Origin of the sequence: Actinomadura sp. B10D3 (assembly GCF_039871695.1) — a bacterium.
Classification (GTDB): Bacteria; Actinomycetota; Actinomycetes; order Streptosporangiales; family Streptosporangiaceae; genus Spirillospora; species Spirillospora madurae.
Window position 1 is genome coordinate 1 of sequence record NZ_JBDPLY010000015.1, and the last position, 57,671, is coordinate 57,671.

At 70.2% G+C, this 57,671-nt stretch carries 54 protein-coding genes and 1 tRNA gene (1 of these 55 running past the window's edge); 14 read left to right on the forward strand and 41 right to left on the reverse strand.

Going from position 1 to position 57,671, the window contains the following annotated elements; genetic code table 11:
• Positions 1–210: 210 nt before the first annotated feature.
• Entirely contained in the window at positions 211–1,443 is a 1,233-nt protein-coding gene (locus ABGB11_RS22325) for a DUF222 domain-containing protein (RefSeq protein ID WP_347635765.1), read from the reverse strand.
• Between the two features lie 562 nt (positions 1,444–2,005).
• Between ABGB11_RS22325 and ABGB11_RS22330 the strand changes: the two genes are divergently transcribed.
• The 3 genes from ABGB11_RS22330 to ABGB11_RS22340 are packed head-to-tail and all read left to right on the forward strand — an operon-like array spanning position 2,006 to position 3,906.
• The gene (locus ABGB11_RS22330) at positions 2,006–2,413 is read left to right on the forward strand and encodes a DUF3224 domain-containing protein (protein ID WP_347635767.1); all 408 of its coding nucleotides are present in this window, start codon (positions 2,006–2,008) and stop codon (positions 2,411–2,413) included.
• Between the two features lie 31 nt (positions 2,414–2,444).
• Positions 2,445–3,029, forward strand: a complete 585-nt coding sequence (locus tag ABGB11_RS22335; RefSeq protein WP_347635768.1) for a TetR/AcrR family transcriptional regulator — start codon at positions 2,445–2,447, stop codon at positions 3,027–3,029.
• 55 nt (positions 3,030–3,084) lie between these two features.
• A complete protein-coding gene (locus tag ABGB11_RS22340) occupies positions 3,085–3,906 on the forward strand; it encodes a site-2 protease family protein (RefSeq protein WP_347635769.1) in 822 nt (273 codons plus the stop codon).
• Here the strand turns inward: ABGB11_RS22340 and ABGB11_RS22345 are convergent.
• Positions 3,903–4,514, reverse strand: coding sequence for a TetR family transcriptional regulator (locus tag ABGB11_RS22345; RefSeq protein ID WP_347635771.1), 612 nt, complete (start codon positions 4,512–4,514; stop codon positions 3,903–3,905). The two genes, ABGB11_RS22340 and ABGB11_RS22345, sit on opposite strands and share 4 nt — an antisense overlap.
• Before the next feature lie 83 nt (positions 4,515–4,597).
• On the opposite strand from ABGB11_RS22345, the gene ABGB11_RS22350 reads away from it, so the two are divergent.
• Complete coding sequence (locus tag ABGB11_RS22350) at positions 4,598–5,419, forward strand: NAD(P)H-binding protein (RefSeq protein WP_347635772.1); 822 nt, start codon at positions 4,598–4,600, stop codon at positions 5,417–5,419.
• Between the two features lie 394 nt (positions 5,420–5,813).
• On the opposite strand, the gene ABGB11_RS22355 is transcribed toward ABGB11_RS22350, so the two are convergent.
• Positions 5,814–6,347, reverse strand: coding sequence for a PadR family transcriptional regulator (locus ABGB11_RS22355; RefSeq protein WP_347635773.1), 534 nt, complete (start codon positions 6,345–6,347; stop codon positions 5,814–5,816).
• A 94-nt stretch (positions 6,348–6,441) separates the two neighbouring features.
• Here ABGB11_RS22355 and ABGB11_RS22360 point away from each other — a divergent pair, with 94 nt between their 5' ends.
• From ABGB11_RS22360 to ABGB11_RS22385, 6 genes are all read left to right on the forward strand, one after another.
• Positions 6,442–7,143, forward strand: coding sequence for a hypothetical protein (locus ABGB11_RS22360; RefSeq protein ID WP_347635775.1), 702 nt, complete (start codon positions 6,442–6,444; stop codon positions 7,141–7,143).
• 24 nt (positions 7,144–7,167) lie between these two features.
• Positions 7,168–8,544: a carotenoid oxygenase family protein gene (locus tag ABGB11_RS22365; RefSeq protein WP_347635776.1), complete on the forward strand. Its 1,377-nt coding sequence runs from the start codon at positions 7,168–7,170 to the stop codon at positions 8,542–8,544.
• Positions 8,545–8,610: 66 nt separating this feature from the next.
• A complete protein-coding gene (locus tag ABGB11_RS22370) occupies positions 8,611–10,110 on the forward strand; it encodes an aldehyde dehydrogenase family protein (protein WP_347635777.1) in 1,500 nt (499 codons plus the stop codon).
• 92 nt (positions 10,111–10,202) lie between these two features.
• Positions 10,203–10,697 (forward strand): GNAT family N-acetyltransferase, encoded by a 495-nt coding sequence (locus tag ABGB11_RS22375; RefSeq protein ID WP_347635779.1) that lies wholly within the window; start codon positions 10,203–10,205, stop codon positions 10,695–10,697.
• Positions 10,698–10,784: 87 nt separating this feature from the next.
• On the forward strand, positions 10,785–11,039 hold the full coding sequence (locus ABGB11_RS22380; protein ID WP_347635780.1) for a hypothetical protein: 255 nt from the start codon (positions 10,785–10,787) through the stop codon (positions 11,037–11,039).
• Positions 11,040–11,115: 76 nt separating this feature from the next.
• Positions 11,116–12,243 (forward strand): serpin family protein, encoded by a 1,128-nt coding sequence (locus ABGB11_RS22385; RefSeq protein WP_347635781.1) that lies wholly within the window; start codon positions 11,116–11,118, stop codon positions 12,241–12,243.
• Between the two features lie 534 nt (positions 12,244–12,777).
• Here the strand turns inward: ABGB11_RS22385 and ABGB11_RS22390 are convergent.
• The gene (locus tag ABGB11_RS22390; RefSeq protein WP_347635783.1) at positions 12,778–14,370 is read right to left on the reverse strand and encodes a GMC family oxidoreductase N-terminal domain-containing protein; all 1,593 of its coding nucleotides are present in this window, start codon (positions 14,368–14,370) and stop codon (positions 12,778–12,780) included.
• Between the two features lie 107 nt (positions 14,371–14,477).
• On the opposite strand from ABGB11_RS22390, the gene ABGB11_RS22395 reads away from it, so the two are divergent.
• Entirely contained in the window at positions 14,478–15,116 is a 639-nt protein-coding gene (locus ABGB11_RS22395) for a cob(I)yrinic acid a,c-diamide adenosyltransferase (protein WP_347635989.1), read from the forward strand.
• Positions 15,117–15,278: 162 nt separating this feature from the next.
• Positions 15,279–16,211 (forward strand): DUF4097 family beta strand repeat-containing protein, encoded by a 933-nt coding sequence (locus ABGB11_RS22400; protein WP_347635784.1) that lies wholly within the window; start codon positions 15,279–15,281, stop codon positions 16,209–16,211.
• A gap of 25 nt (positions 16,212–16,236) precedes the next feature.
• Here ABGB11_RS22400 and ABGB11_RS22405 read toward each other — a convergent pair whose 3' ends face one another.
• The 14 genes from ABGB11_RS22405 to ABGB11_RS22470 form a co-directional block, all read right to left on the reverse strand.
• A complete protein-coding gene (locus ABGB11_RS22405; RefSeq protein WP_347635786.1) occupies positions 16,237–17,745 on the reverse strand; it encodes a M28 family peptidase in 1,509 nt (502 codons plus the stop codon).
• 160 nt (positions 17,746–17,905) lie between these two features.
• On the reverse strand, positions 17,906–18,370 hold the full coding sequence (locus ABGB11_RS22410) for a DUF2550 domain-containing protein (RefSeq protein WP_347635787.1): 465 nt from the start codon (positions 18,368–18,370) through the stop codon (positions 17,906–17,908).
• 32 nt (positions 18,371–18,402) lie between these two features.
• Entirely contained in the window at positions 18,403–18,789 is a 387-nt protein-coding gene (locus tag ABGB11_RS22415; RefSeq protein WP_347635788.1) for a F0F1 ATP synthase subunit epsilon, read from the reverse strand.
• 80 nt (positions 18,790–18,869) lie between these two features.
• Positions 18,870–20,300, reverse strand: coding sequence for a F0F1 ATP synthase subunit beta (atpD, locus tag ABGB11_RS22420; protein ID WP_347635790.1), 1,431 nt, complete (start codon positions 20,298–20,300; stop codon positions 18,870–18,872).
• 2 nt (positions 20,301–20,302) lie between these two features.
• Positions 20,303–21,199, reverse strand: coding sequence for a F0F1 ATP synthase subunit gamma (locus ABGB11_RS22425; RefSeq protein ID WP_347635791.1), 897 nt, complete (start codon positions 21,197–21,199; stop codon positions 20,303–20,305).
• Positions 21,200–21,204: 5 nt separating this feature from the next.
• Complete coding sequence (gene atpA, locus ABGB11_RS22430; RefSeq protein ID WP_347635792.1) at positions 21,205–22,839, reverse strand: F0F1 ATP synthase subunit alpha; 1,635 nt, start codon at positions 22,837–22,839, stop codon at positions 21,205–21,207.
• A 39-nt stretch (positions 22,840–22,878) separates the two neighbouring features.
• Entirely contained in the window at positions 22,879–23,700 is an 822-nt protein-coding gene (locus ABGB11_RS22435; RefSeq protein WP_347635794.1) for a F0F1 ATP synthase subunit delta, read from the reverse strand.
• Positions 23,697–24,254 carry a F0F1 ATP synthase subunit B gene (locus tag ABGB11_RS22440; protein WP_347635795.1) on the reverse strand — a complete coding sequence of 186 codons (558 nt, stop codon included), beginning with the start codon at positions 24,252–24,254 and terminating at the stop codon, positions 23,697–23,699. Before ABGB11_RS22440 ends, ABGB11_RS22435 begins: the two co-directional genes overlap by 4 nt.
• A gap of 32 nt (positions 24,255–24,286) precedes the next feature.
• Complete coding sequence (gene atpE / locus ABGB11_RS22445) at positions 24,287–24,520, reverse strand: ATP synthase F0 subunit C (protein ID WP_021596454.1); 234 nt, start codon at positions 24,518–24,520, stop codon at positions 24,287–24,289.
• Between the two features lie 101 nt (positions 24,521–24,621).
• A complete protein-coding gene (gene atpB, locus ABGB11_RS22450) occupies positions 24,622–25,416 on the reverse strand; it encodes a F0F1 ATP synthase subunit A (protein ID WP_347635796.1) in 795 nt (264 codons plus the stop codon).
• Positions 25,417–25,477: 61 nt separating this feature from the next.
• Positions 25,478–25,702 (reverse strand): hypothetical protein, encoded by a 225-nt coding sequence (locus tag ABGB11_RS22455; RefSeq protein WP_021596456.1) that lies wholly within the window; start codon positions 25,700–25,702, stop codon positions 25,478–25,480.
• A gap of 84 nt (positions 25,703–25,786) precedes the next feature.
• On the reverse strand, positions 25,787–26,203 hold the full coding sequence (locus ABGB11_RS22460) for a hypothetical protein (protein WP_347635798.1): 417 nt from the start codon (positions 26,201–26,203) through the stop codon (positions 25,787–25,789).
• Between the two features lie 197 nt (positions 26,204–26,400).
• Positions 26,401–27,561, reverse strand: a complete 1,161-nt coding sequence (locus ABGB11_RS22465; RefSeq protein WP_347635799.1) for an MraY family glycosyltransferase — start codon at positions 27,559–27,561, stop codon at positions 26,401–26,403.
• A gap of 298 nt (positions 27,562–27,859) precedes the next feature.
• Positions 27,860–28,864 carry a DUF2207 domain-containing protein gene (locus ABGB11_RS22470; RefSeq protein WP_347635800.1) on the reverse strand — a complete coding sequence of 335 codons (1,005 nt, stop codon included), beginning with the start codon at positions 28,862–28,864 and terminating at the stop codon, positions 27,860–27,862.
• A 235-nt stretch (positions 28,865–29,099) separates the two neighbouring features.
• Between ABGB11_RS22470 and ABGB11_RS22475 the strand changes: the two genes are divergently transcribed.
• Positions 29,100–29,528 (forward strand): hypothetical protein, encoded by a 429-nt coding sequence (locus tag ABGB11_RS22475; RefSeq protein ID WP_347635802.1) that lies wholly within the window; start codon positions 29,100–29,102, stop codon positions 29,526–29,528.
• A 52-nt stretch (positions 29,529–29,580) separates the two neighbouring features.
• Here ABGB11_RS22475 and ABGB11_RS22480 read toward each other — a convergent pair whose 3' ends face one another.
• From ABGB11_RS22480 to ABGB11_RS22540, 13 genes are all read right to left on the reverse strand, one after another.
• Positions 29,581–30,549: an L-threonylcarbamoyladenylate synthase gene (locus ABGB11_RS22480; protein WP_347635803.1), complete on the reverse strand. Its 969-nt coding sequence runs from the start codon at positions 30,547–30,549 to the stop codon at positions 29,581–29,583.
• A 51-nt stretch (positions 30,550–30,600) separates the two neighbouring features.
• On the reverse strand, positions 30,601–31,461 hold the full coding sequence (gene prmC / locus ABGB11_RS22485; protein WP_347635804.1) for a peptide chain release factor N(5)-glutamine methyltransferase: 861 nt from the start codon (positions 31,459–31,461) through the stop codon (positions 30,601–30,603).
• 52 nt (positions 31,462–31,513) lie between these two features.
• On the reverse strand, positions 31,514–32,578 hold the full coding sequence (gene prfA, locus ABGB11_RS22490; RefSeq protein WP_347635806.1) for a peptide chain release factor 1: 1,065 nt from the start codon (positions 32,576–32,578) through the stop codon (positions 31,514–31,516).
• A 153-nt stretch (positions 32,579–32,731) separates the two neighbouring features.
• Positions 32,732–32,950, reverse strand: a complete 219-nt coding sequence (gene rpmE / locus ABGB11_RS22495; RefSeq protein WP_347635807.1) for a 50S ribosomal protein L31 — start codon at positions 32,948–32,950, stop codon at positions 32,732–32,734.
• A gap of 240 nt (positions 32,951–33,190) precedes the next feature.
• Positions 33,191–33,844: a response regulator transcription factor gene (locus ABGB11_RS22500; protein ID WP_347635808.1), complete on the reverse strand. Its 654-nt coding sequence runs from the start codon at positions 33,842–33,844 to the stop codon at positions 33,191–33,193.
• 31 nt (positions 33,845–33,875) lie between these two features.
• Positions 33,876–35,258 (reverse strand): sensor domain-containing protein, encoded by a 1,383-nt coding sequence (locus tag ABGB11_RS22505; protein ID WP_347635810.1) that lies wholly within the window; start codon positions 35,256–35,258, stop codon positions 33,876–33,878.
• 235 nt (positions 35,259–35,493) lie between these two features.
• Positions 35,494–37,527 (reverse strand): transcription termination factor Rho, encoded by a 2,034-nt coding sequence (gene rho, locus ABGB11_RS22510; protein ID WP_347635811.1) that lies wholly within the window; start codon positions 37,525–37,527, stop codon positions 35,494–35,496.
• Positions 37,528–37,999: 472 nt separating this feature from the next.
• Positions 38,000–38,902: a homoserine kinase gene (gene thrB / locus ABGB11_RS22515; RefSeq protein WP_347635813.1), complete on the reverse strand. Its 903-nt coding sequence runs from the start codon at positions 38,900–38,902 to the stop codon at positions 38,000–38,002.
• A gap of 22 nt (positions 38,903–38,924) precedes the next feature.
• The gene (gene thrC, locus ABGB11_RS22520; protein ID WP_347635814.1) at positions 38,925–39,992 is read right to left on the reverse strand and encodes a threonine synthase; all 1,068 of its coding nucleotides are present in this window, start codon (positions 39,990–39,992) and stop codon (positions 38,925–38,927) included.
• A gap of 38 nt (positions 39,993–40,030) precedes the next feature.
• Entirely contained in the window at positions 40,031–41,344 is a 1,314-nt protein-coding gene (locus tag ABGB11_RS22525) for a homoserine dehydrogenase (RefSeq protein WP_347635815.1), read from the reverse strand.
• The gene (gene lysA, locus ABGB11_RS22530; RefSeq protein WP_347635817.1) at positions 41,341–42,732 is read right to left on the reverse strand and encodes a diaminopimelate decarboxylase; all 1,392 of its coding nucleotides are present in this window, start codon (positions 42,730–42,732) and stop codon (positions 41,341–41,343) included. Before lysA ends, ABGB11_RS22525 begins: the two co-directional genes overlap by 4 nt.
• Positions 42,729–43,289 carry a DALR anticodon-binding domain-containing protein gene (locus ABGB11_RS22535; protein ID WP_347635818.1) on the reverse strand — a complete coding sequence of 187 codons (561 nt, stop codon included), beginning with the start codon at positions 43,287–43,289 and terminating at the stop codon, positions 42,729–42,731. The genes lysA and ABGB11_RS22535 overlap by 4 nt, the downstream gene beginning before the upstream one ends.
• Positions 43,290–43,442: 153 nt before the next feature.
• Complete coding sequence (locus tag ABGB11_RS22540) at positions 43,443–43,805, reverse strand: response regulator (protein WP_347635990.1); 363 nt, start codon at positions 43,803–43,805, stop codon at positions 43,443–43,445.
• A 115-nt stretch (positions 43,806–43,920) separates the two neighbouring features.
• Between ABGB11_RS22540 and ABGB11_RS22545 the strand changes: the two genes are divergently transcribed.
• Positions 43,921–43,992 (forward strand) — tRNA-Arg (locus ABGB11_RS22545).
• 597 nt (positions 43,993–44,589) lie between these two features.
• On the opposite strand, the gene ABGB11_RS22550 is transcribed toward ABGB11_RS22545, so the two are convergent.
• The 10 genes from ABGB11_RS22550 to ABGB11_RS22595 all read right to left on the reverse strand — a co-directional run.
• Complete coding sequence (locus ABGB11_RS22550) at positions 44,590–45,942, reverse strand: S8 family serine peptidase (protein ID WP_347635819.1); 1,353 nt, start codon at positions 45,940–45,942, stop codon at positions 44,590–44,592.
• Positions 45,939–46,691 (reverse strand): hypothetical protein, encoded by a 753-nt coding sequence (locus ABGB11_RS22555; RefSeq protein WP_347635821.1) that lies wholly within the window; start codon positions 46,689–46,691, stop codon positions 45,939–45,941. The genes ABGB11_RS22550 and ABGB11_RS22555 overlap by 4 nt, the downstream gene beginning before the upstream one ends.
• Positions 46,692–47,104: 413 nt before the next feature.
• Complete coding sequence (locus tag ABGB11_RS22560; RefSeq protein ID WP_347635822.1) at positions 47,105–47,344, reverse strand: hypothetical protein; 240 nt, start codon at positions 47,342–47,344, stop codon at positions 47,105–47,107.
• 1,399 nt (positions 47,345–48,743) lie between these two features.
• Positions 48,744–49,343: a hypothetical protein gene (locus ABGB11_RS22565; RefSeq protein WP_347635823.1), complete on the reverse strand. Its 600-nt coding sequence runs from the start codon at positions 49,341–49,343 to the stop codon at positions 48,744–48,746.
• Positions 49,344–50,172: 829 nt separating this feature from the next.
• Positions 50,173–50,469, reverse strand: coding sequence for an IS3 family transposase (locus ABGB11_RS22570; protein WP_347635825.1), 297 nt, complete (start codon positions 50,467–50,469; stop codon positions 50,173–50,175).
• A 301-nt stretch (positions 50,470–50,770) separates the two neighbouring features.
• Positions 50,771–52,114, reverse strand: coding sequence for an MFS transporter (locus ABGB11_RS22575; RefSeq protein WP_347635826.1), 1,344 nt, complete (start codon positions 52,112–52,114; stop codon positions 50,771–50,773).
• Between the two features lie 341 nt (positions 52,115–52,455).
• Positions 52,456–54,015 (reverse strand): ATP/GTP-binding protein, encoded by a 1,560-nt coding sequence (locus tag ABGB11_RS22580; RefSeq protein ID WP_347635827.1) that lies wholly within the window; start codon positions 54,013–54,015, stop codon positions 52,456–52,458.
• Entirely contained in the window at positions 54,012–55,490 is a 1,479-nt protein-coding gene (locus tag ABGB11_RS22585; RefSeq protein ID WP_347635829.1) for an SCO6880 family protein, read from the reverse strand. The genes ABGB11_RS22580 and ABGB11_RS22585 overlap by 4 nt, the downstream gene beginning before the upstream one ends.
• Before the next feature lie 52 nt (positions 55,491–55,542).
• Complete coding sequence (locus tag ABGB11_RS22590; protein ID WP_347635830.1) at positions 55,543–56,991, reverse strand: hypothetical protein; 1,449 nt, start codon at positions 56,989–56,991, stop codon at positions 55,543–55,545.
• Between the two features lie 69 nt (positions 56,992–57,060).
• Positions 57,061–57,671 carry the 3' portion of a hypothetical protein gene (locus ABGB11_RS22595; RefSeq protein WP_347635832.1) on the reverse strand. Its footprint extends 421 nt past the window's final position, so only the last 611 of its 1,032 coding nucleotides appear in the window; the start codon falls outside the window, past its right edge; it ends in the stop codon at positions 57,061–57,063.

Here is a 57,671-nt window from a genome sequence, read left to right on the forward strand (position 1 = left end):
TCACCATCTTCACTGCCTCTTCCCGGTATTCCGGGGAGAATTTCCTCTTCGGACGAGCCAAATCACTACCTTTCCGGACCACCCCATTGTAGTGGGGTCACTGTCCGGAATCTTCGGGGCGCTTCAGACACAGGGCATGCAAGAAACAGGGCGTGCAAGAAACAGGGCCTAGTGGACAGCGGGGCTTGTGGGTGCGGGGTGTTGTGGGCGTTACGCGGCCTGGTTTAGGGCGGTGGGGGCGGGTCTTGGGTTGGGGGGTGGGAGGGCGCGGTAGATGTAGCGGCCGGTGGTGTCTTGGGTGATGTGCATCTGCTCGGCGTTGGCGTGTTTTAAGCGGTTGTGCCAGCCGCAGCAGAGGGCAAGTTCATCGATGTCGGTGGGGCTGTTGCCTAGGGCCCATCCGTTCACGTGATCGACTTCGCACAGGGTGCCGGGGACTTCGCAGCCTTGAAACGCGCAGGTCGGATAGAGCGTTTCGAGGACTTGGCGTTGGGCTGCGGTGGCGAACCGGATCCTGTGCCCCAGGTAGAGCGGGGTGTGGCCGCCGCCCAGCAGGAGCGGTGAGACGCCCGCGGCCAGGGCTATGCGGCGGGCTTGGGGGGCGGGGATCGGGGTGCCGTCGGTCAGGCGGGCGGGGGCTTCGCCGCCAGTCAGGGTGTCCAGATCGCAGATGACGGTGACCTTGGTGGCGCGGTGGCCGCCGGAGAGGACGGTGGTCAGCGCGGCGGCGGTTCGTTCGGGCAGGTCGCGCTGGTCGTCGGGCCCTGCCGGTTTCGCCAGAGGTCCCAGGGTTCCGTCCCAGATGGCGGCGTCCTCGGGGTTGAGCCAACCCTTGATGTATCGGCCGCCGTCCAGGGAGCGCGTCACAGTGACCCAGGAGCGCTCGTAGCCGCGCTGGGAGTCTTCGGGGGCTTGCTCGCGCCCGTCCCGTTCGGCGATGACGTCGCGGATACGGCGGCCGAACGCGGCGACCTTTCCGGCTGAGAAGCCCTGGTCGACCATGTCCAGCAGGACCGATTCCGCCTTCTCGCAATCGGCGTCGTCGAGCCGGGCGACGGCATCGGCCACGGTGGCGGCGTAGCCGTAGGACAGCTCGCCGTCCGCGAGCATCGCCGTCACCTTCGGCAGCCTGTGGCGCTGCCGTGCCAGGGTCACCCGCTCTCTGGCGCGCGACTCGCGCATGCCCAGCCGCGACCGCAGCCATGCCTGAGTGGACGGAAGGCCCCAGCGGCGCATCTCTCCGGTGGCGTCCACGCGACCGATCAGGTCGGCCAGCGCGCTCTCCTGCGCGTCCGATGCGGCCGCGAGCTTCTCCGCCAACTCCATGCAGGACGAGGGGGATTCCGGTGCGCTGCGTCCGGCCAATTCAGCAGCGATCGCGGCAGCGGCGTCCACCAATTCCATGGTGGACGCCTCACCCAGATCGACCGCAACCAAATCCATACGGAGAGTATATCGAACGTGTGTTCGAATCAAGCCCCATGTGCCGCCTTACTTTTGTCACCGACGGGATAGTCGGAGGCGGTCTCATCGCCGTCCACCAAAGATCCAAAGCCATGGCCTCGCCCTGCCCTCTTGGACGGTGGGGTGGCGCGTCGGGCAGGGGGCAGGCGGAGCCTGCCCGACGAAAGTTGCACCCAGGGGCCGCAGAGGCTCCGAAGTCAAGGGTGGGACGGAGTCCCATCGCGAAGCGACGCCGAAGGCGCCCTTGACTTCGGAGGGGCGGCCCCGTACGCAGCGCCACCCCACACAATTCTCCGAACGCGGCTAGTCCGACTTGGGCCAATTAATCGCTTTCTAGCTGAATATGCGCCGCTTCGGGCATCGGAAGAGACGTCATCTCGACATTCGCGACTTGGCTGCTTGTCCCTTGGCTGCTTGTCCCTTGGCTGCTTGTCCCTTGGCTGCTTGTCCCTTGGCTGCTTGTCGCTTGGCGGATCGTCACCCGCATGTCACGCGCACGGAGGGCTGCCGGAGTGTCCGGGTGGGCGGCATTATGGCGGGCATGACGTTTCATGCGAGCGGCACCTTCGACATCGAGGCGTGGGACGCCGACGAGCCCTATGAGGAGCGGGGCGGGAACAAGCTGACCCGGGTGCACGTCGGCAAGGCCTTCCACGGTGACCTCGTGGGGACGAGCTCCACCGAGCTGATCACGGTGGAGTCGGCGGCGGGCCCGGTCGCCTACGTGGGGGTCGAGCATGTCCAGGGCATCCTGCACGGCCGCGAAGGGACGTTCGTGCTGCAGCACAGTGCGGGCAGCGAGGACGGGACGTCCGACACCCAGTGGCTGCGCTGGCTGATCGTCCCCACGTCCGGGACGGGCGAGCTGGCGGGCATCCGCGGCGTCGGGCAGATCACCGTCGCCGAGGACGGGTCCCACGCCTGGGCGCTGGAGTACACGCTGGACTAGCCGCCGACCTGCGGCCGGTAATGTTCACCTCATGCCCCCGGTCACCGGCGACGCGACGCGCGAGCGCATCATCGACGCGGCCGAAGAGTGCTTCGGCCGCTTCGGCGTGGCCAAGACCACGGTCGAGGACATCGCCGCCGCGGCGAAGCTGTCCCGGGCGACCGTGTACCGGAGCGTCACCGGCGGGCGGGACGAGCTGATCCTCGCGGTGGTGGTCCGTGACCTGCACCGGTTCCTCGACCGGCTCGCCGAGCGGCTGCGTCGGGAGCGGTCGGTGTCCGAGGCGATCGTCGAGGGCACGCTGGACGCGGTCGAGTACGTCCGCGACGAACCGGCCCTCGCGCACTTCCTCGTCCCGGAGGCGGCGGGGCACATGCAGGCGGCCGTGGCCGGCGCCGCCGAACACGTGCTCGCGCTGTGCTGCGACTACGTCCGGCCCTATTTCGAGCAGGCGCAGCGGCAGCGCAGGCTCCGGCCCGACATCGAGGTGGAGGGGACCGTGGAGTTCCTCTTCCGCATCATCACCTCGCTGATCGTGATGGAGCGCGAGCGGGACGCCGACGGGCTGCGCCGCTTCCTGCGCACCTATGTCGTCCCGGTCATCGCGGCGCCATGACTCCGGCGAGCGGGTAGCGTCCAGTGAAGATCAGGCGGGAGAAAGGCCGGCAACGATGAAGGACACGGCACACGAGATGCGGGGAAGCTCGGCCGTCCGGCCGAGTCCGGTGTTCCTCGCGGTCGTGGCGGCGACCGTCCTGTGCGGCCTGATCGCCTGGCGGTACGGGACGATCCTGGAGCGGCCGGGACGGATCGCGCTGTTCGGGTTCGTGATCGCCGCGTGGATCCTGTCGCTGTCGCTGCACGAGTTCGGGCACGCGTACATGGCGTACAGGTCGGGCGACCGCAGCGTGGTGTCGAAGGGCTACCTCACGCTGAACCCGCTGAAGTACTCCGATGTCACGCTGAGCTTCCTCATCCCGGTCGTGTTCATCATCCTCGGCGGCATCGGACTGCCGGGCGGCGCCGTCTGGATCGACCGGCACGTGATCCAGGGGAGGCTGCGGCACAGCCTGATCTCGGCGGCGGGCCCGCTGTCGAACGCGCTGTTCGCCGTCATGCTCGCAGTGATCTTCAAGAACTTCGCCGACAGCGGGCACGCACTGTTCTGGTCCGGGCTGGCGTTCCTGGCGTTCTTGCAGGTCACGGCCGCTGTGCTGAACCTGCTGCCGATTCCCGGGCTGGACGGCTTCGGGATCATCGAGCCGTACCTGCCGCGCCATCTGACTGACCGGGCGAACGAGTACGGCGGCTACGTGTTCCTCATCCTGATCGCGCTGCTGTGGCTCGGGCCGATCAACGAGGGCTTCTTCAACGTCATCTACTACATCACCGACGCGATCGGGCTGGGCGACTTCCCGTTCCGGGTGAGCGGCTCCGTCGACCACTTCCCGATCGAACTGGGGCACTACCTGTTCCAGTGGTGGAACGACTAGTCCGCGACGAGGTGCCGGACGATGCGGCGCAACTGCTCGGCGTAGCGTTCCCGGAATTCGGGTGATCCCGGGTCCAGGCCGAAGATGCGGCGGACGGCGAGCGGGTTCGTGACCGGCGCCGACACCATCGCCATGACGGCCAGCATGACCGCGCCCGGGTCCAGGTCGGCGGGCAACTCCCCCGCGGCCTGGCGGCGTTCGAGGTCGGACAGGTCCTCCCGGTCGCCGGACGGGACGTCGTCGAGGTCCTCGGTGAGGCCGCGCCAGGCGTTCAGCCGGGTTCCGCGCGGATCGTCCAGGACGTGCCGCAGGTACCGAACCACGATCTCCTCGAACGGGACGGACGGGTCGTTGAACTCGGCCTCCCGCTCCAGCCAGCGCCGGCCGAGCGCGCGGTACAGCCCCTCCTTCCCGCCGAAGTAGTAGTTGATCAGCTGCTTGTTCACGCCGGCGCGGTCGGCGATGTCCTGGACGCGGGCGCCCGCGAACCCCTTGGCGGAGAACTCCTCCAGCGCGGCGTCCAGCAGCAGGCGCCGCGACCGCTCGGCGTCGAGGGTGCGCTCGTCCGGGGCGGGGGCGCGCCGCGCGCGCTTCGTCGGCTCCGTCACGGACCCCATGGTAGCCGCATGGCTGAACAGTTCACCCAACCGGTTGTTTGACATCTTCATCCATATGGTTGAACCTGGTCGGCATGATTCTCGTCACCGGAGCCACCGGCAACGTCGGACGCCATGTCGTCGGCGAGTTGCTCACCGCGGGCGCCAAAGTCCGCGCGCTGACACGCGATCCCGCCCGTGCCCGGCTGCCCTGCGAAGCCGAGGTCGCCCGCACCGGCGACATGCCGCTGGACGGCATCACCGCGATCTTCCTCAACCCGGCCGTGTTCTGGCACGGCCTGGACGACCTGCTGTCCCGCGCCGTCGAGCACGGTGTCCGGCGGGTGGTCATGCTGTCGTCGGCCGCCGCGCTGGACGACGACCCGGCGAACGAGCTGGCCGCGCACCACCTGGAGATCGAGCGGGCCATCGAGGACTCCGGGCTGGAGTGGACGTTCACGCGTCCCGGCGAGTTCTCGTCCAACGCGTTCGCCTGGCGGGAGGCGATCCGCGCCGGCGACCCCGTCCGCGAGCCGTACGCGGCGGCCCGCAGCGCGCCGATCCACGAGCGCGACATCGCCGCCGTCGCCGCGAAGGCCCTGCTCACCGAGGACCTCCTCGGCACCAAGCCGATCCTGACCGGACCCGAGGCGCTCACCCACCCGGAGATGATCGGGCTCATCGGCGAGGCGACCGGCCGGCCCGCGCGCTTCGAGGAGATCACTCCCGAGGAGGCGCGGCGGGAGATGCTCGCCCACCCCTACATGCGCGAGGGCCTGGTGGACGTCCTGCTCCGCCTCCGTGCGAACTCGGTCGACCATCCGGCCGAGCCGTCCCCGGAGGTCGCGCGCATCACCGGGCGTCCGGCCCGGACGTTCAAGGAATGGGCCGCCGACCACGCCGACGCCTTCTGCTGACCAGCGAGTGACCAGCGAGCCCCACAGACCCACCACAGCGACCCACCACGGCGACTTGCGACCGACACACCGACACCCGTCCCACCAACACCCGTCCCACCAACACAGGACCCGACACACACGTCGCAGGCGTACTGCGGTGGACATTCCGGGACCGGCGCCCGCGTGCTCCTGTAGCTCCCGGCCGCCTCCCAGGAACCTGACCGAACGCCGCTTACTGACCTACGGATCTACTCACACCCGGTTCTACTGACACACAGAACCCGACCATCCGAACGGCCTTCAGCCGACCCATGCCGGAAAGCAAGCAGGGCGGGGCCGCCCCCGTGGCCCCGCCCTACCCGCAGCCCTACTTGCAGCCCTACTCGCGGTCCACTCGCCTCTACCCACAGCCCTACTTGCGGACCTTGGCGGCCGTGACCTCCTGTAGCGCCCACTCGAACCAGTCGCGGCGCATCGCGGCGAACCGCTTGCCATACTCGATGACCAGACGTCCGTAGACGGACAGGTCGTCGTCCCCCCAGTCGATGTCCTTCTCCAGGGACTTCAGCTCGTCGAGGTACTCCCCGAGCCCCTCCATGTGCCTGCGGAGATAACCCTGGGCCTCGTCCGGCTCGACCAGCCCGAGGAAGAAGACCCGCAGCAGAGCCTCGTCCCGCCGTCCGACCTTGGCCGGGACGTTCACCAGCCAGTCGTGAAGCTCCGCGCGCCCCGCCTCGGTGATCCGGTATGCCTTGCGACCGCGGGGCCCCTCCTCGGCGACCTCGATCAGGCCGGCGTCGGCGAGCTTGCCCAGCTCGCCGTAGAGCTGGCTCTGCCGGGCCGGCCACACGTTCCCGAGCGAGATCTCGAACATCTTCAGCAGGTCGTAACCGCTGGCACCGTCCATCTCGGCGATGAGCCCGAGCACCGCATGTCGCAAACTCATGCCCCGCAGTGTACAGGTCACAGTTGACATGTTGAAAAAGGAGTGTCTATGTTCGACATGTCAAGATTGGAATGTCAGCAGGGAGCGCTCGACCGTGCCGAAGTACTACGCCAGAACGTTCCTCCCCTGGGTCCTGCTCGCCGTCGTCAGCGGTGTCGACGTCCGGGCCGGGGCCCTGACGGGGCTCGCCGCCGCGCTGGCGCTCCTCGCGCATGACCTCCGCCGGGGGCGCCACGCCGACTCCCTGATCCTGGAGATCTCCACGACCGCCTTCCTCGCGACGCTGACCGTGGCGGCGTTCGCCGCCCCCGGCTCCCCGCCGATGGGCTACGGCGCCTCGCTCGCGATCGGCTGGCTGGGCGTCACGGCGTGGGTCACGCTCCTGGTCGGACGCCCCTTCACCGCGGGCATCGGCCGCCGCCAGGTGAGCGCGGAGATCGCCGCGACCACCGCGTTCCGGGACATCAACCGCGTGCTCACCGCCGTCTGGGCGGCGAGCTTCACCGTCATGGCGGCCGTGCTCGGCTGTGTCCAGTACTGGTCGCCGGACGACACATGGCTGCTGGTCGCTGTAAAGATCACCGGGTTCACCCTTCCGGCCGTCGTCACCGCCCGTTACCCCGAAAGCGTCCGGAGGCGCCACCTCACCAGGCACGGCGCACCATCGCCAGAACCGAAGCCGGAGCCGGAGCCGGAGCCGAACTCGAAGCTGGAGCCGAAGTCGAAGCCCGCGCCGGAACCCGAACCCGAAAGCGGGCCGGCGATCTCCCTGGACCCCGAACCGTCCTCCCGCTGACCCCACCCGGGAAAGGAGCACGAGATGAGCGAGAACACCGCCGACCGTCCCGCCGCCTGGCTGGAGGGGCAGCTGGCCCCCGTCCCCGACGAGATCACCGCCCGCGACCTGCGGGTGACGGGGACCCTGCCGGCCGCGCTGACCGGCCGGTACTTCCGGAACGGGCCGAACCCGAGGCCCGGCGAGCCGACCCGGCACTGGTTCAGCGGCCACGGGATGATCCACGGCGTGCGGCTGAAGGACGGCCGCGCCGAGTGGTACCGCAACCGCTGGGTCAAGACGGAGATGTTCACCAAGGGCACACCGTTCCTGCGCGACGACCTCACGTTCGACCGGCGCTCGGTCCAGGCCAACACGCACGTCATCCCGCACTCCGGCAAGATCTGGGCGCTGGTCGAGGTCGGGTTCCCGTACGAGATGACGCCGGAGCTGGAGACCGTGGGCCCGTGCGACTTCGGCGGCCGGCTCACCACCGCGATGACCGCGCACCCGAAGGAGGACCCGGCCACCGGTGACCTGCTGTTCTTCGGCTACGGCGTCTTCGAGCCGTACCTGACCTACCACCGCCTGACCGCGGACGGGACGCTGGCCGAGAGCCGCGTGATCGACGTCCCCGGGCCGACGATGATGCACGACTTCGCGATCACCGAGAACCATGTCGTCTGGCTCGACCTGCCGGTGGTGTTCGACGCGGAGCTGGCGGTCTCCGGGATGGCGGGACTGCCCTACCGCTGGGACGACGGCTACGGCGCACGGCTCGGCGTGATGCGGCGGGACGGCACCGGGGACGTCCGCTGGTTCGACGTCGACCCGTGCTATGTCTTCCACGTCGGCAACGCGCACGAGGACGCCGCCGGCCGGATCGTCCTGGACGCGGCGCGCTACCGTCCCGAGAACTTCACCGCCCTGTGGACGCACATCGGCGGCACCGCCCACCCGTCCGTGGCGGCGGCGCGGTCCGACACCGCCCGGCTGCACCGCTGGACCCTCGACCCCGCGACCGGCAGGACGTCCGAGGAGCAGCTGGACGACCGGGGCGTGGAGTTCCCGACCCTCGACGACGCCCGTACCGGCCTGCTGAACCGCTACCTGTACATGGTCGCCGGAGACCGGACGACCGCCGGCAAGGAGATCGTCAAGTACGACCTGCGCGGCGACTCGTCGGCCGCGCACGTGTGCGAGGGCGCCACGCACGTCGGCGAGGCCGTCTTCGTCCCGGCGCCGGACGCGGGCGCGGAGGACGAGGGCTGGCTGCTGTCGGTGGTCACCGGCGACGAGGCGTCCGAGCTCCGGGTGCTGGACGCGGCGGACCTGTCGCACGTCGCGAGCGTCCACCTCCCGCGGCGCGTTCCAGCCGGATTCCACGGGAGCTGGATCCCGGACGCCCGGATCGGGGCCTAGGGTGATTTACTAACCGGTACAGCCGCGAAAGCATTTACTTACAAGGCTCCTCCCGGGAGGTCCCTCATGTCCGTGGCCACGGAGAACACCGAGACGTTCGCGTCGCTGAACCCGGCCACCGGCGAGGTCGTCGCCGAGCATCCCGTCCAGGACGCCGCCGCCGTCGCCGCGGCCGTCGAGCGGGCCCGGGAGGCGGCCGCCTGGTGGCGCGCCCTCGGCTGGAAGGAGCGCCGCCTCCGGCTGCTCAACGTCAAGGGCTCCCTCACCCGCAACCTGGGGAGGATGGCCGAGCTGATCCACCAGGAGACCGGCAAGCCGGTGCAGGACGCCCAGCTTGAGACGATCATGGCGATCACGCACCTGGACTGGGCCGCCCGCAACGCGCAGAAGGTCCTCGGGCCGCGCTCGGTCTACCCCGGCCTCATGGCGATCAACCAGCGTTGCGTGCTGGAGTACCAGCCGCTCGGCGTCGTCGGCGTCATCGGACCGTGGAACTACCCGGTCTTCACCCCGATGGGCTCGATCGCCTACGCGCTCGCCGCCGGGAACGCCGTGGTGTTCAAGCCGTCCGAGTACACCCCGGGCGTCGGCGTGCTCCTCGCCGAGCTGGTCGACGCCGTGATCCCCGAGCACCCCGTGCTGCAGACGATGACCGGGCTCGGCGAGACGGGGGCGGCGCTCGCGTCGTCCCCGCACGTCGGCAAGATCGCCTTCACCGGCTCGGCCCGCACCGCCAAGCGCGTCATGGCGGCCTGCGCCGAGAACCTCACCCCGATCGTCGCCGAGTGCGGCGGCAAGGACGCCTGCATCGTCGACGCCGACGCCGACCTCGACGCCGCCGCCGACGCCGCGCTGTGGGGCGCCATGTCGAACGCCGGCCAGACCTGCATCGGCGTCGAGCGCATCTACGTCGTGGACGAGGCGTACGACAGGTTCCTCGGCACGCTCACCGAGAAGGCCCGCGACCTGCGTCCCGGCTTCGACCGGGAGGCCGCCTACGGGCCGATCACGATGCCCTCGCAGCTCGACGTCATCGAACGGCACATCAAGGACGCCCTCGCCAAGGGCGGCAGGGCGGTCGTCGGCGGCGCCGAGTCCGTCCGCAAGCCGTACGTGGAGCCGGTCGTGCTGACCAACGTGCCGGACGACTCCTCGGCGGTCTGCGAGGAGACGTTCGGCCCGACCATCACCGTCCACCGGGTCAAGGACATGGACGAGGCGGTGGAGAAGGCCAACAAGACCAGCTACGGCCTCGCCGGGACGATCTTCTCCGGTGACAGGTCCCGCGCGATGGAGATCGCCCGCCGGATGCGCTCCGGCATGACCTCCATCAACGCCTTCGCCGCGTTCGCCAGCGTCGCCGCGCTGCCGTTCGGCGGCGTGGGCGAGTCGGGATTCGGCCGCATCCACGGCGCGGACGGCCTGCGCGAGTTCGCCCGGCCGAAGGCCATCACCCGGCAGCGCTTCGCGACGATGAACCTCACCTCGTTCGCCCGCTCCGAGAAGGAGATGGCCCGCGTCCTCGGCCTGATCAACATGATCCACGGCCGCCGCTACAAGCGCTGAGCCCGAAAGGGGCGCCCGTTCGTCCCGCCGCGTCTGCCTGCGCCCGGACGCGGCCGGGGGCGGGGCCGGGGGCGCCGCCTAGACTCCGAACCATGAGCTCCGAGACGTTCGACACGCCCGCGCGCAGCCGCCTCCAGGCGTTCCTGGGCGGGACCTCCCCGCCCCCGCCGGGCTTCCGGCCGTTCGCGGACGACGACGTCCCGGCGCTGGCCGCCCTCATGTGGGACGCCTACCGCGGCACCCCGGACGAAGCCGACGTGGGCGACATCCAGGGTGCGCTCCGCGAGCTCCACCTCACGATGGACGGCGAGTACGGCACGTTCCTGCGCGAGGCGTCGTTCGTCACCGCCCACGAGGGGCGTCCGGTAGGGGCGGCGCTGGTCACCCTCTACCAGGACCTGCCGCTCCTCGCGTTCCTCTTCACGGCCCCCGCCCACGCGGGACGCGGTCTGGGCCGCGGCCTGGTCCAGGCGGTCATGCACGCCCTCGCCGAGCAGGGCCACGACACCCTCACCCTGGCCGTGACCCGCCGCAACCGTCGCGCCCGCCGCCTCTACGACCGCCTCGGCTTCTTCGAGGTCGCCTGACCTCCCCCGGCACCGGCCGTGAGCAGGCCACGCCCCGCCCCTCCCGCCGTCCCGCTCGATGTGAATGTGCGCGCGGGCTGAAGACGTGTGCGCTCTCACGCAAGGACGAGATCAGCCGGATCCTTCACCTTTGAGGAGGCAGCGGCAGCCAACTACACCGGACGCCTGTTCGAGGGCACGTACACCTGGAGTGGCCAGCTCTGGCCCCAGGACGGCTTCTATCGCTTCGATGGTTACCTCAGCCACAAGCCCAGTGGCGCGGCATACGGCATCACCTGCTTCTTCAACCTGGCCGCGGACGGCTACTACACGTGGGGCAGCGCTCTGGACCCGCACTTCTGACCGTTCCGCCGGCGGCGCGCGGTGACAGGGCCGTACCTTGCCGCGACCGGGCGTGACGTGGCATTATCCGGCGACCATGCAGCAGACCATCACCGCCGCGAACGCGCTGGCCGAACGCTGGGCCGCGACCTGCTCGGGCGCGTCCACGGTCATGGCGGGTCCCGGCGCGTGGCCGCTCCTCGCGCTGCTGGCGTCCGCCGCGGACGGCCCCGGACGCACCGAGCTCGCAACGGCCGTCGGGCTGGACGCCTCGTCCGCGGGCCGTGCCGGGTCCGAGCTGCTGGCGCTCCTCGGCGACGCGCCCGCCGTCCGGTCCGCGCTCGGGCTGTGGACGCGCCTCGACGTCCCCGTCGAACCGGGCTGGGCGCCGCCCGCGGCCGCGCACGGCATCCTCACCGGCGAACCCGCCAAGGACAAGCGCGATCTCGACGCCTGGGCGGCGGAGCACACCGGCGGTCTCATCCGGTCCATGCCGATCAAGATGGAGCCGGAGACGCTGCTGGTCCTGGCGTCCGCGCTCACCGTCCGGACACAGTGGTTCGAGCCCTTCGACATCGCCCACGACGACACCACCCTGTACCGGACCACCCGGCGCCTGGAGGACGCCAGGGTCGCCGACGCGCCGGACGGGCCGGTCACGCTCGTCCGCGTCGCGGGCACCGACGACATCGACGTCCATCTCGTCCGCGGCGACCAGCCGCCCGGCCGGGTGCTTGCAGCCGCATTCGGCACGTTCGACGGCCGCCACGCCGCCACCACCGCGGACGACCTCCCCGAAGGGTCGCCCGCCCCCGGCGTCCGCGTCTGGTTCGAGGAGGCGACCTGGCCGACGCCGCAGCTGTACCTCAAGCTGCCGGCCTTCGAGGTCACCGGGGCGCACGACCTGCTCGCCCTGCCGGACGTCTTCGGGCTCGCGTCCGTGCAGGACACGTCCCGCGGCCACTTCCCCGGCATCAGCACCACCCCGCTCGCGATCGGCCAGGCCCGGCAGAACGCGCTGGCCCGCTTCGACGCGGAGGGCTTCGAGGCCGCCGCCGTCACCGCGGTCGGTGCCCTCGCCGGCTCCGCCGCCCCGCTCGGCGATCCCCACCTGGCGAAGCGGGTCTCCGTCACGTTCGACCCGCCGTTCGGCTTCCTGGCGGTGCACCGCCCGACCGGTCTGGTCCTCGCCACCGGCTGGGTGGCCGAGACAGGCGCGTCCTAAGCCTTACCCGGTCGGGACCTCCCGCCTAAGGCGGTCTAAGGCGGCGGAGATAGGGCGTCGTCCCAATGTGGGGCATGGGGTCTTAGGACGAACCTTGTACATGTCGGGCCAAGAGGGCCCGGCAGGGACAAGGAGAAGCAGATGCTCAGCCAGGAGTTCATGAAGGTCGTCATCGAGGACCGCGTGCGCGAGCTCCGGGCCCAGGCGAAGAACACCCGCCGCGCCCGCATCGCCAAGGCGCTCAAGCGCTGACCACCGCGGTACACCGCGGCCCAACACGGTCCGACACGGCCCAACACGGTCCACGCCCGGACGACCCGAACCCGCCGACGACGCCGAAGGAGAGCGACATGACACGCCCCGAGTTCAGCAACATGATCATCAATGACCGCGTACGGGTGTTGCGGAGCGAGGCGAAGAACGCGCGCCTCGCCCGCCGCATCGCGAAGGCGCTCACGCGGTGACGCCCCCGGCCTGCACGACCAGGGCCTGTACAGCACCGGCCACGCCCCCGTCCGAAGACGGGGGCGTTTCTCATTTCGGGGCGTTCGCGGGCGCGAGGAGGGTGCGGCCGCGGATGAGGTCGGCGGCGCGCTCGGCGATGGCGATGGTGGGGGCGTTGGTGTTGCCGCGCGGGACGGCCGGCATGACCGAGGCGTCCACCACCCGGAGGCCCTCCACGCCCCGGACCCGCAGCTCGGTGTCGCAGACGGCGCCGTCCCCGCCCATCGCACAGGTGCTCGTGGGGTGGAACAGCGTCGCGGCCTCGCGGCGGACGAAGTCGACGACGTCCTCGTCCGACGCGGCCTGCTCCCCCGGTGCCCACTCGCCGCCGACGAGGGACGCGAGCGGGCCGGTCGCGGCGATCTCGCGGGCCTGCCGGACCCCGGCGACCAGGATGTCCAGGTCGGCCTTGTCGGCGAGGTAGGCCGGGTCGATCAGCGGCTTGGCGTACGGGCTGGCGGAGCGCAGGGTGAGCGTGCCGCGGCTCGCGACCGCGATCGCGGTGACCATGACCGACAGCAGCCGCTCGGACGACTCGGTGAGCCCCTGGTCGACGAATGGCGTGGGCAGGACGTGGTACTGCAGGTCCGGCGCGGGCAGCCCCTCGACCGTCCGGACGAACCCGCCCGCCTCCGCGATGTTGGACGTGTACGGCCCGCGCCCCAGCGCCTGGTACAGGGCGAACGAGCGCGCGTTCGCCAGCTCCCAGAGCGGCTTGGTACGCGGCGTCGCGAACATGACGTTCACGAACGGGTGGTCCTGGAGCCGCTGCCCGACCGGGGAGTCCGCGACGACGTCGATCCCGAGCGACCGCAGGTGACCGGCCGGGCCGATCCCCGACAGCATCAGCAGCTGCGGGCTGTTCACCGCACCGCCCGACAGGATCACCTCGGCCTCGGCGCGGACCGACCGCGTCTCGCCGCGCGCCTCGTAGCGGACGCCGGTCGCCCGCCCGTTCTCGATGGTGACCCGGGTGACGAGCGCGTCGGTCACCACCGTGAGGTTCGGACGGTTCTCGATCGGATGCAGGTATCCGGCGGCGGCCGACCAGCGCCGGCCGCCCTTGCAGGTCACCTGGTAGAAGCCGACGCCGTCCTGGTCGGCGCCGTTGAAGTCGGGGTTGGCGGCGAGCCCGTACGCCTTGGCCGACTGCACCCACGCGCGCGTCAGCGGGTGCCGGTAGCGCGGATCTTCGACGCGCAGCGGGCCGCCGACGCCGTGGTACGGGAGATCGCCGCGCTGCTGGTCCTCGGCGCGGCGGAAGTAGGGCAGCAGGTCCTCGTAGCCCCAGCCCTCGCAGCCGTAGGAGTCGCGCCAGGTGTCGTAGTCGTAGCGGGCCCCGCGGATGTAGATCATCGCGTTGGTGGACGAGCTGCCGCCGAGCGTCCGCCCCCGCGGCCAGTACACGCTGCGTCCCGCCGCGTGCTCCTGCGGGACCGTCGCGTAGTCCCAGTCGTACGGGCCCTTGATCAGCGATGCCACGGCGGCCGGGATCTGGATCTCCGGGGCGTCGTCGGGCGGTCCCGCCTCCAGCAGCAGGACCTTCAGCGACGGGTCCTCCATCAGCCGGGCAGCCAGAACGCAGCCCGCACTGCCCGCTCCCACGATGATGTAGTCGTACACGGCGGCCTCCGGGTTCTCTCCGGAACCCTACCCAACGGGTCTGCGACGACCGCACGGCTAGGCTGCTGAGCATGGCGAAGGACATGGCAGAGGACATGGCAGAGGACATGACGGACGGGGCTGAGGGCAGGGCGAAGAACGGGGCGAAGAACAGGGACAATCCCGTCGTCCTCTCCCGGATCTACACCCGCACCGGCGACGACGGCACCACCGCGCTCGGCGACGCGTCCCGCACCCGCAAGACCGACCCGCGCCTCGCCGCGTACGCCGACGTCGAGGAGGCCAACGCCGCGATCGGCGCGGCCCTCGCCCTCGGCGATCTGCGGGACGACCTTGTCGCGCTGCTCACCCGCGTCCAGAACGACCTGTTCGACGTGGGCGCCGACCTGTGCGCGCCCGTCGTCGCCGACCCGCAGTACCCGCCGCTGCGCGTCGAGCCGTCCTACGTCGAGCGGCTGGAGGCGGCCTGCGACGAGCACAACGCGGACCTGCCGGCGCTGCGCAGCTTCATCCTCCCCGGAGGGGCGCCCGGGGCGGCGCTCCTGCACGTCGCCCGGACGGTGACGCGCCGCGCCGAACGGTCCGCCTGGGCGGCGATCGAGGAGCACGGCACGGGGGACGACGGCGGCGTGAACCCGCTGACCGCCACCTACCTCAACCGGCTGTCCGACCTGCTGTTCATCCTGTGCCGCGTCGCCAACGCCGAGCACGGCGACGTCCTCTGGAAGCCCGGCGGCGAACGCTGAACCGCCGCTCTTCTGCGGAGGGCCTCGAGTGGATCCGGGGGTGGGGTTAGCCCCACCCCCGGATGACCGGCTCCCCTCCTGGTGCCACCGCCGCCACCGGAGCAGGCTTGTCATGCACGGGTGCACGGAGACGGGGTGCACGGAGACAACGGGAGTGACCACGTGAGGACCCTGACGATCACCGCCGGTCTGGCGGTCGCCGCGGCGGCGCTGGCCGGCTGCGGCAACCTGAGCGTCGGCACGCACCACGAGAACCGCTCCTACACCGCGCCCGGCGGCATCACCACGCTGAAGATCAGGTCGCACGGCAGCCGGGTCGTGGTCACCGCGACCGACACCCCGACGATCAAGGTCGCGGAACGGCTCCGCTGGACGAACGAGAAGAACAAGCCGAAGGCCGAGCACGTCACCGACGGCGGCACCCTCACCCTGTCGTCCGAGTGCGGCAACCAGGTGATCGGGTTCAGGGGCTGCGGAGTCTCCTACCGCGTCCAGGTGCCGCGCTCCCTGCCCGTGGACATCGAGGGCCGGGACGGGATGATCGTCGCGTCCGGGCTCAGCGGGACCGTTCGGCTGCACAGCGCCAACGGCTCCATCGACGCGACGGGGCTGAACGCGACGGCCGCGACGATCAGCTCGGAGGACGGCTCGCTGCGCGTCACGGGGCACGCCGGAACCGCCCGGCTGACCAGCGAGAACGGCACCATCGACGCCCGTGGGCTGTCCGGAGACCGGCTGAGCGCGAGGACCCGCGACGGCGCGATCCGCGTGCGGGGGACCTTCCCGGTCGCCGATCTCCACAGCGACAACGGCTTGATCGAAGGGCGCGGCCTGTCCGGCGACCGGCTGACCGCCAGGACGCGGGACGGCTCCATCGATCTGCGCTTCGGCACCGCGCCGTCCACCGTCACCGCCACTACCGACAACGGCTCGGTCCGCCTCCGTCTCCCGCCCGGGGAGCGCTACGCCATCGACGCGTCCGCCAGCAACGGCGGCAAGAGGATCGACCCGCTCATCCACCAGGACTCGGACGCCAAGCGCCAGATCAGGCTCACCACCAGGGACGGCGCCATCACGGTCCTCCCCTCCTCCTGACCGGACGGGGCTCCACGCCGCCGCGTCAGCGAACCAGATGCGGGCCCCACCACAGCGGGGTGGATGACGGGGCGCGGCCCAGATTCAGGCGGGCACCGCCGTTGACGGCGACCGTCGTCCGGGCCAGGTGCTGGAGGACGTGGGCGATGGCGTCGGTGTTGCCGTCGAGCAGTCTCAGGTTGACGTTCTTCAGCCGGTCGCACTTGCGGTGGTAGCACGGGTCGTAGGCGGCGCCGGCCCTGCCGCCGAACAGCGCGGCCTCCGCGTGGGTCTTGCGCCCGCCGGCGCCGGTGGCGATCCCGCCCGCCGGGATGCCCCGCTCGATGAACGGGCCGTAGTCGGAACGCCCGTTGAACTCCGCCTCCGCCGTGGGGAGCCCGCGCCGCTTGAAGTACGCCCGGAACATCCGCTCGATCGCGCCGGACCCCGCGGGCGCCCGCATGCCCGCATGCGACGAGTGGTCGCCGTCGTAGACGCCGCGGACACCGTTCGGCGACCCGAGCATGTCGAAGTTGAGGTTCAGGGCGATCTTCTCGCGGTCGGCGCGCGACAGCGACCGCACGTAGTGCGCGGACCCGCGCAGGCCCTCCTCCTCGGCGCCCCACCACGCGAACCGGACCCGGTTGCGCATGTTCCCCGCGCCCAGTTCCCCGATCTTCTCGGCGATCGCGAGCAGCGCCGCGGCGCCGGTCGCGTTGTCGTTGATCCCCGGGCCCGCCTGGACGCTGTCCAGGTGCGCACCCGCCATCACGACGTTGCCGACCCGCCCGCGTGCGGTGTCCGCGATGACGTTGGACGACGACCGCTTGCCGTGCACCGTCCTCGTCTTCACGCGCAGTCTCAGGCCGCCCTTCCGCGCCGCCTTCACCATCGCCCTTCCCAGCCGGTGCGTGGAGCCGACGACCGGGATCCCGGACGGCTCCGACACCGTCCCGTTCACCGGCCCCTCCTCCCCCGGCCGGTTGTAGATCACCACGGCGGAGGCGCCCGCCGCCTTCGCGTTCGCGGCCTTCACCTCGAACGTGCAGCTCCCCCGCTGGATGAGGGCGATCGCGCCCTCGGCGAGGCGCCTGAAGTCGGCCTTCTGGCAGCCGCTCGTCCCCTCCCCCTTGGCCGGGACGTCGACGGGCTCGGCCCGCGCGGTCACATCGCCGGAACCCGAGTACGCGAGCGTGAGGAAGTCCTTCTCCCAGGTGTAGGACGCCGCCGTCGGCGCCGTCCGCGCGAGCACCGGACGGCCCCGCTCGCGCCAGTACGGGTACGTGAACCTCTGCACCTTCGGCGTGAACCCGGCCCGCCGCAGCCGCCCGACGACGTACTTCACCGAGACGTCGTAGCCGGCGTTCCCCGCCGCGCGGTTCCCGCCGTTGAAGTCGGCGATCTCCTGGAACGCCGCCATGTGCGCCCGGACGTCCCTCAACGTCACCATCGCCGCCAGGTCTCGGCGGACCGGCGCCGCGTCGGCCACGGGCAGTGCGGCCGGCAGGAAGAGGGCGGGCACCGCGACGGCGGCACCGGTGAGGAGCTTGCGCACGAGCACTCCAGCGGAGGGCGTAGGGAGCTGACCAGGGCGATCCTCACGGCCCACCCCGCCCCCCTCAAGCAGCGAGGCCGCGACGAGGCCGATCCGATACCGACGCCTTACCCGCTCATTCCAAGCCCGCGCTCACGCCCGCCTGCTCGGTCCGGCCCGCTCATTCGGGAGAGTGCAGGTCGACGGGGAAGCCGGGCGGGGCCGCTTCCAGCCAGGCCAGGAAGCCGGTCAGGGCCGCCGCGCCCATCGCCAACTCCACCGTCAGGTCGCCGTCCTTGACCTCGATGACGGTCACGTCCGGCAGGAGCCCCTCCGCCTCGTCGAGGTCGGGGTCGCGGCGGTTGGACACGACGAGGCCCCGGCGGTGGATCACCTGCCGGGGCCGTCCGCGGAAACCGAACACGCGGTGCCAGTGCAGCTCGTCGCCCTTGTAGCGGCCGATGCCGAGGCGCCAGACCCCGGGGGCTCCGCCCTCCTGGGACAGCTCGCGCAGGCTGCACTCCACGGTGCCGCCGCCGCGGGTGAACAGCCTCCGGCGTACCGCCATGAAGACGAACAGCAGCGCCGCGACGAGAACGAGCGCGGCGAGCACCCCGCCCACGTCCAGTGCCAGGTGCTCGCCCAAATCCCCCGCCGTCCGTCAGTCCCGCCGCGCGCCTAGGCCTCGATGCCCGCCGCGCGCAGCCGCGCCCGGGCCCGGCGCTCCGGCGTCCCGCTGTCGGCCTCCGCCGCCAGCGCCGCGTCCAGCGCCTGCCGGGCGTCCTCGACGTCGATCTCGTCGCCCCGCTCGACCTGCTCCGCCAGCACCGACACCTCGTCGGCGGCGACGGAGAAGAACCCGCTGCCGACCGCCGCCAGGATCGGCTCGCCGCCGTCCGCCGGCTCGATCTTCACCACGCTGCCGTCCAGGAGGATGCCCAGCACCGGGGCGTGGCCCGGCAGGATGCCGAGCGAGCCCTCGATGGTCTGGGCGACCACCGTCCTGGCCTCGCCGGACCAGATCTCGCGCTCCGGCGAGACCAGCCCGACCTTCAGGGTTGCCACGTCTGTCTCCTCCGACTACTGGAGCGGTTCCGGCGGGGCCGCCCCGGGCGCGCGACCCGGGGCGGCCCCGCCGGAGCGGACTACTTCTCCAGCTCCTTGGCCTTCTTCTCCACGTCCTCGATACCACCGCACATGAAGAACGCCTGCTCGGGGAGGTGGTCGTACTTGCCCTCGGCGAGCGCCTTGAACGAGGCGATCGTCTCGTCCTTCGCCACCGTCTCGCCGGGCTGCCCGGTGAACTGCTCGGCCACGTACATCGGGTGCGACAGGAAGCGCTCGATGCGCCGCGCCCGCTGGACGGTGACCTTGTCCTCCTCCGACAGCTCGTCGATACCGAGGATCGCGATGATGTCCTGCAGCTCCTTGTACTTCTGCAGGATCCGGATCACTTCCTGGGCGACCTCGTAGTGCTCGTTCCCCAGGATCTGCGGGTCCATGATCCGCGAGGTGGAGTCGAGCGGGTCGACCGCCGGGAAGATGCCCTTCTCGGAGATGCCGCGCGACAGGGTCGTGGTGGCGTCCAGGTGCGCGAACGTGGTGTGCGGCGCCGGGTCGGTGATGTCGTCGGCGGGCACGTAGATCGCCTGCATCGAGGTGATCGAGTGACCGCGCGTCGAGGTGATCCGCTCCTGCAGCACGCCCATCTCGTCGGCCAGCGTCGGCTGGTAGCCCACCGCGGACGGCATGCGCCCGAGCAGCGTGGACACCTCCGAACCGGCCTGCGTGAACCGGAAGATGTTGTCGATGAACAGCAGCACGTCCTGGCCCTGGACGTCGCGGAAGTACTCCGCCATCGTCAGCGCTGACAGCGCCACCCGCAGCCGGGTGCCCGGCGGCTCGTCCATCTGGCCGAACACCATCGCGGTGTCCTTGAGGACGTCCGCCTCCGCCATCTCCACCCAGAGGTCGTTGCCCTCACGGGTGCGCTCGCCGACCCCGGCGAACACCGAGGTGCCGCCGAAGTTGCGGGCGACACGGCGGATCATCTCCTGGATGAGGACGGTCTTGCCCACACCCGCGCCGCCGAACAGGCCGATCTTGCCGCCCTTGACGTACGGGCACAGCAGGTCGATGACCTTGATGCCGGTCTCCAGCATCTCGGTCTTGGACTCCAGCTGGTCGAACGCCGGGGCGCCGCGGTGGATACCCCAGCGCTCGTTGATCTCCAGCGACGCCGTCGGGACGTCCAGCGCGTCGCCGAGGGCGTTCCACACGTGGCCCTTGGTGATGTCGCCGACCGGCACCGCGATCGACTTGCCGGAGTCGACCACCGGGGCCCCGCGCACCAGGCCGTCCGTCGGCTGCATGGAGATCGCCCTGACCATGTTGTCGCCGAGGTGCTGGGCGACCTCGAACGTCAGGGTCTTCTCCTCGCCGCCCAGGCTGACCTGCGCGTTGAGGGCGTTGTAGATGTCCGGGATGGCGTCGGCGGGGAACTCCACGTCGACGACCGGGCCGATGACACGGGCGACGCGCCCGGTCGCGGTCGCCGTCTCTACCTGAGCAGTCATTGTCACTCCCCGCCAGACTCGGCGAGCGCGTCAGCGCCACCGACGATCTCGCTGATTTCCTGGGTGATCGCGGCCTGCCGCGCCTGGTTCATCTGGCGCGTGTAGACCCCGAGCAGTTCGTTGGCATTGTCGGTCGCCGACTTCATGGCCCGCCGCACCGCCGCCTGGAAGGACGCGGCCGACTGCAGCAGCATGTGGAAGATGCGGCTCTCGACGTAGTTCGGCAGCAGCATGTCGAGCGCCGCCTGCGCGGACGGCTCGAACTCGTACGCCGGCGGGACCTTGGAGGTCTCGGCCTCCTCGATCTCCAGCGGCATCAGCCGCGCGACCCGGACCGTCTGCGTCAGCATCGAGACGAACTCGGTGTAGACCACGTGGATCTCCCCGACCCCGCCCTCGGCGTCGGTCTTGAGGAAGTCCTCGGTGAGCCGCCTGCCGATCGCCTCGGCGTTCCCGAACGCGGGACGGTCGCTGAACCCGCTCCAGGTCTGCGCGACGTCCCGGCCGCGGAACCGGTACCAGGTGATGCCCTTGTTGCCGACGACGTACGGGACCGGCTCGCGGCCCTCGTCCCGCAGCGCCCTGATCAGGGACTCGGCCTCGCGGATCACGTTGGCGTTGTAGGCGCCGCAGAACCCGCGGTCACTCGTGATGATCAGTACGGCGCTGCGGGTGTCGGCCGGCTGCTCCTGCAGGAGCGGGTGGTCGATCCCGACATGGTGGCTCACCAGCGCGGTCAGGGCCTGCGTGATCTGGTCGGCGTACGGCTTGGACGCCGTCACCGCCTGCTGGGCCTTGACGATCCGCGACGTGGCGATCATCTCCTGCGCACGCGTGATCTTGGCGGTCGACTTGACCGTCTTGATCCGCTGCCGGAGTTGACGAAGCTGTGCGGCCATCGCCGTCAGTCCTTCTTGACGCGGGTGATGGTCTCCTGCTCGACGTCCTCGGCCTCGATCGGTTCGACGGGCTCCTCGGCCAGCAGCTCGCCCTCGCTGGTCTGGAAGCCCTTCTTGAACTCCGTGATGGCGTTCTTGAGGCTGGTGAGACCGTCGTCGGAGAGCTTGCCGGTCTCGCGGATGGAGGCCAGCAGCCCGGACTCCTCCCGCTCGACGTAGTCGAGGAACTCGCGCTCGAAGCGGCGGATGTCGCCGACGGGCACGTCGTCCAGCTCGCCGGAGGTGCCCGCCCACACGGACACGACCTCCTGCTCGACCGGGAACGGGCTGCCCTGCGGCTGCTTCAGCAGCTCGACGAGGCGGGCGCCGCGCTCCAGCTGGGCGCGCGAGGCGGCGTCCAGGTCGGACGCGAACGCCGCGAACGCCTCCAGGTCGCGGAACTGCGACAGCGCGAGGCGCAGCGTGCCGGCGACGGTCTTCATCGCCTTGATCTGCGCGTCGCCGCCGACCCGGGAGACCGAGATACCGACGTTGATCGCCGGCCGGACGCCCTGGTTGAACAGGTCCGTCTCCAGGAAGCACTGCCCGTCGGTGATGGAGATGACGTTCGTCGGGATGTAGGCCGACACGTCGTTGCCCTTGGTCTCGATGATCGGCAGACCCGTCATCGAACCGGCGCCCATGTCGTCCGACAGCTTCGCGCAGCGCTCCAGCAGCCGGGAGTGCAGGTAGAAGACGTCGCCGGGGTAGGCCTCGCGGCCCGGCGGGCGGCGCAGCAGCAGCGACACCGCACGGTAGGCCTCGGCCTGCTTCGACAGGTCGTCGAAGATGATCAGGACGTGCTTGCCCTGGTACATCCAGTGCTGGCCGATCGCGGACCCGGTGTAGGGGGCGATGTACTTGTAGCCCGCCGGCTCGGACGCGGGGGCCGCCACGATGGTGGTGTAGTCCATCGCGCCGGCCTCCTCCAGGGAGCGGCGGACGTTGGCGATCGTGGAGCCCTTCTGCCCGATCGCGACGTAGATGCAGCGGACCTGCTTCTTCTCGTCGCCGGACTCCCAGTTCTCCTTCTGGTTGATGATGGTGTCCACGCAGACGGTCGTCTTGCCCGTCTGCCGGTCACCGATGATCAGCTGCCGCTGACCGCGGCCGATCGGCGTCATCGCGTCGATGGCCTTGATGCCGGTCTGCAGCGGCTCGTTCACCGACTGCCGCTGCACGACCGTGGGGGCCTGCAGTTCGAGCGCGCGGCGCTCGTTGCTCTCGACCGGGCCCTTGCCGTCCAGCGGGTTGCCCAGCGCGTCCACGACGCGGCCGAGGAAGCCGTCGCCGACGGGGACCGAGAGGACCTCGCCGGTGCGGCGGGCCTTCTGGCCCTCCTCGATCTTGCTGAAGTCACCCAGGACAACGGCGCCGATCTCGCGCACGTCCAGGTTCAGAGCCAGGCCACGGGTACCGTCCTCGAACTCGATGAGTTCGTTCGCCATCGCGGACGGCAGGCCCTCGATGTGGGCGATCCCGTCGCCGGAATCGACGACGGTGCCGACCTCTTCGCGCGCGGCGGCCTCGGGCTCGTACGACTGGACGAAGCGCTCCAGCGCGTTCCGGATCTCATCCGGACGGATCGTCAGCTCCGCCATGATTCCTCTCTTGCTCCCTTTGGGTAGCTCCGCCGGCGGTCAGCCGGCGCCGAGCCGCCGCCGGACGTCGTCCAGCCGTCCGGCGATCGTGCCGTCGATGATCTCGTCCCCGAGCTCGATCGACAGTCCGCCGATCACCGTGGGGTCGATCTCGATGTTCAGGTGTACCTCGTGGCCGTAGGCCGCGGCGAGCACCGCCGCGAGCCGCGTCCGCTGCTCGTCCGACAGCGCGGTGGGCGTCCGGACGAGCGCGACCAGGCGCTGCCGCCGCTGGGCGACGAGCCGGCCGTACTCGGCCAGACCGCTTTCCAGGCTACGTCCTCGCGGGCGCAGCACCAGCTCGGTCACCAGCGTCAGCGTCGCGTCGGTGACCTTGCCGTCCAGCAGCGCGTTCACCACGCCGAGCTTGCGCTCGTCGGGCAGGCCCGGGCCGGCGAGGGCGCCGCGCAGCTCGGGCTCCCCCTCGATGACCCGGGAGAACCGGAACAGCTCGTCCTCCAGGTCGTCGATCCGGCCGTCGGCCTCGGCGCGGGCGGCCTCGGCGGTGACCGCGAGGGCCTCCACCGCGTCCGACAGCTCCGACGGGGTCGACCAGCGCAGCCGGACGACGTCGGCGACCAGCCCGAGAGCGGCCGGCGTCACCTTGCCCTCCAGCAGGATCTGGACGAGCTGCGCCTTGTCGGCGCCGTCGCGCGCCGGGTCGGAGACCGCCCGCCGCAGGCCGTGCTCGCGGTCGACCAGGTGCAGCACCGCGAACAGGTCGCCGCCGAGCCGGGCCAGGTCGGCGGAGGGAATGACGGCCTCCAGCCGCTCCTTGGCCTCGGCCAGCGACGCCCTGCTCACCGCTCCCGTAATGGTCATGGCGTGACCTGCTCCTGGCTGCGGGCGCGCTCTTCCAGCTCCTCGAGGAACCGGTCGACGACCCGGCTCTGCCGCGCGCTGTCCTCGAGGGACTCGCCCACGACGCGTCCGGCCAGCTCGACCGAGATGGCACCGATCTCGGCGCGCAGCGACTGCAGCGCCTGCTGCCGCTCCGCCTCGATCTGCGCCTTGGCGCTCTCGACGATCCGGCGCGCCTCGGCCTGGGCCTGCTCCTTGGCCTGGGCGATGATCTGCGCGCCCTGCTCCTCGGCCTTGCGGCGCTCGTTGGACGCCTCGACCGCGGCCGCCTTCTGCTGGGCCTTGTACTGCTCGAGGACCTCCTGGGCCTCTTTCTGTGCCTGCTCGGCCCGCACCAGGCCGCCCTCGATCGCGTTCGTCCGCTCCTCCAGGGTCTTCTGGAGCCGCGGGACGAGGATCCGGCCGAGGACGACCATGACGACGACGAACGAGAAGATGCCGACGACGAGCTCGTACGGGTGCGGGACGAGAGGGTTGTTCTCCTCCGCCGCTAGGACGGAAGCTGCTCTGATCATGTCTGCAGCCCTTCCTCAGATGGGACCCGCGGTCAGATGCCCTGGAAGATGAAGGGCGCGACCAGGCCGATCAGGGCGAGCGCCTCGGTGAGGACGAAGCCCAGCAGCATGTTGGTGCGGATCACGCCGGTCAGCTCGGGCTGGCGGGCGATGGCGTTCACGCCCTGACCGAAGATGATGCCGATGCCGATGCCCGGGCCGATGGCCGCGAGGCCGTACCCGATCGAGGTGACGTTACCTTCGACGGCGGCGAGGACTCCCGTCATGGGTTCATTCCTTTTCTGTCGGCCGGCGGAGGCTCCGCCGGTCTGGGCTTACGAGGTTGTCGGTGCGGGGGCGGTGCCGGAGCTCCGCGAACCCTCGGGGCTTAGTGGTCCGCTTCGAGCCCGCTCTGGATGTACATGGCGGCAAGCATCGCGAACAGGAACGCCTGCAGGAACTGGATCAGCAGTTCCAGCCCGGTCAGGACGATGGTGATGAGCACGCCCACGATGCCCACGCCGAAGCCGGCGAGGGTCGGCTTCTCGAACAGGAACCAGAACCCGACGAGGCTGAAGAACGCCAGGATCGTGTGGCCCGCGAACATGTTGGCGAAGAGCCGGACCGCGTGGGTGAAGGGCGCGAGGATGAACGTCGAGAGGTACTCGATGGGCACGAGCAGGAAGTAGACCGGAAGCGGCAGGCCCTTGGGGATCATGTTCGTGAAGTACTTCACCGGGCCCTGCTTGCGCAGGCCCAGGTACACCTTCACGACGTACACGAACAGCGCCAGGACCACCGGGAACGCGATGTGCGACGCGATCGGGAACTGGATGACCGGGATGACCGCGAAGATGTTCCAGAACCAGATCAGGAAGAACAGCGACATCAGCATCGGCATCCACCGGTCGGTGTTCTTGCCGAGGAAGGGGCGGGCGATCTCGTCCCGGACGAACATGTAGCCGATCTCGCCGACGTTCTGCATGCCGCGCGGCACGAGCTTCGGATTGGCGAACGCCATCCAGAACAGGACGCAGACGAGCAGGGCGCCCACGACGGCGAAGAGGACGGGCTTGGTGAGCCACTCGGGGCCGCCGGCGAACAGGGGCGGGAAGTCGAACAGCTCCGGTCCGGGGGCCTTGAACTCATCTCCCCCGGAGGCGAGGACCGTCTGCGCGTTCACGCGGCGTTCCCTTCATCAATGTGGTGACGTTTCACGAAGGCTTCCTCGGCGGCGGGGCCGCTCAGGAGGAGTGGCGCCCGTACTTCACGTAGACCAGGTACACGGCGAGCCCGGCACCGATGACCAGGCCGATCGGGATCAGCCAGGTCTGGTGCGTCCATTCGGACAGCAGCCACCCGATGCCGCCCCAGATGATCATCCCGGAGAGAAGGTAGCTGGGCACGGACCAGGCGACGTCGGCGAATTCCCGCTGGCCGTCCTCCGGCCGACGTTTCTGCTCGCTCATCGCGCTCCGGACGATAGCAGGCCACCCATGCGGTGGTCATATTGGAGTAGTCCCTGGGGATCCGTACCGTCCGCGGCGCCGTCATCACGGACTCCGGTCCAGCACGTTCTCGGGCTCGTCAATGTAGGGCCTGCGCTGCATGACCACGCGGAACTCGGCCGCGATCCACACGAGCGCGAGGCCGATGACCGTCCAGCCGAAGACCTTGGTGTTCCAGATCGTGACCCGGTCCATGGAGGTGACCAGCACCATCACCGCGAGGATCTTCACCATGTAGCTCGCGAGCGCGGCCAGCATCATCGTCTGGGCCGAGTACTTGGCGGCCCAGGAGACCACCAGCGCGCTCACCGAGAAGAAGGCGATCACCACGACGGAGGCCAGCGCCGCCGCCAGGGCGCCCTTGGCGCCGGCGGCCGGCAGGCCGATCAGGACGGCGCCCACCCCGGCCACCGAGGTCGGGATCGCGGCGCCACGGAACATCCGGGCGTCGGAGGTATTCATGAGGGCTCCGGCTGGTCACGGTAAGTGTTCGTTCTTTGTTCGTGAAAGGTATCACAAGCGTCCGGATTGTCCACAATTACCCTAGAGGTAATGCCCTGTCGGGTCTGTCGGACCTCGGTGGGGCACGCTCGCACCACGGACTTTAACCCAGGTCAGGCGGTGCGCGGGTGCTATCGGACGGCGGGGCCGTGATCAGGTCAGACGCGCGCCGGCGGGCGTTCGGCGGGCTGCTCGCCCGAGCCGGGACCGGCCGTCCGGGAGGACCTGCGGCGGCCGGGGATGCGCAGCATCAGCAGGACGCCGGCGATCGCCACCAGCAGCGTGACGCCGAGGGTGATCCACGCGGCGTCGAACAGGGCGAGCCCGACCAGCCCGGAGGCCAGCAGCCCGACCCAGAAGTACATGATCAGCACGGCGCGCCGGGTGGAGTGGCCGAGCTCCAGCAGCCGGTGGTGCAGGTGCTGCTTGTCCGGGGAGAACGGCGAGCGGCCCTGGTTGGTGCGCCGCCACACCGCGAGCAGCATGTCGATGAACGGGACCGCGGCCACCGCCGGGATCAGCAGGATCGGGACGAAGAACGGGAACAGCCCGTTGGCGAGGATGGCCGGGTCGAACTGGCCGGTCAGCATGATCGTGGACGCGCTGAGCAGCAGGCCGATGAGCATGGAGCCGGTGTCGCCCATGAAGATCTTGGCCGGGCTGAAGTTGTGCGGCAGGAAGCCCAGGCACATCCCGAACAGGATCGCGGCGATGAGCGTCGCCCCGGTCAGCGTGGTCAGCCCGATCGTCCGCGACAGCAGGTAGGCGTAGGAGAACAGCGCCAGCGCGGCGATCCCGACGACGCCCGCGGCCAGCCCGTCCAGCCCGTCGATGAAGTTCACCGCGTTGATCGTGGCGACCACGACCAGGACGGTGAGCGGCACCCCGTAGGCCGGGGGCAGCGACAGCGACTCGCCCGTCGGCAGCGGGATCACGTAGATCTGGATCCCCTGCATGATGAAGATCCCGGCCGCCGCGACCTGCCCGGCGAACTTGGTGAGCGCGTCCACCTCCCAGCGGTCGTCGGCGATGCCGATCAGCACGATCAGCCCGCCCGACAGCAGAAGCGCGTTGGCGACGCTGATCCCGCCGTCGTCGAGGACCTTGCGCATCTCCGGCAGCCCGGTCGCGACCGTCAGCGCCGCGACCATCCCGCCGAACATGGCGAGGCCGCCCAGCCGGGGCGTCGGGATGACGTGCACGTCGCGGTCGCGCGGGACGGCCTGCGCGCCGAACCAGATGGCGAACCGGCGCACCGAGGGGGTCAGCAGGTAGGCGACGAGGGCGGCGACCAGGATCGTGAGCAGGTACTCCCGCACTCCCCTGCGCCTCCCTTCGCCGATCTTCCTGCGCCGATCAGTCGGCCCCGTGCCCGCGGGGCCCTCCTCGCCGGGTCGCCCCGCGCCCCGCCTTGGTAGGCCCCCACCTTGGTAGACGGCCCACGGGGACGATCTGTTCACCGTCGCGACCGACCAACTCTAAACCTCCCGGCGGGCGCGCGCTCCGGATTCGCCCCGCCCGGGTCTGGATCACAGTTCGGATTCGGTTCACAGCCCGGCTTTGGCGCACACGGCCCGGGTGCGGATCACACCTCGGGTAACACAGCCCGGGTGTGGATCACACGGCGCGGCCGCGGTTGCGGTAGACCACCGCCGTCCCGACGATCAGCAGCGCGAGCCCGGCGACGCAGCGGTCGCCCAGTGAGAACGCCCACGGGCCGCGGGCCGCGATGTCGTCTCCGGCGTCCGCGACGACGAGCAGCACCCCCGCGGCGGCCAAGGCGGCCCCGCGCCGCGCGCGCGGCACCGGGCGGCGGGCGACCAGCGGCACGGCGGCGAGCGCGAGGGCCAGCACCGCGGTGCCGGGCCAGTCGCCCGTCCAGCGCGGCGGCACGTACCGCGGCGGCTGGACGGCGATCGCGTGCTCGGGCAGCCGGACCCGGATCTTCATGCCCTCGTGCGGGGCGAGGTGGTTCTGGATGAAGTCGACGGCGTACGGGCCGTCGCGGTCGCGCAGGCACCGCGTCGTCGCGCCGTGCCGGCCCGCCCGGCAGCTCGCGTGCCGCAGCGGCACCGGCGCCACCACCCGCACCGCCGCGTTCCCGATGGGCACGTCCCAGCTCCGCCCGATCGCGTCCCAGACCAGCTCGACGCGGCCGGCGCGCCGGGTGAACGCCCGCCCCACCTCGTACTCGATCACGTAGGCCTGGCGGCCGCGGACCTCACGGTGCCGGTCGCCGACGCTGATCTGCACGTCGTGCAGGAAACGCGTCGTCCGCACCCGGGCCGGGGCACCGGTGGAGGAGCTGCTGCTGACGTTCCGCACCTCGTAGAGCCGGTCGCCGATGCGGAACGGCACGTGCCGGACGATGCCGTGCTCGCCGGTCCGGTCGAAGTCGTAGGTGATCGTCTCGCGGACGTACAGCACGCCGTCGGCGCCGATGGTGAGGACGACGTCGTAGGCCGGGATGCTCTCGCCGCGGTAGACCAGCTCGCCCGGACGGTCCCCCGGGGCGGGCTCGGCGGGACCGGCGGCGCGGGCGGGCAACCCGAGCACGGCGGTCAGCAGCAGCACGCCCGCGGCGATCGCGGACCCCCGGACACGGCCACGCACGTCAGGCATGCTGTCACCGTTGCCGTGATCGTGTCGGCCTAACAAGGCCGATGTCCCCGCCGCGCCACACCGGCGGCCCCCGCGCGAAGGCCTTCCGGACCATTGGACGCGGTCGGCGGCGTCCGGGTTCATGGAACCGTCGTTTTAGTCCGTCCCTGGTCAGCCGGAATAACCAATTGATCGTGAACGTCCGGAGACTGCTAAGTTATCGCTCGCTAACCCCCAACCCGAGCCTGGAGGGACTATGCGGCGAATCGCTGCAGTCGCCCTGACCGCCGGCACCCTGATGGCCGGCATGGCCGCCGTGAGCGCCCCCGCCGAAGCCGCCACCGGCAGCTGGAAGCCGTACGACTCCTACGGCGGCATCTACACCTGGGGCAAGTACTCCCGCGGCGGCGGGAGCACCGCCGTCACGGGCTACCTGCGCGACACCAAGAAGAACGGCTGGACCGCCTGCGTGCGGTTCCTGTTCACCGAGGGCAGCAAGAAGTACTACTCGCGCTTCAAGATCGTGGGCGTGACCTCGGGCGGCACCAAGTACAACTTCGACGGCAAGGCCACCGTCAAGATCAGCGTGAAGTCGAGCTACGGCAGCCACATGTGGGTGCAGGAGTGCGGCCGCAACAAGAAGACCGGCAAGTACTACTACGGCAAGGGCCGCAAGATCTTCTGATCGCGCTCCCGACGGCCTGACGCGAACAGGCCCCGCCCGGCCCGGCGGGGCCTTACTGCTTTTCCGGGTCGTTCTCGTTGCCGGCCTGCTCGTTGCCGGCCTGCTCGGGGGCCTTGGAGAGCGACGGCCCCGTCCCGGAGGACGCTCCGTCCGCGTCCCCGGCCCGCTCAGCGAGCGTTGCCGGGGCCTCAGCCGCAGCATCGGGCGCCTGCGCGGGCTCTCCCTTGCTCAGGGAAGGCCCCCCTTCCTTCGGAGCGGACGAGACATCTGCGGGCTCTCCGGCTTCGCTTCCCACGCCCTGTTCAGCGGGGTCTCCGGCGCCCTGTTCGGCGGGCTCGGCGGGCTCGGCGGGCTCGGCCTGCTCGTCCGGCTCGTCCTCGTCGGTGAGCAGGACGCCGACCACGGAACGGATCTTGTCCGCGGGGATCGCGCCGACCCGCAGCAGCCGCGGCACCGGGCCGGTCAGATCGATGATCGTCGACGGGTCGGCGTGCCCGGACGTGCCGCCGTCCAGGTAGACCGCGACGGCGTCGCCGAGCATCTTCTCCGCCTCGTCCGCCGTCCTCGCCGCGGGCTGGCCGCTGAGGTTCGCGCTGCTCACCGCGAGCGGGCCGGTCTCCTTGAGCAGCTCGACCGCGAGCTCGTGCATCGGCATCCGGATGGCCACCGTGCCCTTGGTCTCGCCGAGGTCCCACATCAGGTTCGGGTTCGCCCGGCACACGAGCGTCAGCGCGCCCGGCCAGAACTCGTCGATGAGGTCCTGCCCGTAGGTGCCGAGATCCTCCACCAGCGCCGTCGCGGCCCGCACGGACCCGACCAGCACCGGCGGCGGCATCTCCCGCCCGCGGCCCTTGGCGTCCAGCAGCGCCGTCACGGCGGGCGGCACGAACGCGTCCGCGCCGATCCCGTACACCGTGTCCGTCGGCAGGACGACCAGCTCACCGCGCCGCACCGCCGACACCGCCTCCGCGATCCCGCGCGTGCGCTCCATCGGCTCGGTGCAGTCATAACGTCGGCTCACGCCCGCCATTTTCCCACGGCGCCCGATGCGCTCACGCCGCTCCCCCGGGCGTCAGTCCGTGGCGAGGCGGGCGGTGACGAAGCGGTCCCGGTTGGCGAGGTCACGGCGGTTGCGGACGTCCCGCCAGCCGTACTCCTCCGCGAAGATCCAGTAGGCGCCGTTGCCCTGCAGGTCGCTGTGCTCGACGGCCGCGTAGCCGCCGGGACGCAGCAGCCGCCGGGCCGTCCGCTCGACCACCCGGATCGCGTCCAGCCCGTCGTCGCCGCCGCCCCACAGCGCGTCGGCCGGGTCGTGGTCGCGGACGTCGGGCGGGACGTACTCCCACTCGCTCATCGGGATGTACGGGGGGTTGCTGACGACCAGGTCGACGGTGCCGTCCAGCTCGGGCAGGGCGGCGCCGAAGTCGTCCAGGTGCAGCCGGACACGGCCCCGCTCGTCCAGCTCCTCGACGTTGCGGGTCGCGTGCACGAACGCGGTCGGGTCCTTCTCCACGGCGTGGACGCGGGCGCGCGGCGCCTCCAGCGCGATCGACAGCGCGATCGCCGCCGAGCCGGTGCCGAGGTCGACCACCAGGGGATCCCGGACGTCCATGTCGCGCAGGGTCTCCAGCGCCCAGCCGACCATCACCTCGGTCTCCGGTCGCGGGACGAACACCCCCGGCCCGACCTTGAGCTCCAGGTAGCGGAAGTACGCGCGCCCGGTGATGTGCTGGAGCGGCTCCCCCGCCTCGCGGCGCGCGACGAACTCCCAGAACCGGGCGTCGAACGCGCTGTCGGGGACGCCGTGCAGCTCCGAGCGCCGCACCCGGTGCACGGCCGCCGCCAGCTCCTCGGCATCGGCACGAGGCGAGGCGGCGCCCGCATCAGCGAGCCGCGCCGTGGCCCTGGCGATCTCGTCGAGCAACAAGTTCATGGCTCTGCCCTCCGAGGGGGGACGACCCCCCACGCCCCCCGAATCGCTGCGCTCATGAGGACTGGGCTTCGGCCAGGCGGCGTTCCATCTCGGCGTCGACGAGCGCCTGCGTGACGTTGTGGAGATCGCCGTCCAGGACCTGGTCGAGGTTGTAGGCCTTGTAGCCGACCCGGTGGTCGGAGATCCGGTTCTCCGGATAGTTGTAGGTGCGCACCCGCTCGGACCGGTCGACCGTCCGGACCTGGCTCTTGCGCTCGGCGGCCGCGGCGGCGTCCGCCTCCTCCTGCGCCATCGCCAGCAGCCGGGACCGCAGGATGCGCAGCGCCTGCTCCTTGTTCTGCAGCTGGCTCTTCTCGTTCTGGCAGGAGACGACGACGCCGGTCGGCAGGTGCGTGATGCGGACCGCGGAGTCGGTGGTGTTGACGCTCTGACCGCCGGGCCCGGACGACCGGTACACGTCGATGCGCAGGTCGTTCGGGTCGATCTGGACGTCGACGTCCTCGGCCTCGGGCGTCACCAGCACTCCGACCGCGCTGGTGTGGATGCGTCCCTGCGACTCGGTCGCGGGCACCCGCTGCACGCGGTGCACGCCGCCCTCGTACTTCAGCCGCGTCCAGACGCCCTCGTCCGCGGTGCCCTTGGCCTTCACGGCGACGGTGACGTCCTTGTACCCGCCGAGGTCGGACGGGTGCGAGTCGAGGATCTCGGTCTTCCAGCCGACCCGCTCGGCGTAGCGCAGGTACATCCGCAGCAGGTCGCCGGCGAACAGCGCCGACTCCTCGCCGCCCTCGCCGGCCTTCACCTCGAGGATGACGTCCTTGCCATCGTTCGGGTCGCGCGGGACGAGCAGGTGCCGCAGCCGATCTTCGAGCTCGGCGCGGCGGGCCTCCAGTTCCTCGGCCTCCGCGGCGAACGCGGCGTCCTCCCCGGACAGCTCGCGGGCCGTGGCGAGGTCGTCCTCGGTCGCGGACAGCTCGCGGTACGTCTCGACGATCGGCCGCAGCTCCGCGTAGCGCTTGCCGAGCTTGCGCGCCAGCCCCTGGTCGGCATGGACGGACGGGTCGGCGAGCCGTTCTTCGATGCCCGCGTATTCGCTGATCAGATCGTCGAGATTCACTGTGTCCTGGCCGTTTCTAGGTGGGGGACGGCCCCCCGCGCCGCACCGGTTCCGGCCCGGAGACGGAGATCGTCCCCGGATGCCGGCTCCGGAAGGCCCGGGGACCTGGAAGCGTCCCCGGGCCGTCCCTGGTATGTGTGTGCGGCGGTCGCCCTACTTGCCGGCCTTCTTCTTGCCGAAGCGCTGCTCGAAGCGCGCCACCCGGCCACCGGTGTCGAGGATCTTCTGCTTGCCCGTGTAGAACGGGTGGCAGTTCGAGCAGACGTCCGCGTGGATCACGCCGTTGTCGGCGGTGCTGCGGGTCTCGAAGGTGTTGCCGCACGTACACGTCACGGTTGTGACGACGTAGTTCGGGTGAATGTCGGGCTTCATGGTTCTCCTCGCCTCAGGCGGTCGCCGGGCGCCTCCGGGCTCGCATGGGTGAGGCCCATGGGAGTTGTGGGAGACGTGAACCGGTACCGCAGCGGTTGCACACCAAGTGTGCCAGATACCCGAACGTGGCGAGGTCACCGGGCATTCCCGATCTTGCCCGTCCCGTGCCGGCGGCCGGGCCGGGCACCGCAACCGGCAGGCACCGCGAACAGCCGGTATTGCGAACAGCCGGTACCGCGGTCAGCCGCCGTCGCGGCCCAGGTAGGCCAGCACGGCCATGACCCGGCGGTGCCCGCCCTGCGCCGGCTGGAGGTTCAGCTTCATGAAGATGTTGGAGATGTGCTTCTCCACGGCGCCCTCGGTGACGACGAGGTCCTCGGCGATCGCCCCGTTCGACCGTCCCTGCGCCATCAGCCCGAGCACCTCGCGCTCCCGCGGGGTCAGCGACTCAAGCGGGTCGTCGGTGCGGCGCCGGCCGAGCAGCTGCCCGATCACCTCCGGGTCGATGACCGTCGCGCCCGCGGCGATGCGGCGGACCGCGTCGATGAACTCGGCGACGTCCGACACCCGCTCCTTCAGCAGGTAGCCGACGCCCTCGGCGCCGCCGCCGATCAGGTCCGTCGCGTACCGCTCCTCCACGTACTGGGACAGCACGAGGATCGGCGTGCCCGGACGCCGCGCCCGCACCGCGAGGGCCGCGCGCAGCCCCTCGTCGGTGAACGACGGCGGCATCCGGACGTCGACGATCGCGAGGTCGGGGGCGTGCTCGTCGACGATGCCGAGCAGGCCGGGCCCGTCCCCCACCGTCGCCACCGTCTCGATCCCCGCGTCGTCGAGCAGCCGGACGAGCCCTTCCCGCAACAGCACCGAGTCTTCGGCGATCACAACCCGCATTCCGCCATTATCGGGGCTGCCGGGGCGGCGATCACCACGTGCAGGGCAGATCGGCGCGGATGATCGTCGGCCCGCCCGCCGGGCTGTCCACGATGAGCATGCCGTCGATCGTCGCCGCGCGGTCGGCCAGTCCGGCGAGACCGCCGTCCGGCCGCGCCACCGCGCCGCCCATCCCGTTGTCGATCACCTCGACGACGACCCAGCGGTCCTCGCGGACGACGCGGACGGACGCGCGGGTCGCGCGGGCGTACTTCGCGATGTTCGCCAGCGACTCGGCCACGATGAAGTAGGCGATGCTCTCGACGGCCGCCGGCGGCCGCTCCGGCAGGTCGACGCTCACCTCGACCGGCACGGGGGCGCGCCCGGCGAGCCCGGACAGCGCCGGGTCCAGGCCGCGGTCGGTGAGGATCGCCGGGTAGATCCCGCGGGCCAGGTCGCGCAGCTCGGAGATCGCCTCCCTGGTGCCCGAGTGGGCCTGCTCGATCAGTGCCCGCGCGCCCTCGGGGTCCTCGTCGAGCTTGGCCCGGGCGCGGCCGATGTCCATCGCCACGGCCAGCAGCCGCTGCTGCGCCCCGTCGTGCAGGTCGCGCTCGATGCGGCGCCGCTCGAACTCGGCCGCGTCCACCCCGCGGGCGCGGCTGGCCTGGAGGTGCTCGGTCCGCTTGCGCAGCTCGGCGTTCTCCGCCTGCGAGGGGCTCGGGCCGAGCATCAGCGCGGCCCACGCGGCGTGCCCGATCGCCATGACGCGCGTGACGTACATGGCCGCGACGAGGAACACCAGCCCGATGAGCGAGACCGGCAGCGCCTCCACCGGGTTGCCCGCCCAGTACGAGACCCACAGGTTGACCTCGGCGCCCCCGTCGATCGCCACGATCACGGGCAGGAACAGCAGCGCGCCGGTGGCCCCCCAGACCGTCATCGACACGACGAACTCGACCAGCGTGACCGGGAACAGCAGGAGGAGGTAGAGCAGGTCCTTCCAGGTGCCAGGGTCCGCCGCCATGCCCTTCAGCCGGGTCAGCGGATTGCGGCCCTCCGGGGGCCTGCGATACGGGTTCGGGACCCGGACGCCGAACGCGGCCCGCACGAGCTGCCGCTCCAGCATCGCGCCGAACCGCCAGGCGACCATCATCAGCGCGAGCATCGGGAGCCCGACCCAGAGGATCAGCAGGCCGACCGACAGGGACAGCCCGACGACGAGGGCGATGAACCAGCCGAGCCCGAACGCCGCGCTCACTCCCAGGTACACCGCCGAGCGCCAGGTCAGGGACGACTTCGCCATCGCGACCGGATGCCACGGCCGGTTCATGACGGACGCGTCCCCACCGGCCCTGGTCGCCGTGACCCACCGCGTGGCCGCCCACCCGACGGCGGCCCCGCCCCTGCCGCCGGACTCTCTGCTCAGCTCGCCCACGTCGTCCCTCCGTACCCGTTCCAACGTACGGTCCAAGCGTGCCGGGCGGCAGGGAGGGCCGCCATGACGTCCTCCGCCGGATACGGGGTGGGGATAACCCCACCCCTTCATGGAGTCCGGCTCACGGCCCTCGCCTGGCGGCTCGGGGTGGCTGGGCCGACCCGCCGCCCGTTTCGCGGGCCGGGACGGCGACGCCCCCGTCCGGGTGGCCGGGCGGGGGCGTGCGCGTCGTTGATCAGCGGTCGTCGGAGACCGTGGTCTTCTGGACCTGGAGCAGGAACTCGGCGTTGGACTTGGTCTCCTTCATCTTCTCGATGAGGAGCTCCAGCGCCTGCTGCGTGTCGAGCGCGTGCAGCACCCGGCGCAGCTGCCAGACCACCCGCAGCTCCTCCGGAGCCATGAGGATCTCCTCCTTGCGGGTGGACGACTGGTCGACGTCCACCGCGGGGAAGATCCGCTTGTCGGCGAGGCTCCGGTTGAGCTTGAGCTCCATGTTGCCGGTGCCCTTGAACTCCTCGAAGATGACCTCGTCCATGCGGGACCCGGTCTCCACCAGCGCGGTGGCGAGGATCGTCAGCGAGCCGCCGTTCTCGATGTTGCGGGCGGCGCCGAAGAACCGCTTCGGCGGGTACAGCGCCGTCGAGTCGACACCGCCGGACAGGATCCGGCCGGACGCGGGCGCCGCCAGGTTGTAGGCCCGGCCCAGGCGGGTGATCGAGTCGAGCAGCACGACGACGTCGTGGCCCAGCTCGACGAGCCGCTTGGCGCGCTCGATCGCCAGCTCGGCGACCGTGGTGTGGTCCTCGGCGGGACGGTCGAAGGTCGAGTGGATGACCTCGCCCTTCACCGTCCGCTGCATGTCGGTGACTTCCTCCGGACGCTCGTCCACGAGGACGACCATCAGGTGGCATTCCGGGTTGTTCTTGGTGATCGCGTTGGCGATCGCCTGGAGCACCATGGTCTTGCCGGCCTTCGGCGGCGACACGATCAGGCCGCGCTGCCCCTTGCCGATCGGCGACACCAGGTCGATGATCCGGGTCGTCAGGATGCCGGGGTCGGACTCCAGGCGCAGCCGCTCCTGCGGGTACAGCGGCGTCAGCTTGGTGAAGTCGACGCGGCCCTTGGCCTGGTCGGGCTCCATCCCGTTGACGGTGTCGAGGCGGACCAGCGCGTTGAACTTCTCGCGCCGCTCGCCCTCGCGCGCCTGCCGGACGGCGCCGGTGATGACGTCGCCCTTGCGCAGCCCGTTCTTGCGGACCTGCGCGAGCGACACGTACACGTCGTTCGGGCCCGGCAGGTAGCCGGTCGTGCGGACGAACGCGTAGTTGTCGAGGATGTCGAGGATGCCCGCGACCGGGATGAGGACGTCGTCCTCGGTGATCACCGGCTCCTCGTAGCGGTCGCGGCCGCGGCCCCGGTTGCGCTCGCGGAACCGGCGCCCGCGCCGGCCCCGGCCGCCGCCGTCGTCATCGTCGTGCTGGCCGCCGCCCTGGTTCTGGCCGCGCTGCCGGCCGCCGCCGCCCTGGTCGCCGCGGTCGCCGCGGTCGCCGCGGTCGCCGCGGCCCTCGCCGCGCTCACGGCCGCCGCGCTGCCGCTGGCGTCCGCCGCCCTCGCGGCCCTCGCGCCCGTCGCGGTTGCCGTCCCGGCCGCCGTCGCGCCCGCCCTGGGATTCGCCGTCCTCGGCGTTCTGCTCGCGTCCCTGGTCGCGGCCCTGGTCCCGGCCCTGCCGGTCGCCGCGTCCCTCGGAAGCCCCCCGGTCCTGCTTCTCGCCCCGCTGCCGGCCGCCCTGCCGCTCGCCCCGGTCGGCCTTCTCCGCCTTCTCGGCGGGCTTGTCGGTCTTCTCGGCGGTCTTCTCGGCGGTCTTCTCGGCGACGCCGCCCTGCCCCTCGGACGGGCCCTGCTCGGCCGCCGGCGCCTCGCCGATGGCGACCTGGTCGTCGGACACCTCGCGCCTGGCGGCGGTGGTGCGGCTCCGCCGCGGACGCTCGGCCTTCGCCGGGGCAGCGGCTCCCTGCTCGCCCCCCGCCGAGCCCGGCTCCTGACCGCCCTGCTTCTCCTGGATGGCGGCGATGAGCTGGCTCTTGCGCATCCCGGTCGTGCCGGTGATGCCGAGGCTGGACGCGAGCGCCTTGAGCTCGGGCAGCACCATGGCCGACAGGCCGGTGCCCGAGCGGCGGCGCCGGGGGGCGGCCGGCTCCGCGCCGGACGCGGCGGCGTCGGCGGGTTCCGTGCTGGTTGCGTCCGTAAGGAGTTCGCTGGATTCGCTCACTAAGGGTCCTTCCCAGGGAGCGGGCGTTGGCCGGCGTTCGGCCAGTCGACCCGGTGGTGCGGCCCGGCGGGGGCGCCGGGACGGGCTCCGCTGATCACGATGGAACCGGGATCTGCGTGTTCTGGGCACAGCCAGATGGTGGACGGGACGTTCCGCTCGTGCGTGTCCCCGGTACCGCCACGTCCGAAGTTTCGCTGGAATGCCTGACAACGGAATGTCACGGTGTCGGGGAGCCTAGTACGCGGGACCGACACGACCGGAGGGCCGAACAGGCGACGCGCGGCTGACGAGCACGCTGCCCCGAACGGGGCATCTGGTGCGGCATTCAGCCTAACATCACCAGGGCACACTGCTATTCCCCAGAGGTCGATGTGTTCGCATTTTACCTAGCGGGATCGTGCCGGACCCTGCACCGGCCGGATCGGCGCGAATGCCCCCGCCCCCGGCGCCGCCGCCAGGACCGTACCGCAGATCAGCCGGTCATGACGCGGGCACCGCGGGTCGCGACGTCCAACGGGTGTTCGTGCCACCCTTTACCCACTTCGCGGTCCATCGAATCAACTTGTGATGCGGTTGTGAAGGCCAGGACAGTAGGCCCGGCCCCGGAAATCACCGCGGGAACGCCGGCGTCCCGCAGCCTCGTGACCAGCGCCGCGGACTCGGGCATCGCGGGGGCGCGGTAGTCCTGGTGCAGCCGGTCCTCGGTCGCGTCCAGCAGGACGCCGGCGTCCAGACCTCCGGTGAGCGCGGCGACGAGCAGCGCGGCACGTCCCGCGTTGGCGGCGGCGTCCCCGTGCGGGACGGTCTCGGGCAGCAGCCCGCGGGCCCGCTCGGTCGCCAGCCGCTGCTCGGGGACGAACGCCACGACCTTCGTGACCTGCGATTCCAGCCGGACCGACTTCGGCCCTTCCGGGGTCGTCCAGGCGACGGTCAGGCCGCCGGCCAGGCACGGCGCGACATTGTCGGGATGCCCCTCGATCTCGGTCGCGAGACGCAGCGCGGCGTCGTCGCCGAGGAGCTTCCCGGCGGGGTGCAGCGCGCGGGCCGCGACGATCCCCGCGACGATCGCGGCGGACGACGACCCGAGACCGCGGCTGTGCGGGATGCGGTTGCGGCAGCGCAGCCGCAGCCCGGCCGGGCGCGCGGGACCGGTTCCGGCCAGGTCATCGAGCACGCCGAACGTGCGGCGCAGCACCTTGACGATGAGGTGGCGCTCGCCGCGGTCGGCGACCTCGGCGCCCTCCCCGTCCACCTCGATGGTCAGGCCCCCGCCGGTCACCTCCACCTCGACGTCGTCGTACAGCGCGAGCGCGAGGCCGAGCGAGTCGAATCCGGGGCCCAGGTTGGCGCTGGTCGCGGGGGTCCGCACCAGCACCGGGCCTTCCGCCCAGCCCACCTCAGGTGAGACCGAGCTCGGACGCGGCCGAGTGCGCGTCCACCTTGATTGTGGTGGGCGCGGGCGCACCGGAGATGGCCCAGTCGGGGTCCTTGAGGCCGTTGCCCGTCACCGTGCAGACCACCGTCGCCCCGGACGTGACCACGCCCCGCTCGCTCGCCTGCAGAAGGCCGGCGACGCTCGCCGCGGAGGCGGGCTCGACGAAGACGCCCTCCTCCCTGGCCAGGAGCCGGTAGGCGGCGAGGATCTGCCGGTCGGTGACGGAGTCGATGGCGCCGCCGGACTCGTCCCGGGCGGCGATCGCCAGGTCCCAGGACGCGGGGTTGCCGATCCGGATCGCCGTGGCGATCGTCTGCGGCTTCAGGACGGGCTCGCCCTTCACGAAGGGCGCCGCCCCGCTCGCCTGGAAGCCCAGCATGCGGGGGGTGCGCGTCGCGACCTTGTCGGCGGCGTACTCCTTGTACCCCATCCAGTACGCGGAGATGTTCCCCGCGTTCCCGACGGGGAGGCAGTGGACGTCGGGGGCGTCGCCCAGCGCGTCCACGATCTCGAACGCGGCCGTCTTCTGCCCGAGCAGCCGGTACTTGTTGACCGAGTTGACCAGCGCGACCGGATAGTCGACCGACAGCTTGCGGGCCAGTTCGAGGCAGTCGTCGAAGTTCCCGTCCACCTGGAGCAGCCGGGCGCCGTGCACGAGCGCCTGCGCCAGCTTCCCCATCGCGATCTTGCCGTTGGGGACGAGGACCGCGCAGGTCATCCCGGCCCGCACCGCGTACGCGGCGGCGGACGCGGAGGTGTTGCCGGTCGAGGCGCAGATGACCGCCTTCGCGCCCTCCTCGGCGGCCTTGCTGATCGCCATCGTCATGCCGCGGTCCTTGAACGAACCGGTCGGGTTGGCGCCCTCGACCTTGAGGAACACCTCGCAGCCGGTCAGCTGGGACAGCCGGTGGGCGGGCACCAGCGGGGTACCACCCTCCAGGAGGGTGACGACCGGTGTCGCGTCCGTCACCGGTAGGCGGTCGCGGTACTCCTCGATAAGGCCACGCCACGCGCGGACGTTCGCGTTCACGTCGGTCTCCCTGTATGACCTGCGATGTTGCCCGGAGTCTATCGGGACGGCTCTTCGCCCTCGACGCGCATCACGCTCGCCACCTCGCGCACGCTGTCGAGGCCGCGGAGCCCCTCCACCGTCGCCGAGAGGGCCGCGTCGGGCGCGCGGTGGGTCACGACCACGAGCTGCGCCTCCTCGCCCAGCCCGTCCTGCCGGACGGCCTGGATGGAGACGCCGTGCCGGGCGAACTCTTCGGCGACCGTGGCGAGGACACCGGCCTCGTCGGTCACGTCCACCTGGATGTAGTAGCGCGTGACCGTCTCCCCCATGGGAAGCACCGGAAGCTTCGCGTACGTCACTTCCACAGGGCCCGGCGTACCGCCGGCCACGTTGCGGGCCACCGCGACGAGGTCTCCGAGGATCGCGGACGCCGTCGGAGCACCACCGGCGCCCGCGCCGTAGAACATCAGCGAGCCCGCGGACTCCGCCTCGACGAACACCGCGTTGTACGCCTCGCGGACGCTCGCCAGCGGGTGCGACCTGGGAATCATCGCGGGGTAGACGCGCACGGACACGCCGCGTCCGTTCCGTCCGTCCTCTGAGGGGATGCGCTCGCAGATGGCCAGAAGCTTGACGACGCAGTCCATGGCCTGGGCGCCCGCGACGTCGGCGGCGCTCACTTCCGTGATGCCCTCGCGGTGGACGTCCGCCGCCGTCACCGGCGTGTGGAAGGCGAGCTGCGCGAGGATCGCCGCCTTGGCCGCGGCGTCGAAACCCTCCACATCGGCGGTCGGGTCGGCCTCCGCGTAGCCGAGCGCCTGCGCCTCCTCCAGCGCGTCGTTGAAACCGGCGCCGTGCGTGTCCATCTGGTCGAGGATGTAGTTCGTGGTGCCGTTCACGATGCCGAGCACCCGGTGCACATGGTCGCCGACCAGGGATTCCCTGAGCGGCCTCAGCAACGGGATCGCTCCAGCCACCGACGCCTCGTAGTACAGGTCGGCGCCGTACTCCCTGGCGGCGGCGAACAGCGTCGCGCCGTCCTCGGCCAGCAGCGCCTTGTTCGCGGTGATGACCGACTTGCCGGACTTCATCGCTTCGAGCATCAACGTCCTGGCCGGCTCGATCCCGCCGATGACCTCGATGACGATGTCGACGTCGTCCCTGGTCACCAGCGTCTGCGCGTCCGTCGTCAGCAGGTCCCGGTCGATGCCCGCGCGCACCCGGTCCGGCCGGCGCACCGCGATCCCGGCCAGCTCCAGCGGCGCCCCGACACGCGCGGCCAGGTCGTCGGCCTGCTCGTTCAGCAGCCGGACGACCTCCGTGCCGACCACGCCGCATCCGAGCAGCGCCACGCGCAGTCCGGGTTTCACGCTTCGACCTCCGCATCGAGCCGCAGCAGGTCCTCCGCGCTCTCCCGGCGGACGATCACGCGCGACCTGCCGTCCCTCACCGCCACCACGGCCGGCCTCGGGACATGGTTGTAGTTGCTGGCCATCGACCGGCAGTACGCCCCGGTCGCCGCGACGGCCACCAGGTCACCCGCCGAAAGATCTTCGGGGAACCACAGGTCTCGCACCACGATGTCGCCGCTCTCGCAGTGCTTGCCGACAAGCCTACTGAGCATGGGCGATGCGTCGGACGACCGGCTCGCCAGCACCCCGGTGTACTCCGCGCCGTACAACGCGGTGCGGAGGTTGTCGCTCATCCCCCCGTCGACCGACACGTAGGTGCGCAGGCCCTCGACGTCCTTCACCGTCCCGACCTCGTACAGCGTGACACCGCCGGGCCCGATGATCGCCCGCCCCGGCTCCACCGTCAGCCGCGGCATGGCCAGCTCGTACGCCTTGCACTCGCGGGCGACGATGTCCCGCAGCCCGTCCGCGATCGACTTCGGGTCGTGCGGCTCCTCCCCCGGCACGTAGGCGATGCCGTAGCCGCCGCCGAGGTCCAGCTCGGGAAGCTCGATGCCGTGCTCGTCCCGGATCGCGACCAGCAGCTCGGCCAGCCGGTGCGCGGCCACCTCGAACCCGTCCACGTCGAAGATCTGCGACCCGATATGGCTGTGCAGCCCGACCAGCCGCAGCTGCTTCAACTCCAGAACCCGCCGGACGGCCTCCAGCGCGGCCCCGGAACTCCTGGAGAACCCGAACTTCTGGTCGTCATGGGCGGTCGCGATGAACTCATGGGTGTGCGCCTCGACCCCCGTGGTCACGCGCACCATCACCTTGGCCGTCGCACCCATCTCCTGGGCCAGGTAGCCGACCCGCGCTATCTCCTCGAACGAATCGAGCACGATCCGTCCGACACCCACCTCAAGAGCCTTCTCAATCTCCCAGGACGCCTTGTTGCTCCCATGCAGAGTGATGCGCTCGGTGGGGAAGCCCGCCGCCAGGGCCACCGCGAGCTCACCCCCGCTGCACACGTCCAGCCCGAGGCCCTCTTCCTTGAGCCACCTCGCGACGGCCGTACAGAGAAAGGCCTTCCCCGCGTAGTGGACGTCCCCGTCATGGAACGCCGCCGCATACTCCCTGGCGCGGCTCCGCACGTCCTCCTCGTCATAGACGTAGAGGGGCGTCCCGTACTCCTTCGCCAGCTCCCGCACATCGACCCCGCCGACGGTGAGCACGCCGTCGTCCCGCTTGGCGCTCCGCGGCCACACGGTCGGCTCCAGCGCGTTCAGATCGTCCGCCGGCCCGGCCGGATGGTCCTCGGGCAGGACGTCGGCGTGCCGCGGCCCGGCAGGATGTACTCGACTCATATCCGCTCTCTAGGGGTCTCACCGATCATGTTCAGCCCGTTGCCGAGAACGATCTCGACGGCCTCCGCCAGGGCGACCCGCCCCGCGTGCACGGCCCCGGGCTCCTCGTCACCCACGGGCAACGCGGAACAACGCTCATGCGCCTCGTGGTACGCCAGCGCCACTTTCTCCAAACAGAACATCAGCGGCCGGGCATCCCGTTCCCGCTCCGCCTGCTCTGCCCGTCCCGGCACGTCCCCCAGCGCCCCCACGACCTCCGCCTCGACCGGCCCGGCCTCCAGCCGCCCGGCCTCAAGACCGAGGCTCCCGGCCCACCGCCCCACCCAGCGGGCCCGCGCATAGGCATAACGCACCGAGAACCCGGGATTATCGAACGTCCGGGGCCACTCATTCCACGTCCCCCGCGGCACCCGCGCCATCCCGTAACCGGGATCACACCGGATCCCGTCCACCAGATCCCCGGGAGCCACCTCGACCCGCACGAACCCGGGCCCGATGACGGCACCCCCGGCCCGCCGCGCGATCACCCGCGGATCGACGCCCAACCGGAGCGCCACAGGACTCTCGAAGACCCCGCCGCCCCGGCTGAAGACAACGACCCCACCAGGCACATCGACATCGAGCTCACCCTCCGCCACGGCGTCCCGCACCGCGCGCACAAGGGCCTCGCCCACACCCGCTGGAGTCACCCTGGCGAGACTAGCCGACCACTATCTGGACACCGCCGCGAGCTTCCGCACCGTCTGGATCAGCTGGTTCGGGTCGAACGGCTTGGTCACGTAGGCGTCCACACCGATCTCGTTCCCCCGCCGCACGTCATGCTCCTGCGCCCGCGCCGTGATCATCACGACCCGGATGTGCGCCGTCCCGGGGTCCTCCCGCAGCCGGACCGCCGTCACCCACCCGTCCAGCCGCGGCATCATCACGTCCAACGTGATCACGTCCGGCCGGACCTCGCCCACCCTCTCCAGGCAGTCCTGACCGTCCACCGCGGTCGACACCTCGAACCCCTCCAGTTGCAGGTTCACGGCGATGAGCTGGCGGATCACCTCGTCATCATCGACGACCAGCACGCGTCCCAGTGGCTCGGTCACGGCCTCGAAGTTAGCCCACTCCACCCCCCTGACGCACGGCGAACCTCCCCGTGCGCGTCACCCCGCCAACCCTGGTAACCTCGTACCGCGTCGCGCCCCCTTAGCTCAGGGGATAGAGCAACGGCCTCCGGAGCCGTGTGCGCAGGTTCGAATCCTGCAGGGGGCACCCCGAAATGATCAGCCGGTTTCCGCGCTTGACCTGCGGAAACCGGCTCCTCTCGTTCATGGCCCATGTGACATCAGATGCCACCACTGGACGCCGCATGCCACGGCGCGCGTTCGGCGTCCCGACCGAAAGCGTGAGCTTGCCTTCGCCGTTCTCACCGAAGAAGGCGTGACGGATGGCTGCCTGGCCTGGTCGTTCCGGTACAGCGTCCCAGCATGTCGAGGAGACGCTCAAGCAAGGGGCGGACGAGGCTCTCTGCTCTGCCCTGGAGAGCGTCCTGTACCGCTTCCTCGTAGCCGGGACGGCCGTAGGCGATGGCCCCGCAGCCGCCACTGGCGCAGCAGGGCCTGGACCTGTTCGAAGCGCGCCGGGTCGTGCGCGGCATCGAGCGCTTCGTCGTACTCGGCCCGGAACTGCTCTCGGTGCGCCGGCGGGAGCGCATCGAAGATCGCGGCCTGGTCCTCGCCGGGATCGCGCGGCGCGGTCGGTTCCTCGGGCTGAGCGGTCATGGTGGCCGTGAGCCGCACGCCGCACGGAGAGCCCGCCGGCGTCTCGCGGAAGTGCAGACCTCCACGAGACGCCGTACACGGTCAAGGCTCAGAGGGTGGGTGGGCGCCCCGCCGGGGGGCCTCCGTACGGTGAGCCACCCGGCCCGTGGGGCGGTGGGCCTCCCGGCGGGGGACCACCGGGACCACCCGGGCCGTACGGCGGCGGTACGGGGCCGCCGAACGGCGCTCCGCCGGCGGGAACTGCCCTCGGTTTGCGGCGGCGCAGCAGCAGGAGGCCGCCCGTCAGCATGACCGCGCCGAGCCCGAGGCCGATGGCGAAGGCCACGATGTCCGTGGTGTGCTTCTCTGCGGCGAGTTGCTTCGGAGTGCCGTCAGGCGTGCCGAGCGTCTTCTTTCCCCGGTACTTGGGCGCGGCGTTGAACGCCTTTGGCGGGTTGGCCGCGGCCTGCACCGCCCTGGCGGCGTTGATCCGCCCGAACCCGAACATGGGGTCCCAACCGCCCGGAGGGTGAGTGGCCGTGCCGGTGAGGATGGCGCGTACCTGGTCGGGAGCGAGCTTCGGGTTGCGTCCCTTGACCAGGGCGGAGACACCGGAGGCCACCGCGGTCGCCTGGGACGTGCCGTTGCCGTAGTCGTAGCCGCCGTTGACCTGGGCCTCCCAGATCCCCCGTCCCGGGGAGGAGATCTGGTTGTAGGTGTGCACGGTCGAGAACGGGGCGCGCTCGCCGTTCGGTCCGTGGGCCGCGACCGCGATGACGCCGGGGTATCCGGCCGGCCAGGAGGCGCCGTTGGCGTCGATGTTGCTGCGTTGATCGGTCCGGCCGCCGTTCCCGGCGCCGGCGAGCACGGGGATCCCCTTGCCGATGGCGTAGGTGATGGCCTCGGCCTCGGCATCGTCAGCGTGGTTGGACAGGACGTCGTCATCTCCCAGGGACATCGAGATGACGTCGGCGCCGTGATCGGCTGCGTACCGGATCGCCTTGGCAATGGGTGACAACCCCGCGTCACCGCCCCGCTGCTGGTTCTTCTTCCCCTGCTCCTCGATGAGCTTCTCCCAGTTCTTGAACCCCGGGTCCTCGGTCTCGAGGATCGCCCTGAGAGAGAGGACACGCGCCTTCGGGGCGACGCGGAGCACGCTGTCGGCCATGGCCGTGCCGTGGTGGCCCCAGTGCTGGCCGCCGCGCTTGGCGCCGAAGCCGACGAAGTCGGGGCCCTGGATGACCTTGCCCTTCAGGGCGGGGTGGGAGTCTTCGACGCCGGTGTCGAGCACGGCGACGGTCACTCCCTCACCCTGGCTGACCGCGTGGGCCGCGGGGAGACCGAGCGCGTTCTTCTCCCAACCGCGGATGTCGGCTTGGGCCGGTGCGGCGAGGGCGGTGGCCAGTGCCCCTCCGAGCACGGAGACGATGAGGATCGGCACGATCCGGCTGAAAGCGGTCACGATGCCTCACCCTCGGAGAGTCGGCCGAGCCAATCCGCGTACGACTTGGTCAGCGCCTCGGCCCCATAGGTGAACGTCGCACGGTCGCCGCGCCCGGCCGAGACGTCGCTTGTCCCGTTCCAAGGCGCGGGCAGTCGGCCCGCTCGCCGGCCGTCGGTGGCCCCGGCCGTGGCTGCGACGGCGTACTCGGACGCGGTCGTGGCGTAGGTTCCGTTGCGCGCCTCGTCAGTCCACTTCGCGGCGGGCGTGCCGGGCACGGTGAAGGCGCGTACGCCGAAGTCGGGTTGGTCGATGTCGTCCCCCTTGTCCTGTATCCGGTCGCCGAGCCTGTTCGCCGGGGTGAAGCCGTCGCCGTCCTCGGTATGGTCCTTGACCACGATCAGCGCGATCGTCGCCACATGCGAGCCGGTGGCCTCAACGTAGGTGGCGCGCAGCACCGCCTCGCAGCCATACCTGGTGGCCGCCTTGAGGGCGTCGCCGTCGAGGCCTTTCTCGCAGGACGTGTCCTGGGAGATGCCCGCCCGTACCCACTTCGCGTTCGACGGGTTGCCCCCCTCTCCGGACTCGACGCTGCCGTTCAGCTTGTCCGGGAAGAGTTCGTCGGCGGGCTCATTGCGCCACATGGTCGCCTCGTAGGCGGGGTTGCGGACCTGCGCGTCGTCGAGGAAGACGTACCAGCCGAACGCGAAGGTCAGCAGCAGCCCGCCGACAGCGCACACGATGAATGAGATGCCGAAGAACGTGCGCACCTTGCCGCGTCTGGGGGGTGCGGAAGGGGGCTGTGCCCCCTGATATGGCGGGGATGACATGGGGCTCCTGGAGATCACGAACTGGGCGGCTGCATGAGACGGTCCGGCCGTGCCACGGTTCCGGCAACTCCATGCGGTCCGGGCCGGCAGTGCTAAGTCCCTAAGGTTCGGCACAGGGGGACGGCGCGCGTGCCCCGCGCCCTCGGGCGCTGGGTCATCCAAGGCTCGCAGGTCAGGCGGGTATTGATCACGGGACGATAGCTGATTCGCGGCATCGGGTTCAATACGGTCGGCAGGCGGTCAGCCCTTCGACGCGGAGCCGTCACCGCAGGTTTCTTACGTCCGTGCGTCGCGACGCCTCCGCCCGGCCGCAGACTGGCGGCGGTCATCTGGGCGCGACGGCGTCTGGATGTTCAGTCTCCGAGGGTGCCCAGTCCGAAGAAGAGCCCGGCCATGCCCGGAAGCGTCAACGGAATCACCGCCAGCGCGGCCAGCCAGCGCGGAACAACTTGAGCGGTCCGGCTGGTCAACAGGTTGAGCATGCGCAGCCACGCCAGACAACCGGCGAGCAAGCCCAGGCCACCGAAGGCGAACCAACCTGCCGCGATCAGGCGTTCAGAGCGAGACGGTAGCCATCCCCGGTCACCGTTCACAACACCCCGGAGAGAGGCGAATCTTGCGGTAGAAGTGTGCGGCCCCCCGATGCTGAGGGTGGGGGCGGCTACTCCGCGCGCACAGCCTCGCGGACGGGGAGCGTGTCCACGCGGCAGCGCCAAGCGTTATTGAGCGGGGTGGAAGTAGACGGTCAGGCTCACCCACGGGCCGTCAGCGGTGATCTCCTGGTGCATGATCAGGTCCTGAACCTCCACCGGTCCTAGTTCCTCGATCGAGTCAGCGACCCGTCGCAAGAGAGCCGGTACATCTCCTTGCCCCTGGCCTTTCGGGTTCGCCTGCGAAAAATGCCGGACCGGCCAGGAGCCACCGTCCTCGGACACGCGTTCACCTGCCGTAGATTTCACGATCCGGAACATACACGGAACGGCGACGCCCTCGACCAGCATGCGGGGCTGTGCCGCCGCATGTCAGCTACGTTGCGTTAGGTGACCGGACACTCGGCCTCCGGACGAATTGCGCAGCTCGACTTCCGCAGGGCGCGGACAAACGATCAGCCAGTTCTCGCCAGCTCTTGTTGGTCACGGCCATGGAGCATCAGACGCCCCGGAAAGAGGCCATGTGCCACGGCGCGTGTTCCATCTGCGTTTCGGCGCCAGGCCGCCCTTCCGCGCGAGATCGGTAAGCCCGTCGGCGGGGTTGCGCGGAAACTGGAGGCCAGCCCGCACAACTGCATGAAGGGGTACCGCGCGTAGGGCGTGTCCAGAACGCCAAGCTCGGCGGGTCCGTCCGGGCACCAGGAACCGACACGGTCGCGCGCCGAGCGGGAGCGGTGGGACTTGGGCCGCGCCGAGAGGGATAGAGCTTGATGTGCCCAATCGATCTGTGGGCCTGTGGGTGAAAGGCTTGATGATCTGGTGGTGGCAGAGAACACCGCTCCTGCAGAACTGCATTCGGTGGCGGCTCGGCCTGGCGGGCGGTGGGTGTGGTGCATCGCTCGCCGGGTCCCTGCGCGCTCGAAACGCAGCGTTCGAGCGTTCGACTGCACCTTAGATGGTGAGTCCGCACCGTCCGCCAACAGCAGGGCCGACGCTCGCTTCAAGGTCGCGATCTGGATCGCCTACTTCTGCGACACCGCTCGTAGACATAGCGCGAACAACCTGATCCACGCCCCGAGGGGGTCGGTTTGCCTGCGGACACCCACTGGTGACCTCAGTTCGAGGATGCATGCTTCGAGAGGACTCACCCACAGACGCGTTGTCAAACACCGGCAGCCGTAGCGGCTCCGCGCCCGTGATCCCGCTCCAGGGTCGTTGGCTGCGGAGACCGCTCAGCTGTCGGCGGTGAAGCGCCTCGGCTCGTGCTCCGGCGCCGAGGGGCGGGAAGGCGGTTTGGCTCGTTGCAGGGACAGAAGCCGGACAGCCCGTTGGGAGGGTTGGGTCAGCGCTGCCAGACGATCGGACTGTCGCTGTAGCCGCCCTTCGAGTCGTTGTACTCGGCACTGGTCACCTCGGTGCCGCCTCGTCCGGCCTGGAGGCGGCAGCCCTCGATCGTCGCCCCTGCCGTCTTGAAGTTCGCGCCCGCCTCGCCACGCTCGCAGCCGGGCAGGTCGCCGACCAGAACGACGCCCGTGCCGCGTCCATCCTGGTCCAGCGCCGTAAGCGACGGCGCTGTGGTGAAGGACAGGTCGGTACCGCCCACGTTCTCGATCCGGTAGCGGATGTAGTACGGGGTCAGTCCCTTCGCTCGCGATCCGAAGCGCCGCAAGAAGTCGGACTGATCACCCTTCTCGATCGTGGTGACAGTGATGCCTATGGTGCCCTTCTTCGAACCGTAATCGAACGGGACGACGGCGCGCTGCCCGAATTCCAGCCTGGTTCCAGGCGGTGTCGCCTGGCCATTGCTCTGCCCAGGTTGACTCGACTGGCCCGCTTCTTCGGGTGCCGGAGATGACGGGGTGGCAGCGGCTACGGGGTCATCCTCGCCAAGCGCTCCGCAGCCGGTGAGGAGCCCGGCGGCGGACATCATCAGCACGCCCATCGACGCGATTCGACTGCTATTGATGAGATTTCTCCTTTCAGGGAGTGGGAAAGGCACACTCGCCTACCTAGGGAGCACCGTTCGGAGCTGGGGCTTGCCGTCAAGCACCGGCATCGTCCTCGTCCGGCTTGGCGCTGAACGTGGCCGGAGTAGTGATCTTTGCTGTGTCCCGGATGTGTTGAGCGAGCCCGCTCTTGAGGAGGTGTGATTGCTGTGGTTGACCATGTTGCGGTTACGTGTCCTGGACATACGCTGAGCCCGGCTGCAGACCAGGAAAAGCCCCTCAGCCGGATTCGCTTGTGTGGCGATGCTTGAGCCGGACAGTCCTATGCAGCACCAGGTGGCCTTTCCCGGGGAGTGAGGCGGCCGATGGCGGCTTCGATCGGCGTGGTGAAAGTAGGGAGGGCTCGTGCTGGAGCAGAGAGGCTTGGAATCAGCCTGCTTGATGCGCTCCTATTCGGGAAACGCGATCATGGGGAACGTGCTCTGAGACAAGGCCTTCCGGTGAACGCGTCCTTCGCTGGTTCCTGGAGTCTGGCCGATAGGGCCACTGGTCCTTGGTGAGGGCTCACCTCCGCGTGGAGGATCGTCGATGTCCTCGTTCATGACGAGGGCCGGAAGCCCGGCTAGCTGAACGGTCGCGACCGCGTTGTCGAGCAGTCGCCGACCGAGCCCATGGAGGCCACCAGTCCGGACGCCTTGGCGCGCTGGGAGAACACCCAGGAGGCGAACTGCACTCCGTGCTGACCAGCGTGGCGGTCTGTGCCGAGTCGATGGACCAGCCGACCACTTTGCGGGGATAGGCGTCCAGCACCACACAGCAGTAGACCTAGCCTTCGCGGGTGGGGTGTTCGGTGATATCGGTGACCCACAATCGGTCAGGCTGGTCGCGGGGTGAACTGGCGATCGACCAGGTCGACTGCTGTCGGGGTCTGGTGGATCCGGCGGCGCCGCCGGAGCCGGGCAGGCCGGCGCGGCGCATCAGTGTCTCCGCACCGTGCCCGACCGCGATGCCCAGCCCGAGTGTGAGTTCGGCGTGCATGCGCTGACCGCCGTAGGTGGCGCGGGATTCGGCGTGCACCCGGCGGATCTGCTCGGTCAGCCAGGCGTGCCGGATCGCCCGCATCGTGGGCGGCCGCTTGCGCCACATAGGGAACCCGGACTCGGACACGCCCAGGACACGGCAGCAGACCTTGATAGGCAGCCCTCACCGGCCATCACCGATTTGTCGCGGCGCAGGCAGGTGGAGCCGGTCCCGCTTCCGGTCCCGATCCCGATCGTCGCGGACGAGTAAGAGCTTGCGCGGACAGACAGTCAGCACGACCTCACGCCGGAGCCCAACCCAGGGGGTTCGAGCGTGGGGCGCGAGCAGGAAGGGACGCGCCGCCACGCCGCTGCCGGATGGCAGAGCGTGGCGGCGCGGTCTCCTACTCGGTCTGCGGCTGCACCTTCGTGATGGCTGAGGGGCGGCCGACGACCACGGCGCCGACGGCCAGCCCGGCGATGGCCAGGATCGCGGCGATCAGGAACGGGTCCGCGGCGTGCACGGCGGGGGCGAACCCGATGCCCACGTAGACCGCCACACCAGCGGCCCCGCCGAGCTGGTCGGCTGCCCGCTGGACGCCGGAGGCGATCCCGGCGTCCTCGTCGGTCGTTCCGCTGACAGCGATGTACTGCAGCCCTACCAGCCCGAAGCCCATCCCGGCAGCGATCAGCAGCATCGCCGGAAGCAGCCACGCCGCCCCGGCACCCAGGGCCGCCACGAGCGCGATCACCGCCATCGCGCCCGCGGCGGCTCCGAGACCTGCCAGCACGCACGCGCGGGCTCCCCAACGGCCCAGCTGCCGCGGCACGAGAACCGAGGCCACGATCAGCGCGACGGCCAAGGGCAACATCGTGAGCCCAGCTCCCAGCGGACCGATCCCGAGACGGTCCTGCAGGTAGAACGTGAACAGCAGGAATGAGGTCGACAACGCTCCGCTGAGGAGCATCGTCGTCAGGTTCGCCCGTACCCGGGCACGGTTGGCGAAGAAGGCCGGCGGCACCAGCGGGTTCGAGGATCGCGACTCGACCCGTACGAACCCAGCGGCGGCCAGCACCGCACCGGTCAGCGCCACCAGGCTCACCCACGGGCTCGTTCCGGGTTCGCCTGCTTCGACAGCGGCGTAGGTGAACAACAGCGGGCTCGCGGTCAGCAGAAGCCCGCCCGGCAGGTCCAGCCTGGCCTGTGCGCGGGACGCGGGACGGTCGGCCCGGACGAGCACGAGCGCGGCCACGATCACGACCAGGATGAACGGCACCGAGATCAGGAAGACCCAGCGCCACCCCAGATGGGCGGTGATGATCCCGGAGAGGGCGAATCCGAGCACCAGTCCGCAGCTGGCGACCGCGGCCCAGACGCTCAGGGCCCGCGACCGGCGCGGGCCCTCGGGGAACATCAGCACGATGGTGGCCATCGCCGCCGGCAGCGCGATGGCCTCGCCCGCCCCCTGGAAGAGGCGCGCGGCCACCAGGACCGCGAACGAGGGGGCCAGTCCCGCCAGCAGCGATGCCGCGCCGAACAGGGTCGTGCCGACCAGCAGCGTGCGGCGGCGGCCCAGCAGGTCGCCGAGGCGACCGCCGAGCATCAGCAGCCCGCCGCCGGTGATGGTGTAACCGACCACCACCCAGGTAAGCGAGTGGCCACCGACGCCGAGATCCGCGCCGATCGAGGGCAGCGCGATGTTGACCACGGTCACGTCTACCGCGATGAAGAACTGCAGCATGGACATCGCGCACAGCACGAGCCAAGCGCGTGTGGGAGACGGGCTCTGCCCGCCGGAAGAAGTAATGCCTGAAGGCACCGAGTGCTCCGTCGCTCTGAAGAGTTACCGAGCAGCACAAAGGGCCGCTCCGGACTGATCACGAAGCGGCTGGACGTCCCAGGATGGGTGGTGCTGAGAGCCGAACGTCCCGCCGCTAGCGGGACGTCCTGGTCACTGCCGCACAAACGGCCGAGCACGATGCGCCTGACATGCCATCAGGCTAGCAGCGGCGCCTATCACCCCGCGGGCCGGGCGCCGGCGCCTGGTCCGCAGGGTGGGGCGGAGCGGAGGAAGAGGGTGCGGGGAGGTCAGCCGATACCGGCCGCAGGCACTGTCGTCGAGTTGGTCCAGCGCTTGTTGGTGTCGTTGACGTCGCGTTCGACGGAGGTGAGTTCGACTCTGAACGGGATGCCGGGGCGGCCGCCGACCTTGACCAGGAACCGGCCGCGTCCCGGGGGTTCGCTGTCTTCGCGGGCGTCGGGGTTCCAGGAGGGCGGTGTGGACCAGTCGACGATCATGCGCTGCTCGATGCCCGACATCCGGACCACCTCGTTGACCATGGGCATCTCCGCCTGCGGCAGCCCGCCGCAGATCACCATCCCGGCGCGTTCGGCGAAGCCTTTGGCCTTGAGCCGGTCGGACTCGTCCTGCAACGACAGAAGGTCGGCCATGGTGTGGGTGATCAGGACCTGGCCGGCGCCGCGCTGCCGGTTCAGGCGGGTGAGGGCGTCGACCCGGTCGACCAGGCCGCGCCCGGACCGCAGTACCCGCCACAACTCGTCCAGCACGACGAAGAAGTGCCGCCGTGGTTCCAGGCCCTCGTCGGCCAGGGCGTGCGCGGCCTCGACCGCGCCGAACCCGTCCGACCAGCACGCCAGCAGGACGGCGGCCTGTAGTTCGGCGTCGGAGTCGTCGATCCCGCTGATGTCGATGCAGACACCGCCGCGGTTGTCCAGGTCGATCTTGGTGGTGGTGTGGCGGGCGAAGGTCTCTCCCATCGGGCCGTCCAGCACCCCCAGCAGTGAGGCGTGCAGCGGGTCGACCGCCGCGCGGTACTTGGCCTCATCCCCCCGGGCCAGGGTCACCGACCGGAGCCGTTCGGGGCCCTCGTCGATCACCTTGATCAGGTCGGGCAGGACCGGCACGCCCGGGTGGCGTTCGTCCAGCACCCGCAGCGCGGCGTTCAGCACGGTGCGCTCGGTGTCGGCGATCGGCCCGCCGCGCAGCACCGTCAACAGCGCCGCGACCATGTTCAGCCGCCGGCCGTGCGCGTCGGCGACCAGCTTGGTCCGCGCCTGCTCCGGGAGCCGCGCCGCCGCAGCCGCCGTCGCACCGGGGTCCAGCACGTTCAGTGAGCCCAGCCCGCGGCCGAGTTTGATGATCTGCCCGCCCAGCGCCCGGATCAGATCGACGTAGTCGGGTTTGAGGTCTCCCAGCACCATGGGGAAGACGCCCTGCCCGACCAGCCCCAGCACCATCCGGCGAATCAGGGTCGATTTGCCCAGCCCGGGCTTGCCCAGCACCAGCGCCGAGGGGTTGTGGATCAGGTTGGCGCGCTGGAACCAGGAGATCGGATCACAGCACAGCGCCGCGCCGGTGGTCAGCTCCCGCCCCAGCGGCACACCCATCATCGGCGTCCCCGACCCCGCCCCGAACGGCCACAACCCGCACACCTGCACCGTGGTCCCACGCCACTCAGACGGCATCTCCACATAGGAGGCACGCCCCCCACCACGGCGGGCGAACCCCCGGAACCCGGGCTTGAGCTCCGGCCGACCCTCCTTCTTCTCCCTGTCCTTCTTCTCCTTGTCCTTCTTGCCCTTCTTCTTGCCTTTGGTGTCCTTCTCGTCCTCTGATGGGCCGTTCACAGCGACTCCCTCACCATCGCGGGGACCTGGAGATGGTCGGGCAGCACGATGCCCAACGGGAGCGCGGCCGCGAACGCCGAGGCCTGCGACCCGTACATCCGCCGCAACCGCAGACGCGCAGGAGCCGCGAGCGTGTCGACGGCGGCGGCCGCGACCGGGAGCTGATCAGCCTCATGGACGGTCGCGGTCACCAGGATGGTGAACCGGGTCACCCCCGCCCCCCGCGCCTCCTCGTGCGCCGACTGATCACTCTTCATGACGTCCAACTCGCTGCGGGCGGCGTTGGTGGCACCGTCCAGCCGAAACCGCGAGTCCCGGCGATCGCGCTCCACGATCCGCGCCGCCGAGGCCGGATCATGCGGCCGGTACAGGAAGGTGACCCGCTTGCGGGCGATGTCCTGGTGCGGGGACACCAGACCCCGCATCACACTCGACAGCACCTCACCACGCGGCGCCTCAGCCATCCCCCAGGTGATGGAGTACCCGCTGGCGTGCACATAGTGATCCCAGGACTCCTGCGCCGCGACCGGACCGGCGTCCTCCCACCGCGCCGGCTCCTGGCCGGTCTCCATATCCGCCTGCGCACCCGGGTCATACGCGGACCGCACCGCCCGGGCCAACTGGTCAGCGGTCATCGGACGAGCCGAACCGGCACCGGTCATCTCCAACCCCGAGATCAACCCCGGAATCCGCATCCCGATCTCCCGCACCATCGCATCCTGGTCACGGCGCTTGCCCCCCGGATGCGGCAGCGCCGCAAAAGTGACCGCGATCCGGGTGGAGATCCGGGCGCTGCCCACCGGATAGTTCCACACGATCTCCTCCAACGCCGCCCGCGCCAGATCCGGAGCATTCGGATCGCTGTTGGCATACACCTCCTCACGAAGGCGATGCCCCAGATCGGGGGCCGTCTCGATGGTCGCGCTCGCCGCCACACACCCCGGCTCATAACCCAACGACGCCAGCCAATGCCCCCAGTTGGCAACCCACGCATCGATCTGCGTCTGATCCACCAACGCCGCCCCATCGGCATTGCACTCAAACACCACCGTGTAGTGCTTGGTAGCAGGAATCACCACCAACGCGAACGGCCGCCCATGCGAGTCACGGCCCTCCACCAACCGCGACATCGCCAACAACCCCGGCAACCGGTAAGAACCACGCGAAACCACACTCAACGGACCCGACCGATACAAATGCCAACCCTGCGAACGCCCCCACCACCAACTCGTCCGCGCCGTGATCGCCTGAAGCGCCGTCCGCCCGTTCCGATCCTGCAGCACCAACGGCAACATCACCAACCCCAGCACCACAAGACCGAACAAAGCCAGCTTCGCCGACACCGTCGCCAACATGGTGATCATGATCAGCCCGAACATCAAGATCAGGGTCCCGACCAACCCCAACCGCCCGATCCCCGGAGAAACCGGCTTACGCCAATTCCCATAGGTGGGTTCACGATACCCAGAAGCCATCCCAGACACCTCACTCCTCGTATCCCGCCAACACCACTCAATTCGTCACCGCTCAGACGCTTCCGCTCGGGCCACCACCAGACGGGGTGGACCCTCCGGTACCCCCACCCGATCCGGAAGGACCGCCCGAACCGGTGGCACCTTTCAGACGCCGATTGGCAGCGTCAGAGGCACCTGTGTAGGCCCGATCCGCAGCGCCGGAGGCGCCTGCGAAGGCCCGATCGGACGCCCGACCCGCCGCCTCAACGGCACGAGCGACATAGTTGGCCCCCGGCGTGCCGCTCGGAATGGTGTCCGCGCCGTTCGGAAGGATGTCCGCGCCGCTCAGGCTCGTTTCGGGAGCACCACCGGGAGCTTTGCCGGGGGTGCCGCCGGGGGTGCCGCCGGGGGTGCCGCCGGAGCCGCTCGGGCTCCCGGTCGGGCCGCCGTCGTCGGGAGCGCCGGCGCCCTCTGAAGCACCGGTCGGGCCGCCATCACTGGGGGCGCCACCGCCGCCTCCACTACCGCTGCCACTGCCGCCACCGCCACCGCCTCTGATGACCGGAACTTCCTCGATCATCACGACAGGAGCGCCGCTGCTCTTGGCCGCCCCGCCGCTGGGACCGCCGCCGATGCCCGTGAGCCCCGTCCACAAGCCGGTGCGTTTCCCGACGTTCACCGCGGTGCCACCGAAGGTGAAGTGGCCGACCTGGCGAATGCCGAAGAAGGCGTTGTTCTCCGCGACTCCCGGCATCACCGCGCGCATCGTCGCCGGCAGCGCGAACACCGCCCCGGCGATCAGAGCCATACCGAAAAGACGATCCGCCTCGTTGTCGGACACCAGCAACTTCAAGGCCGCAGCGTAGATCGTTGCGACGACCGGCTTGAACAACACAAACGAGATCAACCAGTGGATGCACTTCCGGTAGGCCGCATCTCCATACGAGGTGAACCTCGAAGCGGCCACCGCGGGAAGGATCCCCACCAGAAGAATCAGCACACCACTCCGGAAGAGCATCAACCCGAACTGGATCACCGTCGACAGTGCCGCACACAGCGAGAAGCAGGCAACGATGAAGTTCGCATCGTTTTCATGCATTTCGAGCACGCCCACGCCCGCATCCCACTTTTCGGCCAATCCGCCTTTCGGCATCATGTCCTGGATGATCCACGCGGAATACCTGTCCGACGCGATATTCACCAGATTCACCGCGGTGGCCAGGGTGAGGACGATCACGGCCAGCTCGACAAAATGCGAGAGTGCCGCCCGCATAGGTTCACCTTTGCGCTGGACGGCCATCCGGAAGGCCGCGACCATGAAGCCGGCGAACGCCATCACCGCGATCAGCCAGTTGAGGTGCTCGCGAAGCGAGTAGAGTACACCGCCCTTCTCGCCGGTCATCCGCGCGTAGTACGCGGTGTCACTCATCCACCACAGCAGGAAGGTCTCGAAAGTCGACAGCGCCCAGTCTTTGAGTTTGTCGACGAGCCAGCCCCATGCCTCGTCAAGTAGTTCTTCCACAAGCAGCCCCAAAACTGCCCGAATCAAGAGTCATGATGACTCTTCATTCAGGCACGATAGACCGTTGACTCAAAGCGGGTCGACCAGAAGGGAGATCAGCACGACGGCGAACCCGGAGCCTGCGATGACGCAGGCGAAGAACACCCAGCCGAGTTCACCGGCCAGCCCACCGAACTCCCCCCTCCTATGCCTGATGGCCATTCTTCCGCCGACCACGATGAAACCCAGCACGCACCCGCCCAGGGCGCTCCACACCAACCAGCCGAGTACGGGCCCCACAGGTTCGGTGACTTTGTCGACCTTCTTCGCGTTACCGCGCGGCATCTCGGCATCGGGCCGGTGCGTGATGAAGTACTTGTCGGGCTTCCGCTTACCCTTGGGCGGCGCGAGTATCTTTTTCTCTAGTTTCTTCTTGAGATCTTTGACACACTTGTCCTCCCAGTTGAGGGCGTTTCCCGTTCCTGCGAAGTCGCGGCAGTACTCATCCACCCCGCCCACGCATTTGACCGTCGGCCCCTCGCCCTCATCGCCCCGCTGATAGGTCTTCTGCCAGACCTTGAGACAATGATCCCGCTCCCGTTCCGCGGTGGGCCATTTCTTGTTGTCACTCATGTTGCAATAACCGTCTGGATGGTCATCGCTTCGACGCAGGCAGACCGTGAAGGAGTATTTCTTGCCGG

Bases quoted from the DNA above. Each gene is read 5' to 3' on its own strand.
- ABGB11_RS22325 (WP_347635765.1), bottom strand. From the start codon at position 1,443: ATGGATTTGGTTGCGGTCGATCTGGGTGAGGCGTCCACCATGGAATTG.
- ABGB11_RS22330 (WP_347635767.1), top strand. From the start codon at position 2,006: ATGACGTTTCATGCGAGCGGCACCTTCGACATCGAGGCGTGGGACGCC.
- ABGB11_RS22335 (WP_347635768.1), top strand. From the start codon at position 2,445: ATGCCCCCGGTCACCGGCGACGCGACGCGCGAGCGCATCATCGACGCG.
- ABGB11_RS22340 (WP_347635769.1), top strand. From the start codon at position 3,085: ATGAAGGACACGGCACACGAGATGCGGGGAAGCTCGGCCGTCCGGCCG.
- ABGB11_RS22350 (WP_347635772.1), top strand. From the start codon at position 4,598: ATGATTCTCGTCACCGGAGCCACCGGCAACGTCGGACGCCATGTCGTC.
- ABGB11_RS22355 (WP_347635773.1), bottom strand. From the start codon at position 6,347: ATGAGTTTGCGACATGCGGTGCTCGGGCTCATCGCCGAGATGGACGGT.
- ABGB11_RS22365 (WP_347635776.1), top strand. From the start codon at position 7,168: ATGAGCGAGAACACCGCCGACCGTCCCGCCGCCTGGCTGGAGGGGCAG.
- ABGB11_RS22370 (WP_347635777.1), top strand. From the start codon at position 8,611: ATGTCCGTGGCCACGGAGAACACCGAGACGTTCGCGTCGCTGAACCCG.
- ABGB11_RS22375 (WP_347635779.1), top strand. From the start codon at position 10,203: ATGAGCTCCGAGACGTTCGACACGCCCGCGCGCAGCCGCCTCCAGGCG.
- ABGB11_RS22385 (WP_347635781.1), top strand. From the start codon at position 11,116: ATGCAGCAGACCATCACCGCCGCGAACGCGCTGGCCGAACGCTGGGCC.
- ABGB11_RS22395 (WP_347635989.1), top strand. From the start codon at position 14,478: ATGACGGACGGGGCTGAGGGCAGGGCGAAGAACGGGGCGAAGAACAGG.
- atpD (WP_347635790.1), bottom strand. From the start codon at position 20,300: ATGACTGCTCAGGTAGAGACGGCGACCGCGACCGGGCGCGTCGCCCGT.
- ABGB11_RS22425 (WP_347635791.1), bottom strand. From the start codon at position 21,199: ATGGCCGCACAGCTTCGTCAACTCCGGCAGCGGATCAAGACGGTCAAG.
- atpA (WP_347635792.1), bottom strand. From the start codon at position 22,839: ATGGCGGAGCTGACGATCCGTCCGGATGAGATCCGGAACGCGCTGGAG.
- ABGB11_RS22435 (WP_347635794.1), bottom strand. From the start codon at position 23,700: ATGACCATTACGGGAGCGGTGAGCAGGGCGTCGCTGGCCGAGGCCAAG.
- ABGB11_RS22440 (WP_347635795.1), bottom strand. From the start codon at position 24,254: ATGATCAGAGCAGCTTCCGTCCTAGCGGCGGAGGAGAACAACCCTCTC.
- atpE (WP_021596454.1), bottom strand. From the start codon at position 24,520: ATGACGGGAGTCCTCGCCGCCGTCGAAGGTAACGTCACCTCGATCGGG.
- ABGB11_RS22455 (WP_021596456.1), bottom strand. From the start codon at position 25,702: ATGAGCGAGCAGAAACGTCGGCCGGAGGACGGCCAGCGGGAATTCGCC.
- ABGB11_RS22460 (WP_347635798.1), bottom strand. From the start codon at position 26,203: ATGAATACCTCCGACGCCCGGATGTTCCGTGGCGCCGCGATCCCGACC.
- ABGB11_RS22470 (WP_347635800.1), bottom strand. From the start codon at position 28,864: ATGCCTGACGTGCGTGGCCGTGTCCGGGGGTCCGCGATCGCCGCGGGC.
- ABGB11_RS22475 (WP_347635802.1), top strand. From the start codon at position 29,100: ATGCGGCGAATCGCTGCAGTCGCCCTGACCGCCGGCACCCTGATGGCC.
- prmC (WP_347635804.1), bottom strand. From the start codon at position 31,461: ATGAACTTGTTGCTCGACGAGATCGCCAGGGCCACGGCGCGGCTCGCT.
- rpmE (WP_347635807.1), bottom strand. From the start codon at position 32,950: ATGAAGCCCGACATTCACCCGAACTACGTCGTCACAACCGTGACGTGT.
- ABGB11_RS22500 (WP_347635808.1), bottom strand. From the start codon at position 33,844: ATGCGGGTTGTGATCGCCGAAGACTCGGTGCTGTTGCGGGAAGGGCTC.
- lysA (WP_347635817.1), bottom strand. From the start codon at position 42,732: ATGAGTCGAGTACATCCTGCCGGGCCGCGGCACGCCGACGTCCTGCCC.
- ABGB11_RS22565 (WP_347635823.1), bottom strand. From the start codon at position 49,343: ATGGGCGTGCTGATGATGTCCGCCGCCGGGCTCCTCACCGGCTGCGGA.
- ABGB11_RS22570 (WP_347635825.1), bottom strand. From the start codon at position 50,469: ATGCGGGCGATCCGGCACGCCTGGCTGACCGAGCAGATCCGCCGGGTG.
- ABGB11_RS22575 (WP_347635826.1), bottom strand. From the start codon at position 52,114: ATGTCCATGCTGCAGTTCTTCATCGCGGTAGACGTGACCGTGGTCAAC.
- ABGB11_RS22585 (WP_347635829.1), bottom strand. From the start codon at position 55,490: ATGGCTTCTGGGTATCGTGAACCCACCTATGGGAATTGGCGTAAGCCG.